Here is a 57,671-nt window from a genome sequence, read left to right as displayed (position 1 = left end):
ATCACTGTCTAAAATATTAGTTACTACTAAAATAAATAAGTCATACCCCTCTGTCTTGCAGGCTATCTCCATAGCCGTTTCAAGCTCCGTTTGACGACTCATTACTTCATCTAAGTCAACAGTGTTGATTTGTGCAATCCGTACATTCTTATCATTCATAGGGAAGCTTTTTGCATCTAAATCCAACAAGACTTCTGCAGATTTATCACTCAGCTTTGTTCCAGCTTTTAACATATCTAATCCATAACTATCTAAATCAATTTCAGAAAGCTCCGCTAGCTCTTTTGCTGCCTGAATATCTTCTGGCGTACAAGTTGGTGATTTAAATAATAATGTATCTGAAATAATAGCTGAAACCATCATTCCTGCAACTTCTTTAGGAATTGAAACTCCTGCTTCTTTGTACATTTTTAAAACAATCGTACTCGTACACCCAACAGGCTCCGCACGGTAGTAAAGAGGATTAGCCGTTTCAAAGTTTGCGATACGGTGATGATCGACAACGGATAAGATGTTGGTATCGGCAATATCGGAAATACTTTGTTGGAACTCATTATGATCAACAAGCATCACATCTGCTCCAGCTCCTGCAGCTTCAACGACACGTGGTGCAACAACGTTAAAGTAATCAAGTGCGTACTGTGTTTCTTCACTAGGTGTCCCTAATGCAACTGCTTCAGTATCTTTTCCTAATTCGTTTTGTAAATGAGCAAATGCAATCGCAGCTCCAATCGCATCTGTATCAGGATTTTGGTGACCGAAAACTAAAATTTTTGACATATTCTTTTGCTCCTTTTAATGGATTCATCTTTAATAATAAGCAAAAAACAGGAAAAGAGCAACTATCTTTCTACTCTTTCCTGTCTTTTTTATCGTGTTAAATGTTTTGTATACTCACTCGTATGAAGTAATTCCTTTGCATTTTGTACGCGATCTTCTGTTGGAGGATTAATTCCTTCTAAAGGATATTTCAAGCCCATTTCATCCCACTTGTACTTACCCATTGTATGGTAAGGCAATACTTCTACTTTATCAACGTTGTTCAACGTCTTAATAAATGCATCTAAGCGAATGAGATACTCATCATAGTCGCTTCGTTGAGGAACTAATACGTGGCGAATCCACACCGGCTTATCGATTTCAGACAGATATTTAGCCATCTCAAGAATATTTTCATTTCCTAATGAAGTTAACTCTTTATGTTTTTCATCGTCAATATGTTTGATGTCAAACAATAAAAGATCGGTATAGTTCATCAATTCGTTAAATTCACTAAAAAATGGTTCTTCTCTTGTAAAAGGTTTTCCACATGTATCGATCGTTGTATGGATTCCTAACGCTTTTGCTTTTTTAAACAAATCCGTCAAAAAGTCCAACTGAAGTAGAGGTTCACCACCACTTACAGTGATTCCGCCTTTTTCGCCCCAATAAGAACGGTATTTCAAGGCTTCTTCCAGTACTTCATCCGTCGTTACTTCACGACCTCCAGAGCCAATCTTCCAAGTGTCTGGATTATGACAAAACTGGCATCGCATACGACAGCCTTGAGCAAAGACAATAAAACGCACGCCTGGTCCATCTACGGTACCGAAATTTTCTGTAGAATGAATTCTACCTTTTATAGGAGTTGACATAGTATATCCCTCTTCTTTCGAATAAAAAGGGTGACACAAGTGCCACCCTTTTATAATTAATTACATTCTGTCGTGTGACGTTCTAGAAATAACATCTGCTTGTTGTTCAGGAGTTAAATCACGGAATTTCACTGCGTATCCAGATACACGAATGGTTAAGTTCGGATATTTTTCTGGATGAGCTTGCGCATCTAATAGTAATTCATTTGTAAATACGTTGACATTCAAGTGGTAGCCACCTTTATCAAAGTATCCATCCATTACATTACGTAAGTTGTTGATTCTTGTTTCATCATCTTTACCCAAGCCATTTGGATTAATTGTTTGAGTGTTAGAGATTCCATCTAATGCATGAGTGTAATCTAAACGTGCAGTTGAATTCAATGAAGCCAACAGACCATTTTTCTCACCTAAGAATTTACCATCTTGGTAACTTGGGTTAGCCCCTGGAGCTAATGGTTTACCTGCACGACGTCCGTCAGGAGTATTTCCTGTTGCTTTACCATAAACTACATTTGATGTAATTGTCAATAATGAAGTTGTAGGACGAGCATTACGGTAAGTGTGTTGACGTTTAATTTGTGTCATGAAGTAATCAAGAATCCAGTTTGCCATAGCATCTGCTTCTTCATTATCATTTCCGTAAGTTGGGAATTCATTTGCAGGAACATAATCCACTGCTAATCCATCTTCATCACGGATTACTTTCACGTTACCATGTTTGATAGCCATTACACTGTCAGTTGCATGAGAGATACCTGCAATACCAGTTGCAAATGTACGTTTTAAGTCGCTATCCATAAATGCTAATTGTGGTGCTTCATAAGCGTATTTATCATGCATGAAGTGAATAACATTCAATGTATTTACATACAATTCAGCTAACCAATCCATGATATCTTTAAATCTGTCAATGAATTCATCAAATTCTAACGTTTCGCCAGTCATTGGACGGAATTTAGGTCCAACTTGCATTTTAGATTTTTCATCTACGCCACCATTAATTGCATAAAGAACTGCTTTTGCTAAGTTTGCACGAGCACCAAAGAATTGCATATCTTTACCCATTACTGTTGCAGACACACAACATGCGATTGCACAGTCATCTGATCCCCAGTTAGCGCGTAATAAGTCATCGTTTTCAAATTGAATAGATGAGCTTTGTTTTGCAATTTTAGAAGCAAATGTTCTAAATCCTTCTGGTAAATGAGAAGAATATAAAACAGTTAAGTTTGGTTCTGGTGAAGGTCCCATGTTTGTTAATGTGTGTAGGATACGGAAATCATTTTTCGTTACTAATGAACGTCCGTCTAAGCCCATACCAGCGATTGATAAAGTTGCCCAAATTGGATAACCAGAGAATAGTTGGTTATATTCTGGTGTACGAGCAAATTTAACCATACGAAGTTTCATAATTAAGTGGTCAATCATTTCTTGTGCTTCAAATTCAGTAATTGCACCCGCTTCTAAATCACGTTGGATATAGATATCTAGGAATGCAGAGATACGTCCGATAGACATTGCTGCACCGTTTTGAGATTTGATTGCACCAAGGTAACCAAAGTATAACCATTGAATTGCTTCTTGTGCATTTGCAGCAGGTTTAGAAATATCACAGCCATATGTTGCAGCCATTTCTTTTAAGTCAACCATTGCACGAATTTGTTCTGAAATTTCTTCACGTAGACGAATAACATCGTCAGTCATTACTTTATTTCCTGTGTTGCTTAGATCTTTTTTCTTTTCAGCAATCAGACGATCAATTCCGTATAATGCAATACGACGGTAATCACCGATGATACGTCCACGTCCATAAGCATCTGGCAAACCAGTGATGATTTTATTTTTACGTGCAGCTCTCATTTCAGGAGTGTAAGCATCAAAAACACCTTGGTTATGTGTTTTTCTCCACTCAGTGAAAATTTTTGTCATTTCATTGTTTACTTCGTAGCCATTTGATGACAACGCATTGTTTGCCATGTTGATTCCGCCAAAAGGCATGAATGCTTGTTTCAATGGTACATCTGTTTGTAAACCAACAATTGTTTCTTCTTCTTTAATTAAGTATCCAGGTTCATGTGAAGTGATCGTTGCAGGAATATCGTTATCCATGTCATACACACCATTTTGTTGGTGTTGCACTTCAAATAATTCTTGTAGTTTTGTCCATAATTTGTCTGTACTTGGTGCGATTGGTTCTAAAAAGCTATCGTCACCTTTGTACTCTGTGTAGTTTCTTTGAATGAAATCTCTAGTGTCTACTGATGTTTTCCATTTGTCGCCTTTAAAGCCTTTCCATTGTTCCATTTCATGGGCCTCCTTAAAAATTCTGTTAATTATAACAGCTTTACGTGATTAGTATAACACATTCTACATCAATTGCAACGATTTCATTGATGTTTTTTTAACATAATACAATAAAAAAACAAAAAAGTTGTAAAATACGCTGATATAAAAGCATTCTATCTTTGTGAAAATTTTATTCAATTATTTGTGAAGTAATTATTTATTCTTTTTTTAAGACAAATAAAACGGCTTCTGTATTAGTACAGAAGCCGTTTTTATCAAAAACTATATAACAGTTGGACTATCAGTATCGATAGATGCCTCTTTTAATTCATGAACTTCCATGATTTCCCCACCTTGCTTTTCATCTAATGCAAATGAACCATTAGACATACGATCGCTTATCGGGGACTGACTAGGAATTATTTCTATTTGCTGCCCTTTCTGATTTACAAGCAGCAATGGATGATTATTCCCATCTCCCATATACGATACCCGGTGCGGATTTTTTTTCAACTCTCTTAATACCATCAATCCACGTTTGGCTCTGCCAAGCTGTGGTAATTCTTGTGCTAGCATTCGTTTCACTGCACCACGTTGGGTCACAATGACAATTGGTGTATCCCCTTCTGGATAAACTAACAGACCATTTACAACAAAGTCGCCTTCTTTTAGATTCATTGACTTCACTCCTGCAGCTTTTGCACCAACTACAGGGACTTCTGTAAGTGGATAACGTAACCCAAATCCTCTATGACTAACTAAAAATACATCAAAATCTTCCTGTTGGTCAGTTAAAAATACAGTGGTTAACTCGTCGGCAGCATCTTTGAACTTCATACAAGATGCTGGGCGACTCTTATAGGTACGCCATGGTTCGAAATCACTCATTCTCGTTTGCTTAATGAGTCCTTGCTTACTGATACATACAAAGGTTTTTAACGGATTAATTTCTTTGTAAGGGAATACCGCAATAATCGACTCATCAATTGAAAGATTTAAGATAGTTTGCGAAATATGCTCACCAATTTCCTTCCATTTTAAATCTGGCAGCTCATGAATCGGACGGTAGATAACATTCGCTTTATTAGTCACCAGTAACAAATGATCTAATGTATTCGCCTGTCCTGTATAAAGAACGAAATCTCCATCCTTCATTCCAAGCTCTTCTGGTTTTGAAGCCGCATAGGAACGTAAGCTACTGCGCTTGATGTAGCCTTCATGTGTCACTGTAACAACCACGTCTTCTTGAGTAACCAACACTTCTGTTTCGATTTTAATTTCTTGAATCTCATCTTCAATTTTGGTCATTCGATCGTTTCCGTATTGTTTTTTCACTTCACGCAGTTCTTTTTTCATGACCATAAACAGTTCCTTGTCATCGCCAAGAATCTTTTGAAGCTCAAATATTTCTGCTGCTAACTCCTCTGATTCTTTTTGCAATTGCGTAATATCTGTATTCGTCAATCGGTAGAGCTGCAGGTTCACGATTGCTTCTGCCTGCTCTTCTGTAAATTTAAATTCAGCAACCAAATTCATTTTGGCATCTTTTTTATCTTTACTTCCCCGAATCGTTGCAATAACCTCATCTAATATAGACAAAGCCTTCATCAAACCGTCGACAATGTGCTGACGTTTCTGCGCTTTTTCTAATTCAAACAAGCTTCGTTTTGTAATAACAGATTTCCGATGATTCACATAGCTTTGCAGGATATGTTTCAAGCCTACTTGTTGAGGCGTCATATTATCGATAGCAACCATATTAAAGTTATAGTTTATTTGAAGCTCTGTATTCTTAAAGAGATAGTTCAAAATTCCTTCTGCATTTGCATCCTTTTTGAGCTCTACAACAATCTGTAATCCTGTTCTATCGCTCTCATCACGAACTTCTGCAATTCCATCAATCTTTTTGTTCAAACGAATTTCATCCATTTTCTTCACTAAGTTCGCTTTGTTTACTTCATAAGGAATTTCTGAGATGACAATTTGTTGTTTATTCCCTTTTAGTGCTTCAATTCGAGTTTGTGAGCGAAGAATAACTTTTCCTCTACCTGTTTCATAGGCTTTTCGTATTTCCTCTTTTCCTTGCAGAATTCCTCCTGTTGGAAAATCAGGACCAGGAATAAACTCCATCAATTTTTCTAATTTCGCAGTTGGATGATCAATTAGGTAGATTGTTCCATCAATAATTTCCGTTAGATTATGCGTCGGAATTTCAGTAGCATATCCCGCAGAAATCCCTGTAGAACCATTCACCAGTAAGTTAGGATATTTTGCTGGCAAAACAGTCGGCTCTTTTTCTGTATCATCAAAGTTCCAAACTAAGTCAACAGTATCCTTTTCAATATCTTTTAAAAGCTCTCCGCTAAGCTCTGATAGTCGAGCTTCCGTGTAACGCATTGCAGCTGGTGGATCACCATCCATACTTCCGTTATTTCCATGCATTTCAATCAGAACTTCACGCAATTTCCAATCTTGACTCATACGTACCATAGCTTCATAGATACTGCTATCTCCGTGCGGGTGATAGTTCCCCATAATATTCCCAACAGACTTTGCTGATTTACGGAATCCTTTATCATAGGTATTTCCATCTTTATTCATTGCATATAAAATACGTCGTTGAACAGGTTTCAACCCATCTCTAATATCTGGTAATGCACGTTCTTGAATAATATATTTTGAATACCGACCAAAACGGTCACCCATGACTTCTTCTAATGTTAATTCTTGTACATCTTGTCTTTTTTCCATTTGGGCAACCTCCTATTCTTCACCAAATAACGATATTTCTTCTATATCTTGCGTTTCATCAGCCGTTTCTTTTGCAACTGTCTCATTCACTGAATGGCTGGTGTCCTCTTTTTTATCCAGGATACTGCCGTCTTCTTCTAATGTAAACTGAACATGTTTTTCAATCCATTTACGACGAGGTTCTACTTTATCGCCCATTAATGTTGTTACTCTACGCTCTGCTTGTGCTGCATCATCAATTCTTACTCGAATTAACGTACGGGTTTCAGGATCCATCGTCGTTTCCCACAGCTGATCGGCGTTCATTTCGCCAAGTCCTTTATATCGTTGAAGCATATAGCCTTTTCCGATTTTTTTAGTGATTTCATCTAGCTCTTCGTCTGTCCACGCATACTCAATTACTTGTTTTTTTCCTACGCCTTTTGAAACCTTATATAATGGAGGTAAGGCAATATAAACCTTCCCAGCTTCAATTAAAGGCTTCATATAACGATAAAAGAATGTTAACAGCAATACCTGAATATGAGCACCATCTGTATCCGCATCGGTCATGATAATCACTTTGTCATAGTTGCAGTCTTCAATAGAAAACTCGGGTCCAACACCCGCACCGATGGTATAAATCATAGTATTAATTTCTTCATTCTTTAAAATATCCTGCATCTTTGCTTTTTCTGTATTAATTACTTTTCCACGTAAAGGCAAGATAGCTTGGAACTTACGATCTCTTCCTTGTTTTGCGGAGCCGCCAGCGGAATCCCCTTCCACTAAATAGATTTCATTTCGCTTAGGATTTCTAGATTGTGCTGGAGTGAGCTTCCCTGAAAGAAGGGATTCTCCTTTTTTGCGTTTTTTACCAGAACGGCTTTCTTCCCGGGCTTTTCGAGCCGCTTCACGAGCTTCACGTGCCTTAATCGCTTTACGGATAAGCATTTGGCTCATTTCACTATTTTCAAGCAGATAAAAACCCATTTGCTCTCCAAGGACATTATCTACCACAGAACGAGCAATCGGTGTACCTAATTTTTCTTTTGTTTGCCCTTCAAATTGTAAAAGATGTTCTGGTACACGAATAGAAAGTACGCCTGCTAGACCTTCTCTAAAATCGCTTCCTTCAAGGTTCTTGTCTTTTTCCTTTAACAAGCCGACTTTTCTAGCATATTCATTATAGGATTTTGTCATAGATGTTTTCATTCCCACTTCATGGGTTCCACCATCTTTTGTCCGAACATTATTAACAAAGGATAAAACATTTTCTGAATAGCCATCGTTGTATTGAAAAGCAACCTCTACTTCAATTCCTTCTTTTTCTCCTGAAAAATAAATGACCGGTGTCAACGTATCTTTTTCTTCATTCAGATAGTCAACAAACTCTTTAATTCCCTCTTCAAAGTGGAAGGTCTCCGTAATGGTTTCTTCTCCTCGTTCATCCGTTAAATTAATTTTAACCCCTTTTAATAAGAAAGCAGATTCTCTTAAACGCTCTGCTAGGGTTTCATAGGAGAACTTGATGGTTGAAAAAATCGTATCATCGGGTAAAAATTGAACAGTTGTCCCTGTTGGTTTACGTGTTTTACCAATTTTTTTCAAAGTACCATCTGGTTTTCCACCATTTTTAAATTTTTGTTGGTACTCAACTCCGTCACGGACTATCGTCACAGTTAACCATTTTGAGAGTGCATTTACAACACTTGCCCCCACACCATGCAGCCCGCCTGATGTTTTATATCCGCCTTGACCAAATTTTCCACCAGCATGCAAGACAGTAAAAATTACCTCTACTGTTGGAATTCCTGAAGCATGCATCCCAACAGGCATCCCCCGGCCAGTATCTTTAATGCTGATGCTATTATCTTTATGGATAGCTACGCTAATCTCATTTCCATAACCGGATAAGGCTTCATCTACTGCGTTATCGACAATTTCATAAACAAGGTGGTGTAGCCCGCGACTATCAGTTGAACCAATATACATTCCTGGTCGTTTTCTTACTGCTTCTAATCCTTCAAGTACTTGGATTGAGGCATCATTATATTCATTGTTGATTTTTTTTGCCAAAGCAAACTCTCCTTCTAAACAGCATACACGGTCTTCACCGTATCGTTAATATAATACTCTAAATAGTTCTCAAAAAAAAGAGGGCTCTTGAAAAACCCTCTGGAACCTTACAAATTTCTTAACTCAATTTTTACACACCGGTCCATAACAACCTCGTTTTTGCCAGCAGATTTGAGAATGTCTGCGGCTTCCTGACTAAATAATCCTAGCTGTGCCCAAAAGACCTTCGCATCTGTTTTTATGAATTCTTCTGCCACTTCCGGCAAAAATTCACTTCGTCTGAAAATATCAACAATATCTATCGTCTCTTTAATATCTGTCAGTTTTTCAACAACTGGCTCTCCAAGAATTTCCTGACCCGCCAATACAGGATTTACAGGAAAAATTTTATATCCTTTATTTTGTAATAGCTGAGCAATCTCATAACTCACACGATCAGGTTTATTACTCAAGCCGACAACTGCAATCGTTTTTGCTTCTTTTAAATAACCATTAATAACTTCTTGTGCTGGATTTTGAAATACCATTTTTCATGCGCTCCTTTGGTCACTAAATTTAAAATACATATAAATATCCTTACGAATCCCTTTCATGTTACACTAAATTTGTGGTTTTGCCTATTTTTTCGGCATATTCATTAAAAATAAGCTCTTCATTCCCTTTGAATTTGTGATTGTTCCACGAAACCATTCATGATAAAATTAGCCATACGTTAAACGAGAAAGAGGTCTTACAATGAAAACCGTTATCTTACTCCTTCTTGCCTACTTATTAGGTTCCATTCCCTCTGGGGTCTGGATTGGGAAGTTATTCTTTAAAAAGGATATCCGCCTATTTGGTAGTGGAAACAGCGGAACAACAAATACCTTCCGTGTGCTTGGAAAACAAGCTGGAATTGTTGTTTTAGCTATGGACATCTTAAAAGGAACCTTAGCAACTAGTCTGCCTACTTTGTTTCACGATACGACCATTAATCCTCTCTGGTTTGGTGTATGTGCTATTTTAGGCCATACTTTTCCGATCTTTGCGGGATTTAAAGGAGGAAAAGCAGTTGCCACGAGTGCAGGAATGTTGCTTGGCTATAGTCCGCTGTTTTTTATCTACTCCTCAGCAATTTTTGTACTCTTTTTATTTTTAACGAGCATGGTTAGTCTTACAAGCATGATTAGTGCAGTATTGATTACTCTTTCGACAATGATTGTTCCTCTGGTTTTTCCTGCAATTTTGCCAGAACAAAATTGGCTGCTTACAATCATCGCAGTATGCGTGTCAGCTTTTATTTTTTATCGACATAGAGAAAATATCCAGCGCATTGCAAAAGGAACCGAAAGTCGAGTCCCCTTTGGACTAAATAGTAGTAAAAAAGAAAAAAGAGGCTAAATAGATAGAATCTCTTCTATTTCGACCTTTATTAAGAGTTTAAGAGCGCAGGATATAACTGTTTTTAGTTATGTCCTGCGCTCGCTCTATGAATGACTATCTCCCTACACTCTTTTTCAGCTGCTCACCCAATTTATAAAAATCACTGCCTGTTACTGAGCCTTTTAGCAAAATAAGGCTATCCTCATTCATCTTATCTGTAATTGCTTTTTGCAGCTCCTCCAACGTTTCAAACCATTGAATAGAGGACTTTGCTTCATGTGTCTGAAAGATTGGTTGGAACAATTTCCCATAGCCAAAAATAAAATCCGCTGTACTTTCTTCTATTATAATACGAAACTTTTCATGTTGACTGGGACCAGTATCGCCCAAGTCTGCAATTTGCCCTAAAACTAAAATCGCATTTCCTTTATAAAAAGGCTGAAGCTGATGAAAATAGTCAATTGCATTCTTCATCGCTGGAACCGAAGCGTTGTGGCTGTCATCAATCAAAGTAATAGTTTTTCCATCCATCAAATTTAATTCTTTTTTTTCAAGTATTTTAGGCAAAGAATGAAAGTCTTCAAATTTTTCTAAAACTGATTTTATTTCCCCTTTAATCACCCAGACGGTTAACAAGGCAGCTAAGCTGTTCGCAATCATTCCTTCAGAGGCTGTTTGCATTTTATAGCTGACACGTTGATTGAAAAATTGAACGTCAATTTCCGTATATTCTCGATGACTCTCCATCCTTCTCACATAAACATCACATTGCTGGTTCGTTAACGAATACGTATAAATTATTTCCGTGTGCTTTTTCGCAGCTTCAAGTAAAATGGAAAATTCTTTTTCACCCATGTCTCGGTTGATTAATGCAACACCTGTTTGATCCAGTCCTTCAAAAATTTTTGACTTGTACAAAGCAACAGTTTCCGTATTTTTCAGTGAACTCAAATGTGCTTCACCAATAGATGTAACAATTGCAATGGTTGGCTTGACCAAATTTGACATGGAACCTGTATCATAGCTGTTTAATGCATTTAAAGAAATTTCTAAATTAACAAGGTCTGGCGCACTTAATAGCTTACTTCCGTATAATGGAATAGCAAAACGGACATTATGATTCCCTCGATTTTCAAGCACTTTTTTTTCACGAAATAAATGAGAAATTAACAACCTTGTTGAGGTTTTCCCCGCTGAACCCGTAATAGCAACAACTGGTCCTGTGAATTGATTGCGTAGATAAGCAGTTAGTTGTAATAAAAATACCCAGCTATCCTTTACAATGAATTGAGGTGTTGTTATCTTTTCATCCTCTATAGGATGTTCGGTGACAATTAATCCCAGTCTGTTTTCTATTCCTTTTATTTGCTTATTTCCGTCTATCCATGATACTGGCCTGCGATTAACATATGCACGTTTTTCTGGCGTGATACAGACAAAAATGGTTTCTGAATAGTCTGATAGACTGCGTAAATGCTGGGAAAAATATTCAACATTTGTTAAACGAGTCTGATCTGTTGGTTTCTCACGAAAATAATAGCCATCAAATAACTCTTCAAAAGAACTGGCAATTGCTGCATGGTGTACTTCATTCATTTTACCAGCGCCCCCTCTTTGGCCGATGATTATTTACAAATCGAACCGCATCTGTGGGGATTTTTTCTGGGGAGTCATCCGTATCTACTTCCCAAGGATACAACCCCTCTTCATTTTTTGAATAATTGGATAAGTTCTCATCTTCCTGTTTTTCGTATTTCTTTCTGTGCGTTTTTCGTAACACGATATAGGAAATTCCTATACAAATGAAAAAGAAAAAACGTATCCAGCTTCCCGTACTTCTAAGAAACATCTCTCATCATCTCCTTAGATTGGTTAACTAATTGATAATGAATGAGCCCTGATAAAAAATGCTCTGCATCATCAATACGCATCCTGAAACGATCATGTCGCGTGTAAAATCCATTTAGAATCGTTTGGGGTTCTTTAAAAAAGGCTGCAAACTCAGGAAACATTACACCTGTCTGAACCTCATGTCGCGCTCGTTTGGTCATAACAGATTCAATTCTTTCTTTTGTTTCTTGAAAACTCTGTAGAGAATCAAACAGCTCCATTTGTTTCCCTAATTTCTCAATACTTTGCATCATTTCAACTGCAGCATCTAGTAGTTCTAACATCGTGGGATAAGCAGTATCTCTTTGCTCTATAAAGGATAAATTATTTAATACATTAGCTAAACCAAATGTAAAATAGCGTGCATCCTGATCGTATTTTACCATCTCATTTGTCGCGTAACTGAGCCAATGGTCATGATACTTTTCATAGCGGTTCAAAACAAAATAATCCATCAAACGCTTGGCTAGCTGCAGATAGTCATCAATCTTTGTTACCTGATACGCACGCAGTAAACTGAAGACCAGCTCTCCATCATAATAAATAATCCGGAATTTTTCTTTCCTATCCAGCTGTTTATCTAATACATGAATAGGTGAACCATCTTCTGAAAAAAACTTATTCTGGACGGTTCTCACTAGCTGATTCATAAGAGGTAAAAACGCTCTATCCTTAGTGATTTCAGTATATTTTGAAAGAGCCAGAATAGCAGTTGCTTGTGCCCCTAGCTTACACTCTATTGAATCACCAGCGCCATCCTGGATAACGAAGAAATCTCCAATCCATTTTCCCAGATTATTCAATCCCCATCTTAAGCCAAGTTTCACTTTTTCCTGCCCTTTTTTGTCCCCAATATAATCCATTGATTCGCTTAGAGCATACAGACTAGAAAAATGTCTGACAGAATTATAACCTGTAATCAATTGTTGATAACAAGGAAAATAACCATAGTAAAACTTTCCGGTTTCCTTCAGTTGATTTTCCAAATAACTTTTCCCTTGAACAATCACTTCATCAATCGTTTTTCCCCACTGGTCTTCATCGATTTTACGTAGTTCATTGCCATTTCCCAATTCATTTAAATCCATTAAAGAATTCTCATAGAAAAAAAATCCAACCGTCTTAAATTGATAAAAATCTGCTTGTTCAAAGTAACGAATAGACGGCTCGATGACTTTGTATTTCCTATTCACATATCCACGGACATTTTGATCATTCCAAGAAAGATTTGGAAGATTGTATCCTACTCTATGTTTGTTATCAGGCTTTAATAGTGCGTTTCCCATCAGCTCTTCTTTTAAAAATAGTCGTCTCTTTCTTCCCTCTACTCGTATGCCAAACTCGTAATAATTATTTCTTTTTATCGCTTGTAGTCGTTCATTCATTTCGATGTACGAGAATTTTTCTTCATCAGTAAGAATATCTATTCGAAAAAAAAGAGGAAACGTCTTCAATTTATCTAAAAATCTAGTTAATTTTTTAACTGCTTCTGCTTGATTTTTACAATAATATTCTGTTACAGATACTCGTTGTTGAAGATTCCCAACGCTAATAACAAAAATGATTTGCGTATGTTCAATGGTTAAGTCAATGAATTTCTCTTTTAATTGTGAGATGAGCTCATGCGCTGTTCGTTCCATTCTTAGTCCCTCATTTCAATAAAAGGAGAGGGAATCCCCTCCCCTTTTATAATATTAGTCGCGTTTAAATTTTCGACGAATCCACAATCCTAAGCTAGACAGACCCACTAACAAGGCACCAGCTACTGGCAATTCACTTGAAACGGTGTCATTCGTTTTTGGTAGAGGTTTTCCCCCTAACATAAGAGATGATCCGCCTCCAGAACCTTTGTGTCCACCATTTGGTAAAGTAATTGGGTGTTTGCCGTCAGAATCAGCATCGGCATCCGCATCAGCATCCGCATCCGCGTCAGCGTCGGCATCCGCATCAGCATCCGCATCAGTGTCAGCATCCGCATCGGCATCTGCGTCAGCATCAGCATCAGCATCAGCGTCGGCATCGGCATCTGCGTCAGCATCAGCATCAGCATCAGCGTCGGCATCGGCATCAGCATCCGCATCGGCGTCTGCGTCGGCGTCGGCATCAGCATCCGCGTCAGCGTCGGCATCCGCGTCAGCATCCGCATCAGCATCCGCATCGGCGTCTGCGTCAGCGTCAGCATCCGCATCCGCGTCGGCGTCGGCATCGGCGTCAGCGTCAGCATCCGCATCGGCGTCAGCATCAGCGTCGGCATCAGCATCAGCATCGGCGTCAGCATCGGCGTCGGCATCGGCATCAGCATCCGCGTCGGCATCAGCATCAGCGTCGGCATCCGCGTCGGCATCCGCGTCAGCATCGGCGTCGGCATCAGCATCAGCGTCGGCGTCGGCATCGGCGTCGGCATCGGCGTCAGCGTCAGCATCAGCATCGGCATCGGCATCGGCATCCGCGTCAGCATCGGCGTCAGCATCGGCATCGGCATCCGCATCGGCATCGGCGTCGGCATCCGCATCGGCGTCGGCATCGGCGTCAGCGTCAGCATCCGCGTCGGCATCGGCATCGGCATCCGCGTCGGCATCAGCATCGGCATCGGCATCCGCATCGGCGTCAGCATCGGCATCGGCGTCGGCATCTGCGTCGGCATCTGCGTCGGCATCTGCGTCGGCATCAGCATCGGCATCTGCGTCAGCATCCGCGTCGGCATCGGCGTCAGCATCGGCATCGGCGTCGGCATCGGCGTCGGCATCGGCATCGGCGTCGGCATCGGCGTCAGCATCCGCGTCGGCATCAGCATCAGCGTCGGCATCGGCGTCGGCATCCGCGTCAGCATCCGCGTCAGCATCAGCATCCGCGTCGGCATCGGCGTCGGCATCGGCGTCAGCATCGGCATCGGCGTCGGCATCAGCATCGGCATCGGCATCCGCGTCAGCATCCGCGTCGGCGTCGGCATCAGCGTCGGCATCAGCATCCGCGTCAGCATCAGCATCAGCGTCAGCATCGGCATCCGCGTCAGCATCGGCATCCGCGTCAGCATCGGCATCCGCGTCAGCATCGGCATCGGCATCCGCGTCCGCGTCAGCATCAGCGTCGGCATCGGCGTCAGCATCGGCATCCGCATCAGCATCAGCATCTGCGTCAGCATCGGCATCTGCGTCAGCATCGGCATCTGCGTCAGCGTCAGCATCGGCGTCAGCATCGGCATCCGCGTCGGCATCCGCATCAGCATCGGCTTCTGGATCATCCGGTATGATTGCCGTTGTATCTGGACTGACATTGCCTTGTGTATCTTTCGTATTCGCTTTAATTTCTTCTTGAGGAGAAACAACTCCTGGCGCTAACACAATCGTATAATTCCCTAACTCATCCGTTGTGCCTGTACCAACAAGTACATTATCACTATCATATATATCCACCGTTACATTTGGATCAGCAACACCAGTTACTGTATAGCCTTCAACAGAATCGCCTTCAACATTAACAGTAGGGGCAACCAAAGTTACTTGTGCGGCATACCAAATGGATGTCCGACCATCTGCTTCTGAAAAAATAGAAAGATTGATCAGACTGTCTTTTACAACGGTTCCCGAAAATTGCTCTTCAACCGCTGAAAGAGCACGGGTATTGTTCTTGTTCGACGGAGAAAGATCTGGGTCTTTGATCGTTGTAGGTAGAGTAACTTGAGTATCTCCTAGTACTGCCGCATCAGCAATTTGAGTAATCAGCAAGCCGCCTACCCCTGTGGCTGCCTTCGCAGCTTCAATTGCTGTATTCACGGTTAACTTAACTGGTGCAAGTGCTAAGTTTACTGTGTTCGCCAATCCATTAGTGATGATATTACTACCTGTAGCTTTTAGCTCTGTAACTGCTTTTTGTAAATCTGTTAGAATTGTCGTCACATCTTGAGCAACTACTTGGCCTAATCCATCATCCATTACCGCGTAAATATGTTTTCCATCTGTCGTTAATACTTGAGGTGCAGAAAATTGAGCTTGACCAAAATTCGATAGATTTTTTAAGAGTGCAAGTTGCTCATTTACAGCTGCAACATTAACCGTTACTCCAGTAACATTTCCCACAACATCTTCCAAAGTTGTTGCTAAAAAATCCACCAAATTATCTGTAGTTGTTATAACTTCCTGGAGTAGTCCAATTTCATTCAATCGCAAAGTGATACTTGTATCAATTGATGCATTCCCAGCTGGATTCACTAACCCAACTAAATCACTAGGAATAGTTAAAACAGCTGCTTGACGACCATTCAGCACTGCTGAGGCACCTACAAGCTCATTACCGGAAATAGTAAAATCTACATTTCTTGTACTACCATCAGTTATAAACGGACTGGTAGTTGATGTTCCACTACTGTTACTAAGAGAAAGATTCGTCAATACTTCTCCTGAGATAACAGCTGCATGTGCGACGACCCCAAATGACTGATTAGAAACATAAGAAATAACAGGTTCAGCCAACAACATCCCTGAAGACAATGCAACGGTCACCAGTAACGCTCGATGCGTTTTTTTGTGAGAGCGCTTAACATTCATAAGCCTCCTATAGTCTTGCTTTCTCATTATTCTCCTCCTCAAAAAGAAATTAATATTTATTCTTCAAACGAGCAGTGTAGCTACACAATAAAAATAAGAAAACGCGCTTTCTACTATGAGTATAGGATACTCTCTATCATAAATAAAATGATATGAACTTAAAAATAATCAAATAAAAAAACCACTGTTTTTATAATATGATAAATATGAAAATACAAAGAGGAATCTACCGCGAAATAGCGGTAGATTCCTCTTTATTTTCTTTTATTTCACCGTGATTGAATACTTAGTTTTGAACAATTCATTTGCAGCTAACTGATTAATTCCGTATTTTTCAATTAAGTTCCCAGAAGCATTCAACGTGTCAGCTATCCCACACCACGGTTCGATACAAACAAATGGTGCTTCTTTTGGATAAGGGGACCATATACCAACATATGGCATATCATTATAACTCAGAGTCACACTATGGCATGATTTTTCACTACGAATAGAAAATGCATTCAATCCTTTGGTCTCAAAAATCAGTGCATCTGTTTCAAACATTTCACGATTCAAAGCTAAATTTGTATTCGTTTGTCCTAATGTTCGCTGATCCAAATCAATATAAGGACCGTTTAGCGGTAGTCTCAGCCGAGATTTTTTCGGTGAAAAAGCCATATAATAATCCTCAAAAGTTAAACCTTCTTCTAGAGGAACATTAAATGCAGGATGACCACCTACTGCAAAAAACATTTCCTCTTTCCCAGTATTTTCTACTTGATATAAAGTGGTTATTCCTTCTCCACCTAATTCGTAAGTAATGATTAATTCAAAATCAAATGGATAATTTTTCTTTGTTTCTTCTGTGCTTTTTAGTGATAAGCTAACAGATTCTTCACCCTTTTTAATAACAGTGAAATCCATATCTCTTGCAAATCCATGCTGTGCCATAGAATAGGTTTCTCCTTGGTATTGATATTGATTCTCTTTTAATTTGCCCACAAATGGAAATAAAACAGGCGCATGTCTTCCCCAGAACTCGGGATTGCCTTGCCATATATATTCGATATTTGTATCTTTAGACTTAAGGCTGATTAACTCAGCACCTGTTTCAGCAATCGTTGCGACTAATTGATCATTTTGAATAATAACTGTCATTGTTTGCCCCTCCTAGTAATTGTGCTTTGCAAGCTCTTCTTTAAATCGTTTATTTAAAACCTTCAGATAGGTTCCCTTCATTCCAAGAGAACGTGACTCAATAATCCCTGCCGATTCTAATTTTCTAAGAGCATTTACAATGACTGAGCGCGTAATTCCAATCTCGTCAGCAATATTTGAAGCAGTCAACCGCCCTTCGTCTCCATTCAACGCTTGAAATATGGCTTGAACTGCTTTTAACTCACTATAAGATAGTGTATTTATTGCCATTTGAACAGCTGTCGTGCTTCTTACATCTGCTTCAATATTTCGAGATTGCTGATATAAAATTTGCATTCCAACTACTGTAGCACCGTATTCGGCTAAAACAAGATCATCTTCACTAAATGACTGCTCTATTCTCGCTAAAATGATCGTTCCTAAACGTTCACCAGCACCAAAAATTGGAACAACTGTCGTTAACCCAAATGGAAATTTTTCTCTCGATTCTATTGGAAAGGCAGTCAAGTCACTGGCGATTGGAATATTAGACTCCGTGCGTATCAGTTGATCCACTGCATCTGTGTAAGATTCAGGAAACTGTTTTTCTATAAACATACTTTTTACACGTTCATTATTCACATCATGTTTTTCATTATACCCTAACAAAACACCCTCACCGCTAATGATATATGCATTACTATCTAGAATATCTCCTAAAATCATGGCCATCTTATCATAAGGAAGATCTGCTTGCATATCAAACGTATTTTTTTGCTGCAATAATTTATTTATTTTACGCGTTTTTTCCAGTAAGGTACTCATTTTTACTCCTCCATTATCTTATAAAATGTAACGACTTAGATCCTCATTTTGAGCAATAGATGCGAGTTTATCATTCACATAGCTTTCTGTAATTGTAATATCCCCCATTTGCATTTCTGGTGCTTCAAACAACAAATCTTCTAATAGCTTTTCAAGAATTGTGTGTAAACGTCTTGCACCAATATTATCGGTATCTCTATTCACATCAAACGCAATATTTGCAATCCGTTCAATCGCTTCTATCGTGAAGGTTACAGAAACATTTTCTGTACCAATCAAAGCAATATACTGTTTAACCAACGCATTATTAGGTTCAGTCAAAATCTTTACAAAATCTTCTGCTGTCAAGTCATCTAATTCCACTCGAATCGGGAATCGTCCCTGAAGTTCTGGAATTAAATCGCTTGGTTTTGACAAATGGAATGCGCCAGATGCAATAAACAAAATGTGATCGGTTTGAATTGCTCCATATTTCGTATTTACTTGCGAGCCTTCTACTATCGGTAAGATATCTCTTTGAACACCTTCTCGGGAAACTTCTCCTGACTGTTGAGATTTTGAGGTAATTTTATCAATTTCATCAATAAAAATAATCCCGCTAGATTCTGCTAAGCGAATCGCTTCACTATGAATATCTGCATCATTTACTAATTTAGATGACTCTTCTTGGATTAACAGCTCTCTTGCTTCTTTCACTGTTACAGTTCGTTCCACTTTCTTTTTAGGGGATAAAGCACCTAATGTTTCATTTAAATCAATTCCCATCTGCTCCAAACCGTTGTTCATCGAAGGTGCAGCCTTCTTTGGTTCTTCAATTTCGATAGTCACTTCACGGCTATCTAAAATACCTTTTTCCAACTGTTCTAAAATAGTTTTTCTATTTACTCTGATTTCTTCTGTTACCTCTTCTTGAGGTTCCTGTGGTTGCTGTGCAGCATTAAACATGTTCATCATTTGCTCAAACTGATTTCCACTTTGTTTTTGCTCTTTTTTAATTCCTGGCACCAATACTTTTACTAGTCGCTGATTCGCTTTTTTTACGGCTTGGCTATACACTTTGCTGTACTGCTGTTTTTCTACAATTTGAATTGCATTTTCTACTAAGTCTCGAACCATCGACTCAACATCGCGACCTACATAACCAACTTCAGTAAACTTTGTTGCTTCAACTTTCACAAAAGGAGCATTGACAATTTTTGCTAATCGACGAGCGATTTCTGTCTTTCCAACTCCAGTTGGTCCAATCATCAACATGTTCTTTGGTGTAATATCTTGCTGCATTTTTTCATCAAGCTGTAAACGTCGATAACGATTACGAAGAGCAACCGCAACAGATTTTTTTGCTGCCTGTTGTCCAATAATATATGCATCCAGCTCAGAAACAATTTCTTTTGGTGTTTTATTTAATTCATTCATCTAAAATCCCTCTTTTACAATTCTTCTACAATAATATTGTGATTGGTAAATATACAAATATCAGCGGCAATATTTAGCGCATTTTCCGCTATTTCCTTAGCTGAGAGGTCGCCGCCATATTGTTTCATTGCTCGAGCAGCAGATAACGCAAAATTTCCGCCAGAGCCAATGGCCAATATCCCATCATCAGGCGTGATAACTTCGCCTGTTCCTGAAACAAGCAACATCTCTGATTCATTCATTACAATCAGCATTGCTTCAAGCTTTTGCATAGATTGCTGTGTTCGCCATTCTTGCGCAAGCTCTACTGCTGCACGTTGAAGATTTCCATTATATTCATTTAGTTTGCCTTCAAATTTTTCTTCTAGCGTAAATGCATCTGCTACGCTTCCAGCAAAACCAACAACTACTTCATCATTATAAATACGGCGTACTTTACGTGCCGTCCCCTTCATAACAACTGATTCGCCCATCGTCACTTGACCGTCCCCAGCCATAGCAAATTTCCCATTTTTTTCTACTGCACAAATCGTCGTTGAATGAAACTGTGATTCTACCATCTATTTTTCCTCCCAGAATTTATCTGCACTTTCTCTTCATGCATTTATGCACGCGGATGGAAGCTTCGATAATTTTTTTGTAAACTTTCTTTTGTTACATGTGCATAAATTTGTGTTGTCGACAGATTCGCATGTCCCAACAATTCTTGAACCGTTCGCATGTCCGCTCCATTATTTAACAAATGAGTAGCAAATGTATGGCGAAGCATATGCGGATGAATATCACTATCCAGACTACTTTTTTTAATTACTTGGTTTAAGACATATTCAATTCCCGTAGCTGTAATTGGTTCCCCGTGGTGATTAATAAAAACAAAAGGATGCTCTTTTTGATACTTTCTCATCAAAAAATTGCGCCCTTTTTCAAAATACTCCTGTAAAGCATCTGCAGCAAAAGAACCTAAAGGAACATATCGTTCCTTATTCCCTTTTCCGTGAACCAGCAATACGCCAGAACTAAAATCTATGTCTTGAATGTGCATTGTCACGGCTTCACTCACACGCAGCCCCGAACCATACAACACTTCCAATAATGCTTGATTTCGAAAATCCAAAGGTTTGTCTCCTTTGACACTTTCAAATAACGCATCCATTTCTTTCTCGTAAAAAAAACGAGGTAACCGAAGATTGCTCTTTTTCAAATGGACATAGGAAAAAGGATTCTCCTCAATTAACTCCTGTTTCAATAAGTATTGATAGAATGAACGAAGACTGGCAATTTTTCGGCTGATAGAATTTCGACTATACCCTTTATCCGTCAGGAAACTTAAATACACACGAACATCTAGATGCTGAACTTTCAACAGCTCATCATTCCCTGATTCTTCTAAAAAAAGCTTGAAATTTTCAAGGTCTTCTTTGTATGCTTCTTGTGTCTTCTCTGAGTATCCTCTTTCAACTAAAAGGTATCGATAAAACTCCTCTGGCCACTCTTTTTCAGCCATGTTTTCCCCTCCTAAATAATACATGTACAATGTAGCACAATGATTTTGAAAAAACAAACAAATTGTCAGAATTTAATCAATATTTCAAAGTTTGTTCACAATTGGCACAATTCATTCATAAGAATCAGCCAATTGATTCTCTAAAAAATCATACTACTGTACGTATACCATAAGCTAACCAGTGCATTCTCTGCTCAAACTGAGCAGTTGTTTTTGCAATCGGCTGTTGTTCCATCAAATGATCTTTAATTAAATCATGCATAATCGTGGTAAGAAACACGATAAATTCTTGATACTCACGTCCATTTTCCAGTTTCAGCTGTTTTGTATCGATTAGTTGGAAGAATCTCTTTTGAATTTCCAAAGAAGAATTCGCTTCGATTTCTTCTACTTTCGGAGTCTTTTGAAAGTCACTCTCATGCAAGAGCATCATTCGATAATAGTCTGCATAAATTTCTCGACTGTAGCAAGTAAGAATCTGACGGAAATAATCCTTCAAAGCTAAAAATAAATCGCCATTATTTTCTTGTAATACATCAAAGATTAATTGATGCGCATCCACCTTGGCATAATCATAAAAGTAAATATATAGATCCTCTAAATTTTCAAAATATTTGTAAAATGCTCCTCTTGAAATCTCTGCTTCTGCAATAATTGCTGAAACACGTGCTTCTTTCAAAGGATGCACCGAAAACTCATTCAATGCGGCTGTTAGTATTCGCTCTTTTTTTGCTTCCGGCAAGTTATGAAATGTTTGACTTGGCATAATTCAAGCTCCTCCATTACTTAAGTTTCAACTTCAAAATGACACACTTAGTAAAAAAATAGTGGGCCAGAAGGTAATTTCCCTCCTGCCCCATTTTACGATTCTAATTTCGAAATTACAATGTCGACTTTACTTCTTCATTTGCTTCTAGTGCGCGTGCTGCAATTGCTTCATAACGCGATTTTTTATCCCGGATTCTTTCGGGTAATTCAGGAAATAAACCATAGTTTGCGTTCATCGGTTGGAAATGTTTTCCTTCCGCGTGCGTAATATAATACGCCATACTTCCCATAGCTGTCTCTCTAGGGAAAATCACTGGTGCTTCTTCTTTTGCTAAACGTGCCGCATTAATTCCTGCAAGAAGTCCGCTAGCTGCGCTTTCAACATATCCTTCAACACCTGTCATTTGACCTGCGAAAAATAAGTTATCACGTTTTTTGGATTGGTAGGTTGGTTCCAATAGTTCAGGTGAATTCATAAAACTATTACGGTGCATAACACCATAACGTACAAATTCAGCATTCTCTAATCCAGGAATCATTTGGAATACACGTTTTTGCTCTCCCCATTTTAAATGCGTCTGAAATCCAACAATGTTATAAAGAGAGGCCGCAGCGTTATCTTGTCTCAACTGAATAACAGCATAAGGGCGTTTCCCAGTTTTAGGGTCTTCCAGACCAACTGGCTTCATTGGTCCAAAAAGCATTGTTTTAAGTCCGCGTTGTGCCATCACTTCGATTGGCATACATCCCTCAAAATATTTTTCTTTTTCAAAGGTCTTTAATGGAACTACCTCTGCATTAACTAGCGCATCATGAAACGCATGAAATTCTTCTTCGGTCATTGGACAATTTAGATACGCCGCCTCCCCTTTATCATAACGTGATTTCAGGTAGACCTTATCCATATTAATTGTTGATTTATCTAAAATTGGCGCTGCCGCATCGTAAAAATAAAATCCATCAGAACCATTGAATTCTTTGATTGCTTCGGCTAAAGGCTCAGAGGTCAACGGCCCTGTCGCAATAATTGTTATTCCCTCTGGAATGTCTGTTACTTCTTCATTTACCACTGTTACCATTGGATGTTCTTTTACGCGCTGCGTAATAGTCTGGGAAAAGCTATCTCTATCTACCGCCAATGCCCCACCTGCAGGAACTGCCGTTTGATCAGCAGAAGTGATGACAACTGAATTTAATCGTCTCATTTCTTCTTTTAATAAGCCAACTGCATTAGCTAAACTATTTCCTCTCAACGAGTTTGAACAAACCAACTCTGCAAAATTATCTGTTTGATGTGCTTCTGTAGACTTCACTGGACGCATTTCATAAAGTCGAACTGGAACACCCGATTGAGCAATTTGCCAAGCAGCCTCACTTCCTGCTAAGCCAGCGCCAATAACATTTACTGTCTGAACCATCGAATCCCTCTTTTCTAAAAATATATTCACACTCATAATAATTATTTTTGTACGTTTTCTTCATAGTCACCATTTACGCAGACGACTTGCTTTCCACCTTTAACTTTCTTTTCAACCAGATACTTCCCGCATTTTGGACAATCTCTCCCAACTGGTTTGTCCCAAGAAGTAAATTCACATTCAGGGTATCGACTACAGCCAAAGAAAATACGGTTTTTCTTCGATTTTCTTTCAACGACTTGTCCTTCATGACACACAGGACAAATGACACCAATTTCTTTAATAATTGGCTTTGTATTTCGACAATCAGGGAAATTGCTACATGCGTAAAACTTCCCGTATTTTCCTAACTTGATTACCATAGGATGACCACATAAATCACAATCAAATCCAGCGGGTTCATCTTTAATTTGAATCTTCTCAATCTTTTCTTCTGCATTTGTTAATTCAACTTCAAATGGTTTGTAGAAGCGGTCAACAACTTTAATCCAGTCCTCTTTTCCTTCTTCCACTTTATCTAAATCGCCTTCCATACCTGCAGTAAAATGAATATCGACAATTTGAGGGAAGAAATCAACAATTAGAGAATTGACAATTTCGCCTAGTTCAGTTGGCTCAAATCGCTTTTGAGCAAGCTTCACGTAATATCTTCGTTGGATCGTATCTAACGTGGGTGCATAAGTAGATGGACGACCCACGCCATTTTCTTCCAATGCTTTGATTAGTGTAGCCTCACTGAATCGAGCAGGTGGTTGAGTAAAGTGCTGTTTTGGTTCAATATCAACTGAATTTACCACATCGCCTACTTGTAAGTCAGGTAAAATATTTTCTTTATCTTCTTTGCCGTCATCTCTACCTTCTACATAGACTTGCATAAACCCTTTGAATTTTACTTTTGATCCATTGGCAATAAAAATAACGCCATTATGTGCCAATGTGACTTTCATTGTATCTAAAACAGCAGGGGTCATTTGGCTTGCCACAAATCGAGACCAAATAAGTGTATAGAGCTTCAATTGATCTTTGTCTAAGTATTTTTTCATTTCATCAGGTGTTCGTAATACGCTCGATGGACGAACTGCCTCATGGGCATCTTGTGCGCCCTGTGCATTCTTCGCTTTTCTCCCACCATGAACTGAAAATTCTTTTCCATAAGTGGTTTCAATAAATTCAGCTGCTTCATTTTTAGCACTATCCGCTATACGTGTTGAATCTGTACGCATGTAAGTGATTAAACCAACTGTTCCCTGTTTTCCTAAAGCAATTCCTTCATACAGTTGTTGCGCAACCATCATTGTTTTTCTTGTACGAAAATTCAACTTACGAGCGGCTTCTTGTTGCAGGCTACTTGTTGTAAATGGAAGTGCAGGATTTCGTTTGCGTTCTTTTTTCTCAACTTTTGTAACATCAAAATCTTTTCCTGTAATTTTCTGTGTTACTTCTTTAACTGCTTCTGCGTTTGGTAATTTTTTCTTTTTACCATCCACACCCCAGAAATTCGCTTTGAATTTTTTCTTTTCTTTTTTAAAGTTTCCGTCAATACTCCAGTATTCTTCTGGAACAAACGCACGAATTTCTTTTTCACGATCAATAATAATCTTCAACGCAACAGATTGTACACGACCCGCACTCAATCCTTTTTTCACTTTTCGCCAAAGGATTGGACTGATGGAATAGCCAACTAATCGATCAAGGACACGCCTAGCTTGCTGTGCATCAACTAAATCAACATCAATTGTTTTTGGTTCTTTAAATGCGGCCTTCACCGCTTCTTTTGTAATCTCATTAAACACAACACGATTTTTTTCAGATAAATCTAATCCTAATAAATAAGCTAAATGCCAGGCAATTGCTTCTCCTTCTCTATCCGGGTCACTTGCGAGAAAGACTTTTTCTGCTTTTTTTGCTGCAGCTTTTAAACTTTTTATTACATCGCCTTTTCCGCGAATTGAAATATAGTGGGGTTCATAGTTGTTTTCAACATCAATCCCCATTTTACTTTTTGGCAAATCTCGGATATGACCAACACTAGCCATTACCTTATAGTTTCTTCCTAAATACTTTTCAATTGTTTTTGCTTTTGCTGGTGATTCTACGATTACTAAATATTTATAGGCCATTACACGGATGGACTCCTTTCGCGTTTCGAGTTCCTACTATATATATGTGTAAAAAAACTCACAAATCGTAGCCTATCATATCTATTCAAAAAAGGTTTGTCAAGGAAGTAATTTCTCTAGTTACGAAAAATTAGTTAATTCTTCTAAAATATCTTTTGCTGAACACACACATTTTGCGCCATCTTGAATCAGATTATGGCAGCCATCTGAATAGCCTGATAAAATCTCTCCAGGAACAGCAAAAACCTCCCTGCCATATTCCAAAGCCATCTGAGCTGTAATTAAAGAACCGCTTCTTTGTTTCGCTTCAATTATGCAAGCGCCTAAAGAAAGTCCTGCAATGATTCGATTTCTCATGGGAAAATGATGTCGTCTTGGTCCAGTTCCATCTGGATACTCAGAGAGTAATAAATGGTTTGTTGCAATCTCTTCTTGAAGTTCTCTAGATGATTCTGGATAACAATTGTCAAGCCCTGTACCAATCACACCGATTGTCTTTCCTCCTAACGAAAGAACTTTTCTGTGGCTCTCTGTATCAATGCCCTTTGCTAAACCGCTAATAATCACGAATTGTTCTTTTACTAGTTCAGGAAGAAGTCTATGAACCACACGTCTCCCATACCCCGTCGCTTCTCGTGCGCCAACAAAAGCAATCTTCTTTTCCATTAAGAATCTTAAGTCCCCTTTATAAAACAAAAAAATAGGCGGATAGGGAATCTCTAATAACATTTCAGGATACTCTTCATTCAAACAAAATAAATAACAATGTTCCTGTTTCTTTTGCTGAATAAACTCATCAGAGAGATCCGACCATGAATCTCGAAAAGCTTTTTGATGTTGTCTATCTACCACAAAATATAAAATTTCTTCCATTGTGAAATGAGTGTATTGCTTTTCCAGCGCATATTTAATTAACTGCCAGCAGCCATTTAATCGAATTCCCCGACAAAATATCAATTTAAACAGCAAATTTTCTAATTCATACATAAAAAATACCCTTCTTTCTCTATACTCATCAAAATAAGTATTCGCAAAAAAAGAGCATTTCTTTTATTTTATATAATTTTTTACAGGTGCAAAGGTTAAACGATGAATAGGTGTGATTCCATGCGTTTCTAGCGCAAGTAAGTGTTCTTTAGTTCCATAACCCGCATTTCGTTCAAAACCGTAATAAGGATAAACCACACTGTATTCCTTCATTAAACGATCTCGTGTTACTTTTGCAATGATACTTGCAGCAGCTATAGAGATGGAACGAGCATCTCCTTTTATCAAGCTTTGTTGGCTGGTTTGTGTTGGGAGGGTCATAGCGTCTACTAAAAGAAAATCTGGCTGAACAGCCAATTTCTCTACAGCCAACATCATTGCTTTTTTACTTGCTTGATAAATATTTATCCTATCTATTTCTGATTGATCAACTAAGCCAACACCAATTGCTACCGCTTTTTCATTAATTTCATCAAACAACTGATCGCGCTTAGCCTCCGAGAGCTGCTTTGAGTCGTTTAACCCCAATATATCACAATTTTTTGGTAGAACAACTGCCGCTGCAATAACAGGACCAGCTAACGGTCCTCTTCCAACCTCATCGATTCCTGCAATAGACTGATAACCTTCTTGATAGGCTTGTTCTTCAAATTCACTCATTTCTTGTAATTTTTTGAGTAACTGAGCCTGCTTTTCTATTTTCCTATCAAACTGTTTCAACGCAGTTTGAACACCTGCTCTAGTATCCTTACGTAAGCTTTCAACGTATTCATGCTCACTTGTTGTAATGGCGGACAAGTTTTTCTTAATTTCTGCAATAGACTCTGCTTTCATCTACTTATCATACTCCTCATAGCGATCTAACGTATAACTCCCTAACTTTCCACTACGAATTTCAAAAACAATCATTTCACTGGCACGATCATAGTCTTCACGAAATCCACGTTTTTGACTAATCGTCATCAATAACTCTGGAGCCAGTTCTTTTTCTTGTTCTTGCGTAAGCTGATACCTCTCAGAAAGACGTCCAGGATAGTAGCGGGCAAAAAAATCTAGACCATACAATGCCATATCATCTAAATGAATTAATTGGTCTTTAATCGCTCCTGTCAAGGCAAGTCGTTTACCAATTTCCGGATCTTCAAACTTGGGCCATAAAATCCCTGGAGTATCTAATAATTCAAGTTCTGTTCCAGAACGTAGCCACTGTTGCCCTTTTGTTACACCAGGTTTGTTTCCAGTTTGAGCAATCTTTTTTCCAACCAAACGATTCATCAACGTCGACTTTCCGACGTTAGGAATGCCGATAACCATTGCGCGAATCGCTCTAGGTTTAAGTCCTCTTGCCCGGTCACGCTCAATTTTTTCTTTTAAAGCAATCTTTGCTGAAGGAACAATATTTTTAACCCCTTTGTTATCTTGTGCATTAATCGCTAATGTAACAAAACCCTTTTCTTGAAAATACCCTTGCCATAGCTTTGTTTGATGCGGATCTGCTAAGTCTGCTTTATTTAATAACACCAGACGAGGCTTTTGCTGAATAATTTGATCCATCATAGGATTTCTTGAAGATAGAGGTAATCTCGCATCAACAAGTTCAAAAACAATATCAACAAACTTTAATTTTTCAGAAACCTCACGGCGAGCCTTCGCCATGTGGCCTGGGAACCATTGAATAGTCATATTGACTAGTCACCTCCTTATTGTATCAACCTTTTTCCCTACTCTGTTTCCGCAGTTACGAGAAAAAGGGCCTTCATGGGACAGACATGGGACAATTTAGTTTTTTATTTTTCCCATGAAATGGTGTAGCCCAAAACTCTGTTTCTGTCCCCGTAGACTGGTCGAATGTCAAACAGCCTGTAGTGTTCAAGTAAATCTTTTTTCAATCGAGGTAAGATATTTCCGCTTATATGTCTGGGTGAATACATTTCACTTAAGCCTAAAACTTCTTTGAAACTTTTTAGTGAAAAAAAGAGTTCTGTCTCGTTTGAACAATTTAATAGTTCTGTTTCTAATTTCGTAGAATACTCATTATAGTGGACGGGTGGCGAGATACTTAGCCAATTTTCTCCCTCATCCCATTTCTCCATAGCTGCTACTAATTTCTTTTCCCCTACTAACGAAGATTGCGCATAAATGCCTAATGTCGTTTGAATATCTACATGTCCTACATGTGATTGTACCGCTTTTATATCTACTCCCTCGCTATCTTTTAAATACGTTATGTTGATGTACCTAAAAGAGTGGGGCGTCACATGTTTGACCCACTTGAATCCGTACAAGGTTTCACAGTTTGACAAAAGACTTCTTTCTACTCGTGCAATGACCCCTCTGAAACTCTGAGAAGTGATTGGGGCTCCAGATAGTGTTCTAAAAATTGATTCTGTAGCAACATACGTTTTCCATGGTCGCTTCGTATAACGAGTGGTTAGTTCTTCACTACTACGAATAGCTTGCTTAACAATCTTCATTGCATTGTTTGGCAAAAGAATGGTGCGTTCTGATTCCTCTGTTTTCGGCGGTCCATATACATACCCACATTCATGCAGAAGATTTTTAGTAATGGATACCGTATTTTTAGTGAAATCAAAATCGTCTTTTGTTAAGGCGCCAGCTTCCCCAATTCTCACACCTGAGTAAACTAAAAAAACAGTTAAATAAAAATAATTCTGATTCAATCTCTTTTTGATTTCTGAAAAAAAAGCGTTCAATTCATACGGCTCTAAATACTTCTTTTTCCTTTTTTTTCTGACTTCTTGTCTTTTTTCTCGAGTCATGTTTAGCTCTACTGCCGACATAGGAGTATAATTAAGTAGGCCATGTTTCACACTAAATCTAAAAATTTTGTTTAATGTACTTTTAATGTGAATCATTGTAGAGTATGAAGAATCATAGGTTTGTTGATAATCATTAAGTAAGTGCTCTAATAGTAACGGAGTCATACGATTCACCAAAATATCCGGTTCTATGATTTCGTTTACTCTTCGCAAAACCAGTTCTTCTCTTTTTTTGGTCTGTGGACTCACCCCTACTTGCCAGAATTCAAACCAATGATCAGCTAATTCCTTAAACGTCGTAATTCGCTCTTTAACATCATATTGACGTTCAGAGATAAGTTCATCCACCTTCTCATCAAGAAGTCTTTCAGCGTTCCTCTTGGCCTTTCTTGTAGTACCTACATAAGTGACAGTCGCTTTTTTTCTTTGACCCGTTAAAGGATCTGTATATCTAGTTAACACTTGATAATTTCCGCTAGGTAATTTTGTATGTGATACCATGTTGTAATCACTCCCACATGATTGTTTGAGTTAATACAGCACACAAAAAAAGTATCGATAAGCATTAATTTCCTTTCAACATTGTACCACAATTTACTTGTCGTTACTTATAATTTTTGTGTTGTTTGTATAACAAAAATTGATGGAACCCTTCTAAATTTATCCACACAAGTTTTGGTGTTGGATTAACAACGTACTTCCGAAACTCCCTATTTCCACGCATCTCCATTAACCAATGATTTAGTGTATTGATATTCAAAAATTCGTATTTAACCATCAATCCCTTCTTAGTAGTCCATTCTTTATTTAATTCTTCCAACTTTATCCCTTCCCATCTTTTTTAATCAATTAAACTAATTATTTCATTTTCTTCTGATCAGCATCTTGAGGGGCATATTCATTTTTCAAAGAACTATTTTATGACTTATTAATACCAGTTCCCCACATAGTCAAAAGCTACAAAAATAGACGTAATTTGATTATTTCTCAAATCACGTCTATTTTTAGTTTATTCTTTTCCCACAACAAACTTGTCTATAGAAATTAACATGGCTAATACACATTCCTGATAACAATCTTCATCATATCGTCCACGATTTGATGCGTATTTCCACAAGAGTGGATTAAATCTTTCAATTAGTTTCATCTTTGATTCGTTGTTTCCATTTTTAGCTTGAATGAATAAATTTTCAATACTATCCATCTCTTTTCCTCCTAACTAATTCTTCTCAATAACTTCAGTATTGGAGTAGGAGGACCACGAATAAAACTGTTTTGTTTCTGGAGGATTTTAGAGTGTTCTACGAAATTTTCGATAAAGTCGTAATTTTAAATTTGTAACACCTTGCCGCGTAATGCCAAGTTCTTTCCCGATTTCTTTATCAGTTTTTCCGAAGATAAATTTTTCAATTAGAAAAATCTGTTCTTTTTCCTTAATCTTTTTTAATTTCTCTATTAATTTCTCATTATCTATCTCTAAAGGAATCCCCAAAACAACAATGCTAGCAATAGCAACCCCTTCTTTACCTTCAAGAATTTCACCTAGACTATCTTCAACTAACAGTTCATTTTCGATAATTCTTGCTCTTCTTTTGTAGTAATTAATAGCTGTATGCATGACCACTTTTTGGAAGTATTTTATCAACTGTGCTTCTACCTTACTGTCTTTTTCTTCCATAAGATTCACTTCTTCTCTTTAATTTGAAATCAAAAAAGAGAAAGAATAGATAACTTTGACTATTTTCTGTAATATTGCCAGAATCCTCTGTATGCGCGATTCACATTAACATTGTCATCTTTTGCAATCCTAGGTAAAATATTATGAGTTAAATTCTTGTAACTGATATTCATTTCCAACAGATCAAATATATGTTTATTTGATAATGGAGTACCAGCTTCTTTAAGCAATGAAGCGATTTTTAAACTTAAATGGTCATAGGAAGCGACTGCACTATTCGTTGTATTTTTTTCAATCATATATTGTTGATATTCACTTTCTTTAGCTAAGCGGTTCCTAGTTGTTTTTTCAGCCGGCTCTGTTCGCTTCTCTTGCTGTTCCTTTATCCCATTTAATTGTTGCTTCAACTCAAAATACATCTTACTGATTTCTCTCCTTTCCTCGATTAATAATCGCATTTGTTCATAAATCGCAGCTCTTTCATCAAATTTATCCATAGATTTCTCCCCTCAACGGGTACAGCAAATTTCTGAACTAAAAGGACACATAAAAAAGCAAAGTAAGTCACTCAAAGAATGACTTACTTTGCTTTTCAATATATAATTGCTATCTGCTTTGCCTTTTTGTAAGGGAAAGTGTTTATTGAGGTGATTTACGTGAAAGAAACACTAAAAATTCAATAGTAAGGCCTCTTTTCATTTATTATAACAACGAATTTATTGGTTTGATAGGCTCTGTGTTATAAATTAATCTTCTAAAAGAATTCATTTTTTTATAAAATCTAGCGTTCTTTCTACTAATTTACTATTTATTAGTGAAAAGACAAAAACTAAGTGCTTTATTGCTTAAAAAGCCGTATTCTAAATAATTTAACGTCCTGATATAACATAAAAATAGATAATGTGAAAAGTAACTAAAAAAGTGATTTCCAAAAATCAAACAGATTTAAGGTCTGATGTTTGATTTTTGGGAACCACATGTATTTTTTTCTTAAAAACTCTATCAGCGGTCTAAATTACCCACATTATCTAACATTTCACCCTCTATGGTAGTTTTTATGTTATCTCTGCTTTACCTTTATTGAAACATTTCTATTAGTTGATTTCCATCAAATACCCATAATCAATGAATAGTCCTGTTTAGGTTTCTAACATCCCCATTATTCCTGCTAATTCGCCAGTGCCCTTTATTCATTGATTCCCATATATTGCCCGCCCGCCGAAATGTTTTAAATCAGAGAGTTTCTTTGCGATGCTCTGATAAATATTTAAGGAAACAGTGACCTGAATCTTCACCATAAACACGGTCAATATAATCCGTCCCCAATGACCAGAATAAATTTGTATTAAAGAGTTCAGATAGTTTACTCTATTTCGTTAATTATTTTGATACATTTAGTAGTCGAGAAGTGCCCTTCCAGCTTCTATCTTATCTTTATGAGTAATTGCTTGAAGAAATTTATCATAGTTTTATTCACTCCTTATACAAACCCTTTTTTAAATTTTTATTTGAAAAACGATTAATAATAAGGACCGTATAAAAGTAACTAATCAATACAACAAAACACAACACTAAAGGGATAGCAAATAGTAAATTTGAATGAACTAATTCTGCCAACCTACTATTATATAAGGGAAATCCCTCAAATAGATAAAGCCCTAATGTAAATGATGAAAGTGTCTTCACAATACCTATAAAATGTTTTTTTAAAATTAACCTTTGTCCCCACTCGATAAAATACAAGGAAAAAATAGGTAAATAGCTCACTTGCAGCAATAGAAGTAAGTTCGTATGGGTGATAGGTAATATGAAAAAAGACTGATAGGCTAAAATAAGTCCTAAAAACAGAGTGGATAAGACAATTAAGTAAAAGAATCTTGATTTATTTTTAAACAGAAAGGCTAAGTATCCTAATGGAAAAGCGAATGGAATGACAATATAACTGGATAACACTGCAAATACACTACATGAAATAAAAATAAGTCCAACTCTACATAGTTCTGACTGAATCAACAGATGACTTATCCAAAAAACAATATAAACCATGATGATGTAAAACATATACCACATTGTTGGATCTAAGTTACTTTTAAAGCCCAATCCTACGAGCGCTTTTACTGACACTGCTACACTTTCTTTAAAAAAAACAATAGAAATAATAGCTTTTAATAATGTCGCAAATTCATAAACAATGACTAGGTTCAATATCCTTACCCAAAAGGTTTGCAATTGTTCGTCACCTTGTTCCATTGAAGCACTGAGTCCGTATGCTGAGACAAATAGAAATATCCCCACGCCAACTGCACCACTGTTTGCAACATAGAGGTTGTCTATTCCTAAAAATCCACTATAATGACCTGTGATTACTAATATAATGGCAAGAATTTTAGCTAGATTTGATGTATTATGGGTAAATTTCATGCAATATAACTCCTTTATATAACCTCTCTTGATTTAGAAAGGAATTAATCTGATTGTTTTGTGGAAAGAAAAAAATTTTTTTCTCCCTCATCTGATATTTTGCTGTTGAGAAAATGAATAATTGCGTTCGTTAAATGCGACCAATCGTGAATCGTTGCAGGATACGTCCAATTGATAACTTGATTAGATTTCTTATGTTTATGATAACGGTCGGTTATAATTAAGTCTGCTTCCGATTGTTTAAAAGTGATAGAAATAGGTAAATCAATCATGTGTTTAATCAGGTTTTCGATTTCATCTTGATATAATTTTCCAGAGATAAAATCCAACTTTACTTTTATACGGTATCTTAGGTGACTAACTTCAAAAAGATTGGTGATAGACGTTAAAAAATTGAGCAACAAAAATTTATAATTGACTGAATGAAGGCTGCTTCTACTCTCCTTAAAATAATGTTTTTCTAAAAAATTTTTACATAAATAGTAATGTGTAGGATAAAAAAAGTACACATCGGCTTGTCTTAAGTAAAATAAGTGGTCAACTCGTTTAGACGAACAAAGTATAAGATATCTAAATATTTCTTGAACGCGACTACTTAACATGGTTTCCATAGGATGGTCATTTTCGGTTTCAATATCTTGGTTAGTCAAATTTTTTATAAATAAGTTTGCTAATTCTACAGTTTCTTTTTCCGTTTCATAGCAGAATAATGTTGAACAAAAAGGCAATAATTTTTCCGCTTCTAAAAACCATTGAATATTTTGCAATTCAATATTGCTGGTTTCATCATTTAACTTAAATCTTTTCTGCAAATAATTGGCTGTTGCTGATTGTTTACTTGACGGGTAGAAATAAGCTTCTTCCGTTTGCATAATGTTTTTTGATTGCAAACGAATGAATAATACACTTAAATAGAGTAACAATTTGCTCCGATCGCCAGAGGTTAACTCGATATTAAAATCATTAATAACTGTTTCTAAAAATATGGTAGATTCCACTTCTACTTGCTTTTTGAAAGGATATTCAAATTCTTTATAAATACCGAAGTATATTGAGAAAAGTAATTGCCTAATCGAAAATTCATCGCCAACAAGACGATATGCGTTACTTAATTGAATGTTATAGTCTAAAAGAAAATCTCGTAGCTCATTTTTAGCGATGTAAACACTTGCTGAACTAAGAAAATTATCTTGACTGTGTTTTGATGGAGTAAACTTTTGAGAGGTAAAAATATTATTTAGTAAAATGAACAATTTTGAACGTGCACCATAAAACCAAAATAAACGAGATACTACTGTTTCAACAATACCTGTAATTTGATAGTATCTATTCCCAACTTTTTGAAGTTGGCAGAGCTCTCCTCCCGTTTCTTTATAGATGTCAATTAAATCCTGATTGAGTTCTTTAAACGAATAATCAACCATGTAATACGTAAGCCCCAAATCATTTTCTACCTGGTCTACAGCTCTCATTCGCTCATTCCCACTCAAAATAAAATAGAACATTTTCATTTTTATTGCATCATTTTTTCTAAATAGTCGATTCATGATAGTTTCCCCATCCTCTCATGAACATTATAATGCTAAAACGTTTTCAATAAAAGCATTATAGTGTTACCTTCGCTTAAAAAAGTATTTTTTTTGTTTGTTTAATGTTAAAATATCTACTGACTATACGTTATAAGAGGTGATTTCATGGGTCTTGAGTTTAATAGGCATGTTGGTCAAAAGATTAAACAAAGACGAAAATTTCTAAAGGTTACACAGAAAGAATTAGCTGAGAAAGTTGACTCTATCGCACAGACCGTTTCAAAAATAGAACGTGGCGTATTTTCGCCATCTTTTAATAGTTTGATAAAAATCTGTGTTGCTCTTGAAATGTCGCCTAATGATTTAATACCTGAAGGTCATTTTCACTCAATCGATGATTCTTTTGATATTCCACAGCAATTAAGTACAATTGATGTTCTATGGCAAAATGCTAATCTTTGTAAAAATACAAGTGATTTAGATGGAGAACTCTATTACTTAAAACAAATAATTAATAGTCTGGTAAAAGAAGAACAAGACTATTATCGAGAATTTGCTATTTTTCTCTATCACAAACAACTACTTGCTCATGTTGATGAAAATTTGGGGCTTTAATTCTAACTGTTAACAATTGTAAAAGATTGTGGGCAGTTTATTTTTTTGATTGAATAAAATTTTTACTTTTAATTAATGGTTTTAATAAACCCAGTGCATTCATTGTAGAATATGAGTTTCTGAATTTTTTTTGTCTAAATTCCTCTGCTGAGATTCTATTCACTTGATGATTTACAGTTTCATTTATAATTTTTTGCATTTCTAAAGCTACCTCATAGTAGATTTTTTTCGTAAAGTGGTCTTGCGTTTCTAAAAAATCTGATTCACTGTGCGTAAAAGTACTAAAATTGATATATCTCACATTTTTATAGCCTTTTAGAGCCTGCCAAATTGCTTGATTATATAGCCCTCTTTCTTCCCCTTGTCGTCTTCTATTTTCTCCGTAACTCGTTACTTGAAAGTCGCTGGGCAACATAATGACGACTAGGGTTTCTTTGGGAACTTTCTTTACAATTTTTTTAAAGTTATCTGCTGCCTCTACTGCGGACACTTTACCTACATAGACATATTTATTTGTAAACCCATCTATTTTTTTTCGCTGTTGTTGAATGTATTTCTGGTTATCCTCTTTTTGGGTTTTCCTGATTTGTTCTTCTAACATTTTTCTACTCGTGTAATCAATCTTCTCAATTCCAAGTGCGATTTTTTCGCCTGTCCCTTTTCTTTGATAAACACCTTCCCATTGATCCAAAAAACCACTTAAAAAAACGATGTCATAGTTATTCTTATTCATGTCTGTCGAAACGAGCTCGTCATCCCATAGAGGCACCTCTTTGCCTAAGCACTCTTTTTGTGCAGATGTTAGATAAAAAGAATTATAAACATTCGTTGAATGATTAAAGCTAGTAATATCTGCTCCTGTTTTTGTATTAAGATGACCTATCTCTTTTGAAAAGGGAGCGTCTGTTGAGAGCAGATCAATCACCCACTCAATCTCACAGCTCCCCTTGATTAGTATAGTTTTTTCTGTTGCTGCATGTTGAATATCCTGTCGTTCGTTTCTTATTTTATTTGTAGATTGATTAATCCAAGGACTTTTTTTATTCTTATCAACATGATAAGCGACTGGTTCAATTGTTATTAACTTAGGTTCATTTAACTGTTGATAGACATAGTTTTCAATTCCCATGCCCATAGAACGACAAGAAAAGAGGAAATGTACTAGTTCATTTATCTTCGTATCCAATGCATACAGGCCAACAATTCCATAATCGCCAAAATTATCTTGAGCAGTTACATAACCCATCTCTATGTTTTCTTCTTTCAATTGGCCCTGCAATGCTTCAAATGTACTTCTTTTTTTTGTGAAATTTAGTTGGTTAGTACGACCTATCAATTCATATACCCGCCTTATGTGTGTTTCTATATCTTTGCGTTCACTATGAATTTGTATTTGTATATTGCAATCAAAGAGAAAATCAGTATTTGAAACTGCCAGTTTCTCTGCTACAGTCTTTTCCTCTAACACTTTATAATTTTGTAAACGCGTTAACTGCCCATCGTCCTTACCTAACGTATTTGCTAATCTATAAAGATTTTCTAATTCCTTTTTTATTGGTAGTAATATGTGAATGTTTGGACAAAAATATTTTGCTTCATTTAAATTCAGTTCATTATCATCAATAAACAGAACATTCTCTTCTCTTAGATTCATATCCTGTACTATATTCTTTATTCTAGGTCCCTTGCTACTCCAATCAATTGATTCAAATACAAAATAGTTATCTATCTTCAACGCATTCAGTTGATTCATCGCTTCTTCAAAATCATTTTTTGAACAAATACTTGAAACAATCCCCCGTTTACTTAGTTTTATTACTAATTGAACATTTTCTTCTATAGGGATAATTTCTTCTTCACTTAATGTTCCTTGCCAGAATGTATCATCCAAATCCCAGATAATTAACTTAATTTTTTTCATTTCTTCAATTCTCATATACTCAGTCCTTTCTCTATTGTTTAGCGATTCTCTAGCTCACGATGAATCTTGTCGCGGACTCTTTTCAGTTCAGCGTCACTTACTTTTTGATAAGATATATCGTTCAACATAAATCCAGTACCCATTAATTGTTCACTATTTTGTGTATTTATTGAACCTAGATACTTAGTATATAATTTGAAAATATCATCCATCGCTATGTTGGTTTTCATATTCTCTCCTAAAATTTCTAATATTTTTTGATAGAGAGTAAAATTATTAATTGACTTAAGTGAGTTTGCGATTCCTTGAACAACCTGTCGTTCTCTTTTTTGTCTACCATAATCGCCTTCAGGGTCATCGTAGCGCATCCGAATGTACTTCAACCCTTTCGTACCGTCCAAATACGTGTCCCCTATTTTAAAAGTTTCTCCCTCATACTCAAATTTCAATGGATTGTTTATTGTAATTCCTCCCACTGCATCAATTAATTCCTCTACACCTTTCATGTTCAAACTGACATAATAGTCAACTGGTGTATCTAAAAGGTTTGATACCGTATTTACGGACATAGAGGTTCCACCAAAGGCATACGCATGATTAATTTTATCAGTAGACCCGTATCCAACAATTTCCGTGTATGTATCTCGAGCGATACTTGTAAATAGCACAGTCTTATTTTTAGGATTAATTGTAGCCAAAATCAGTGCGTCTGAACGACCTTGATCTATACGACCTAAATCTCCTGTATCAATCCCTAACAACAATATATTTAAAGGGCTAAGCTTTTCCTCATCTGGTTGTTGACTTAAATGAATGGCCTTATATTTATATTTACCCTTACGTTCAACTTTTTCATAGCTTTGATTCAACGTCTTCTTTACATCGAAATATATTTTTCCAAAGCTTACTGCAATCACAATAAATAACAGAAAAACGATTAAGAGAACAATCTTTACAAACCGATACTTTTTCATTAGAATCTCCAATCTCTTTTATCTATAACGAATAATTTTTGCAGGATTTCCACCTAAAATTGCATAGTCAGGATATGCTTTACCCACTACAACTGACCCAGCAGCCACTACACTACCTTTTCCTATATAAGTTCCTGGCAAAAGAGTTACTCTAGCTCCTATCCATACGTCGTCAGCAATAGAAACCTCTTTCTTTTTTATTTTTCCGTCGATTAACTTTTTTTTTCGTCCTACAATTTGATGGTTTTGAGTTAACACCAAAACTTCTGGTCCCATCATGACATTTTCCCCAATGGAAACTTTAGCAGCTGCAACAATCATACTTCGGTCACCAATACTCGAGTTTTCGCCTAAAGAAATATTTTTTAAATAAGATAATCGTACATTGGGACGAATAGCTGCATTTTTTCCAACAAATGCAAATAATTTTTTTCCTATAAAATTTTTGACTTGGCGATAAAAGTGTTCCGTTTTTATTAAGCGATAGGGAACGACTACCTTATTTATGAGTATAAATAGAATGAACCAGAAATTATTCATCGCTTCTCCTTTCATTTATTTGATGTAAGAACTAATTTTTTGAATCAGTTCTCTATTTACCTTCTTACTGTCATAATTGTGAGCCGTTTCTTGTGCGTACTTTGACATACTTCGCTTTTGCTTTTGTGTTAGTGAATAAAAAGTGATAATTTTTTCTATCAGTTCTTCTTGATTTTTAGGCGTGAATAAGTAGCCATTTTTTCCTGATTCAACATACGTTTTAATTCCTCCAAAATCGCTGCCAATCACCGGCACACCGCAAGCCATTGCTTCTAATCCAACTAGACCAAGACTCTCTCCAGCACGTGTACTAGGGAAAACAAATACATCAAATGAACGATAGATATCCACTAAATCGTTTTGCGGTAAAATACTTTGCTTATTTACATATTCTTCTAAATGCAATTCATGAATTAATTGATTAGCTTCTTCATCTTGTGCTCCACTTCCTACAATAGTCAGTTTTGCTTCTGGGATATAAGATAGAATCCTTTTAAAACCTAAAATTAGTAAGTCCCAGCCTTTTTCTTCATCTATTCGACTGACATAGCCTAGCATAAAAGATTGCTGATTTTTTCCTTTACTACTTGGAGAAAATACATCTAAATTTATACCAGCAGAAGCAGAAATAAATATTTGCACTTTTCCATATTTTTTCTCTACGACTTCTTTAAAATAACTTGACGGCACGATAGTTAAATCTGCTCGTTTAACTAACCATTTTGTTAAGAAGTTCGTTCGCTCCTCTAATTTTTTCTCGGGAGTTACATCACTGCCATGAACGTTAACAATCAACGTCATTTTTCTATTAAATAGGCGTCTAACCAGGCGACCAGCTAATATTGGAGGGCTATTGTACCCTGCGTAGTGAACGTAGGTTAATTCATAGTTTTTTGAACAATATGCTCTAAAAACCGAAAAGTAAAAGCGTAGATAAGCTATGAGTTTAGCTCGTTTTCCAATCTTCTTTGTTAAGAAAATAAGTTGTACTTCGTGTGTTTCTGAAAGTTCAGAAACAAAATTTTTTACAAAAACTCCATAATTTGGAAATTCTTTTGATGGGTACATATTCGATACAACCAAAATCATATTTTCACCTCCAAATTATTTTTTTTCTAGTCTAATTCCTTTTACTGTATAAAATTTACTCATCCATTCATTTAACCAAGCATGCGAATCCGACGATAAATATTGCATTTTGTAATATGGGTTATAGAGTCCTACCAGTTGATTATCCGGCCAAGTAATTCCTTGAACAACTGCTAATTTTTTGTGTTCTCTTTTCGTCTGTTCGATTACTGCTATCTCCTGTTCGTATTCAAGATAGTTTTCCGCTAATTGGCTCGTAACAGGAATATAAATGACTAGTGACACCAAGGTTAGCACAGTATTTATCATAAACGGTCTCTTCTTTTCAAAATAATCTTTCATTAAGTACAATAAGTAGACCAGCATTAAATTCAAATAAATAGCAACGCTAAAAAGGTTTCTTGGCGTACTGTGTTCAGCAAATACTAAGCTGAAAAAACTAGCTAAAGCACCTGTAACAAATATAAAAAGAAAGACACGATGACAGCTTTCAAATACATTAGCTTTTGATAATTTATAAAGGAAATAAATGCTCAATAAAATAGGAACAATTAGTAAAAGTGAAAACTTTATCAGTGTAAAGAAATTACTTGTTAGAATCGATAAATTTGATTCAATTTTTAAAGCACCTGGCGATTTTATGAGAATAATTGAACTAATCGCACTACTCATTACACTAATCAGCTTCCAATACATAAGTTTTTTTGGTTGATGTTCGGTGAATAACCATAATAGAAAGACCACAATCACGGTTGCTGCTCCACTATTTTCACCCGTTGCACCCGATAAAATCCCTAATCCAATTAATAAAAATACGTTGTACCAACGATATTTATTAATCTTCTTAAAGACGAGAAGATAAGATAGATAGACTAATGACATCCATAAATAGTTGCATGCACCAGAGAGCCACAAGACACTTTTTCCAAATTCTGGAAGTGAAAGCCATAATAATGGATAAATAAATGATAAATTTGAAAGGTCGTTTTCTGTCTCAAGCAACAAACTAGCTAAATAATTTAGTAACCAACCTAGTAACAGGAAAAAAATTGAATTAAAAAAATCGAATAGTAATTTATTTTGGCTCATAAAGAATTGTACAAACGAGTGTGCTAGCCATCGACCATTCATTGCAAAATAATGGCGCCACATCGACCGTACAATCGAAAAAAATCCTGTGATTTTTTCTGGATTGTCTGTAGGTAAGCCGTAATGGTCAAAAACAAAACGATAAGAAAAGTCATCTGTTGCATAAGTTGTTAAGTAATTCAATACAAAGATAAAAAGGAAACATATTCCTACCGTAAATAAAAAATTTTTTTTCTTCATAAACAAAAAGTATTCCTTTCTGCATTCCTTTTTTATATTTTGGGAATTTGATGTAGTCTATATAAAATCACTGTGTAACTAATGAATGAAAAACCAACAGATAATAACATTGTTTGAATTTGTTCCAAGTATAAAGTTTGGAACAAAGTACAAATCAGACAAACAGTACAGCCACCAATCAAAATAGACAAAAATGTTTTCAAACGAAACTCAATCTTAAATAGGTGTCTTGAATAATAAAAAGCTATACAAGCAATAAAAAATTCTGAAATAACCGTAGCGATTGCTGATCCATCTGTTTTTCTTAAGGGAACAATGATAAAGTTTCCTAAAATGTTTAGTATGGCTGTATAGAGTGTTGCCCGTAAAATTGTTTTTTCTTTTTTATTTACAAGCAAAACTGTAAATAAAAGGAAACTAAAAAAAATACTCGGAATCATACCTACTGTTAAAAAAATCAACGAAGACACACTGTTAATAAATTGATTTCCAGCAATCAAATAGATAATTGTCTTACTAAAAAATAAAATACCTATTTCTATTGGAACTAAAAATGTCAACAATAACCAAAATAGGTCATTCAACGTTTTTTCATATTCTTTAGTTTTGTTATTGCTTTTATAAAATGTGAGTCTTGGACTGACTGCATAGATGACTCCATCCGCTAAAGATTTCACAATGCTGTAAATTTTAACAGAAATGCTGTAAATTCCTACATAATGGTCGCCTGCAAGAAATCCTAAGAGAATAATATCGGCAGATAAGTAAATCGTTGAAGCAATTGAGTTTGCTGATAAATACAGAATTGGATTCCAATGCTTTCTAAAATTCATTTTTTTTGTGTAGTGTAAAGTAATATATTTTTTGGCGTACTGAAAATTAAAAAGAACAGCTAAGCTAAATGATAATGTCGTAATCCATGCATAGACTGTGTAATCTTTTGTCGTTTTTACTAGCAAAAACATTAAGATAATTGCACAAATTTGAACAGCGATTGCTTTTAGCGTTAAAAAGGTAAAATCTTCGTAAATAGAAAAGACCCATTCAACAGCAAATGTTGTTGCAACAATTTGTATACTAAAGATTAAGATTAACTTTTCATAGCCTTGAAATGCAGGGATAAAAATTAATAACGAAAACAAGACAAAATACGAAATTAGTGTGAACCACAGATATATCGAAAACATTTCATTAGAGAACTTTTGCATTTTCAGATGATCCTTTCTTAAAATGGACCCCTCTCGAATCGCATATTGCCCTAAACCAATGTTGATAACTAGAATGAAATAATTAATTATCGTTCTTGAAAATTCAAATTTACCGAGCCCTTCTGTTGAAAGAATGCGGGTTATATAGGGATAGGTAATGATGGGAAATAGAATACTCATTAACGACCTGATTACATTTACAACTGCATTTTTTCTTAGTGATTGTTGTTTATTCATACATCACCGAATCAATAAATCCTTGTATCTGCTTTTCAGCACTAAATTCTTTTGAAAATTGAAAAGCCGCTAGCCCCATTTTGTCTCGAACATTTTTATGACTTAAAAAATGTTCTGCCCTCGCAATCTCTTGAGCTAAGTTACCAGAATTTATATCTAACATAATAGATGTTTTATCGTTTCTGACTTCAGGTAATCCTCCGACATTTGTACAAATTAATGGTATACCGGCCATTTGTATTTCTAGTGCACTCATTGCAAATGCTTCGTCTGATAAAGTAGGCACTATTCCTACGTCGCTGATAGATAAAAACGAAGGAATAAGTGACGCTTCTTGATATCCTGTGAAGATAACCCTGTTTCCAAACTGTTTAGCTACTTTTTTTAAATTTCTTACATAGTGATTTTCTTTGTTTAATTCGTAGAATGTTCCACCAACAATTAATACTTTGAAATATTCAGGTAAAAATTCGAGTGCTTCAATAATAAACATCACTCCCTTTTGTTCTATAAGACGCCCTATATACACAGCTATAAAATCATCTTTACCGAAATTAAACTGTTCTCGTAAACTATTTTTTTTGTTCTTATTTTTTATTTCAACACCATCTTTTCCATTGTATACAATAAATTTTTTCAGTTTGTCATTGCTCACGTTAACGGTTGAAACACGTTGGTTGATAAACCTAGAAACACTTATACATTTGTCAAAACTCTCATAGATTTTTTTTGCTCTTACTGTTAATTCATTTAGATTATCATTATGAAGATAGAGAATTTTTTCTCCATCAATTAAATTGTTTAGGGGTAAAACTAGTTCTGGATAATTAATAATGACTACTTTTTCATATTGATTCTGTCTCAACATTTTTTTACTCTTTTCGATTATTTCAGGATACTCAATAAAAATACTTCTTTTAGATAATAATTTTCTTGTAGCAACCTTTAAGCATTTTTTCCAGAATAAGCTTATTTCTTTGAATGGTGACGAATTTTCAACAAAAAAAACATGGGTATTTTTGTATTTTTGCGATAATTCCAAACTTTTCTGATCAAAAGTTGAAACTAAATGAATGTTGAACTGCGTATCTATTTCATTTTTATCAAGTATATTTTCAATCAAATGTTCAACTGCCCCACCTTTTGATACAGGTATTGGTAGTAGACCCGCTGTAATCACTAATATTTTTTTCATTCACTTGACTCCTGTCTAGCTGTAAAATAGGCAAATATAATGGCTAACAATGTCGCAGCCATCGCATTAACAAATACATGGCCTGCAAAAATACTATAGATAAACAACGTAAGAAACATCCAACTCACGCTATCCTTTTCTGCTTTATAAAAATGAATAAGACTAGTCTTAAAATATGAAATATACAGCAAGTAACCCACCAGCCCATAACTGAAATAAAAATCAAATAAATCCATCTCGGCGAGGATTCGTCGAGCTAAAGGAAAATCTACATTGATATAATAGCCGGCTCCAAAAAAATGAATAAACAGAAAGTGTTTTGAACTTAGTAACTGCTGCCAATTCAAAACTAGCCACACAGAACGATTACTTGTTAAAAACTGAATCCAATTGCCATCCATCAAATCAAAAAAATAGAATCCTCTTGCAAGCACACCGTTTACTGACTCGACAAATTTAGGCAAGAACAAGCTCTTCAATAAAAGAAATATCAGATTTATACTAAAAATTCCGTATAACTTAAAAATCATGCGTAATTTTTTACTCAATAGCATACGGCCAACGAATAAAATGAAATAAAAGATTCCGTAAACCAAAGAAGTTTTTGTACTAGTCAATAATAACGACAACCATATACCTAAAAACAAAATACCTACCAAAATTGTATATCTGTAGGAATTTTGTTTTATGCTTGCTAAACACTCCTCTCCGCAAAGAGTAACCAAACCAATTAATATAGCAGAGAGTGAATTAACCTCAAGAAAATACGCCTTAAACCCGACGCCTTGATCTGCTGACAAAGTACCACTGCCAAAAATATCATAGGTTGCTAATCCCTTGCCAAAGAGAAAAGGTAAAATAATACATGCAGAATAGCCTAATGCTATTAGAAGTAGCATGTCTTTTAGCTGCTCTTTAGTTATCAACTTCAGCTGAATAAGTTTATAGAAGTAAGCATAAAATATAATTGTTAGAAGGATACGCATTAATGACTTTAAATCTTTTACCAGCGGAACGTGATAGCCATATAAGAAAAAGTATTGCAACATTATCAAAGTGCCAAAAAAAAACACGACTAGTAACATTTGAAGTGATTGCTCAAAAATAATTTTTTTTCCAAAAAATAAGAAAAAAAAGACGTAAATGGTGAGAAATAGTCGGTAAATATCTGCAATATGGGATTGTTGAAAGGCACCATTAAAAGAATCTACAATTGGCATGATCCCAAATGAGCATATTGCTATGATAGTTAGTAAGCTTTCTTTTGGTCTTGTCTCCATCTGTGAATGATGCTCTCTTTCACTCATCTGTAAGTTTATTCCCTTTTTCCATTTTTCTTTTCTTGGTTTCCCTTTTTTTCCTTGTATCTATTGTGTATACATGTATTACATCAACAAATTCCGGAATTTGTTCTTTAAAAAAGACTCGTTTACTAAATAAACTTTTGTAAATTAAACATAAGGTAATGATTACAACAGATATAGTTAAACTAAAGATCAAAAACTGAGTATTCGATATCTTATTAATTTTTGCTGCTTGGTTCGTTTGGTTAATGAGCATGATACTATTGCTATCCAGCATTTTAGGAATTTCTTTTTCTGCTACACGACCAATTGTATTTGCTATATCAATACTTTCTGCTTTATCACCCGAAATGACCTGAACAGAAATAAGTTGAGAATCATTACTTAGATTGATAGCTACTAATTTTTGTATCTCACTAACAGATAGATAGATATCTTTTGCTTTCAATTCTCGTACTACTTTAGTTAAAATGACATCACCTGATAATAGTTCTTTATAAGTATTGATGTATTTTAAGTCAAACTGTTCATTTTCTTTTGGCGTAACAAGCAATTGATTTATAGCAAAATAATTTTGCGTAATAAAGTGTTTGTAGATTTGCGTAGCTCCAAAACTGCTAATAATCGTTAAGAGTAAAATAAGACTCCAAAATTTTTTTAGAGACAATAGAATTAGTTTTCCGTTTGTTTTTCTCATTTTTTTAGCCATCCAAACCGATCTTGAATGATAAAGAAAGCTAACCATTCAAGTTTGTATTCTTTATTTTTTTCTTCAATCATCAATAGCTGTTCTTTATAAATTCTTTTTGATCCGACAAAGATGAATATATCTTTCATCACTTCAAGCAAATCTGGATTTGTCAGAACGATGTTTTCTCTGAATTGATAAACAATTGTTGAATATTTTTTATAAAAAATACTTGCCCTAACATCATCCATAAACTTTCTATACACTGAGATATGATGAATAAAGTGACTTCCATCTAGAATATCTATTTGCTCATTTCCTGATGAATAAATGGATTCTTCATAGTCAGACTCCTCAAAGTTTTCAAACAAGTTTCCTTTCTTTACACAAATATTTATTACTAAAATTTTCTCGGAAGCTTTTGAAAGTCCCAAAACAAATTCATTCATTAGTTGTTTGTAATTCAGATTTTTTGAAGGGATTGGAATCAATCCTACAATTTTTTGAGGACTCATTACTTTTTTTACTAGGAAATTGTTGACCGCAACAGTTATTTCATTTTTTTCTTTAGGCATTGACACGCTCACTTTCATTAGTTTTTTAACGGAACAGTTCTTGTAAAACATGTACAATAAATTTACTATTCCCAAATAAATACCGACGAAACAGTCGCTTAGGCTCTTGATAAACACGATATAGCCATTCTAATTGGTACTTTTGCATCCATATAGGGGCACGCTTTATTGCACCTGAAAGTACATCAAAACTACCTCCAACCCCCATATAGACAGAATTAATGTTTTGTTCTAAAAAGTAATCAATTAGTTGTTCTTTCAATGGCGAGGTTATCCCAATAAACACTATGTCTGGCTCACAAAGCTTCAATTCATTTGCTACCTCATCCCAATTTTCTTTCTTAAAATATCCATTGCGATATCCTGCAACGTTGAGAACAGGATATTTTGCTTTTAAACATGTATTCATGGTTGTTACAATTGTTTGTTTAGCACCTAAGAAATAAACACGATAGTTCTTTTTTTCTGCCAAAAGCAACAATTCTTGCATTAAATCAATTCCAGCAATCCTCTCAGGTAATGGTTTTCTAAGAATTTTCGAGGCAAGTATAATTGAAGCACCGTCGGCATTAATTATATTTGCCCTTCTTATAATCTGATTGAATTGTCCCTTATGACTTAATTCGTTCACTTTATCAGCATTTATGCCTAGTACGTGGGTAGGTTCTTTATTTTTTAGTTTTTCATTTACTAATGCAACTGTCTCTTTCATTGTTAATGCATCAAAAGAAATGCCAAACAATTCAATTTTTTTCTCTTGCTTTCCTACGTTCATCAATATGCACCTTCCATCAAGAAAAGAACTTTGATTGTTTTAAATAGAATGATTGTATCGTTTTTAATACTTTGTGTTGCAATGTAACGTAAGTCGAGCTCTACCATTTCATAAAAATCCAGTTTGTTTCTTCCACTCACCTGCCACAATCCTGTACAACCAGGCGTGACGGACAATCGTTGGCGATCATAGAGTGTATACTTTTGAACTTCTTGTGTTAAAGGTGGCCTTGGCCCCACTAAACTCATATTCCCTTTAAGAACGTTAAAAAGTTGAGGTAGTTCATCCAAACTGGTCTTACGAATAAACTTACCAATATTTGTGATGCGGGGGTCATTTTTTATTTTAAACATCGCCCCTAAAATTTCATTCTCTCCATTTAAAGCCTCAAGCATTGTTTCAGCTTGCGGAACCATTGAGCGGAATTTATAAAGATAAAATACTTCACCATTTTTTCCGACTCGTTCTTGAATAAAGTAAAAGTTTTCTTCTGGGTACTCCAGCTTTACTAAGAATGCAATGAGTAATAAAAGCGGCATTAATAATAAAATACCCAAGCATGCACCAATAATATCAATCCCTCGTTTAGTAATATGAAAGCTTATTTTTGTGTTGTTTTTCACTTGTTTCCCTCTCATCTATACTATACATATCGGACAAATTCGTAACTGCCTTTGTAGCCATAAAAATCACCTGTTCGAAACTGAAGATAAGATTTTCTAACTAAAGCAAAATAGACTTTGTCATTTACATTTGCTAACCCCATTTCAATCAAAGGAAGTCCATCGCCGAGACGAAATGTCTCGTGTTCCAGTAATTCTGCAATCAAGTAATCTGATTGTTTTGTGTGCCTCAAAATTACCCTATCAGCTAATCCATACTTTTTATAGTCACCACTCACATAAGCTTCCTTGCCGATTTCCTTAAACCCATCGAATATGGAATTAGGAATTTTTATACTATCGTAATATTCAGAATTAGTTTGCAAGCCTGAATAAGAAAATAAGTAGCCATCTTCTTTAAATTGAGTTTCTACATTAACTGAAATTTTTGATTGACATATTTTGTAGCTAACTTTCTCCTCTAGAATTGCTCGAGGTTTATATAGATGCGTATTGGAAGCTTCAATCATGTTCGTTGTAATTAACCGAATTTCTTTATCTGAGTCAAAATTATTTAAATTATTGTAGACAGGATTTCCATCTACAAATACTTCGAGGTTCGTAAATTCTGCTGTAGGCTCTCCTCCACCATTGGTCGTTCCATGATTGCCGCCAGTCAATTGATTACCGTTACTTGGAACGTCAATATCCTTATTTGCGACAACGTAATACGGAGATATCCAATCAGTAATCGGGTGAATAATTGGTTCTTGTTGATTTAAGATATCTAAATCAATGAACGACGTTCTAGTAACAATCCACACTTTCGACAGAGAAAATATTTTATTAATTCCGAAACGTTCAAATAAAAATACAATCGTTTCATTTTTTCCGTAGTCGCTGGAGCAGTATGTCTTATTTTCATTTATCAAATACGTTATTTGATTCACCTTAAATTCCTCCATTTAAATTCTTGAATTGATACGAGTAAATCATACAATGAATTAGACATAAAATTTTCTAAATATTCCAAACCCAAATTAGGAATATTTAGAAACGGCTTCAATGGAATTGTTTTATACTGTTTTGATGTAGTTATTTATTTCAATTTTTTTGAAAGAAGGATATTTTTATGAACAAAATTAAGGTATTATCTGTATTTGGCACAAGACCCGAAGCTATCAAAATGGCACCACTAGTAAAAGCTTTAGCAAAAGACCCTCGATTCGATGCAAAGATTGCTGTGACGGCCCAGCACAGAGAAATGCTCGATCAAGTCATGAATGTGTTTGACCTTACCGCAGACTATGACTTAAATATTATGAAAAGTGGGCAAACATTAACAGATATTACCACCCGTATTCTAACGAATCTAAAACCTGTATTAGAAGCAGAAAAACCTGATGTTGTTCTTGTTCATGGAGATACAACTACAGCGTATGCAACAGCTACAGCAGCCTTTTATCAGCAAATTTCTGTAGGGCATGTGGAAGCAGGTTTGAGAACATGGAATAAATGGTCCCCGTTTCCAGAAGAAATGAACCGACAATTGATTGATGTGTTAAGTGACTTGTATTTTGCACCGACAAAAACCAGTGCGGAAAATCTATTAAAAGAAAATCACCCAAAAGAAGCGATTTTCGTTACAGGAAATACAGCCATTGATGCTATGAAATATACCGTTTCAAAAACCTACAGTCATCCTGACCTACCTACTAATTTGAAAGAAAAAAAGCTAATCCTAGTCACGATGCATCGTAGAGAAAATCTAGGAGAATCAATGCACCGTGTGTTTCGTAGCATTCGAAAAATTGCAGAAGAGCATGCAGATATAGTGGTGGTGTTTCCTATGCACAAGAACCCTCAAGTAAGAAAAGAAGCACGAGAAATTCTGGGTACATTGGATAACGTTCACTTAATCGAACCGTTAGACGTTGTCGATTTCCATAATTTTGCCGCCAGAAGTTATTTAATTTTGACTGATTCAGGTGGGGTTCAAGAAGAGGCACCCTCTTTAGGCGTACCTGTTCTTGTGTTGCGAGATACAACAGAACGACCAGAAGGCGTTTCAGCAGGAACACTAAAGCTAGTTGGGACAGATCAAGTCAGTGTTTATCAAGAGATTATAAAATTACTTGACCCTGAAACACATAAAAAAATGTGCAGTATAGTTAATCCTTATGGGGACGGAAATGCTAGCCAAAAGATTATAGATGGACTGGTTCACACTTTTTCTTCAAAATAGAACGCAAAAAAAGGACTAACTTTAAGAGTCAGTCCTTTTTCGTTTTTTAGCATGAAATATATAAGCTTTTTTATGGCAACAATGTCACTTGTTTACTATCAATTGTATTCCCAAATCCGTCAAGTAAATGAACAATGACCGTTTGATTTGGCGAAGTTATCAAGTTTTGAATATAATATACAAATGCTCCCCCTCCAGGCGACACATTAATTTTAGCACTATCAACACCGTCAACACTCACGACTACAAATGCAGTGGAATTACCCGAGTATGTCCCATGAATGAAACCGTCATTAGTTGTAATTGAATACGGGTCTAATGAAGTAATTCCTTCGGTTGGTGCAGTATTGGTATGCACTGTAATTTCTGTTGAAGGACTTGTAACTGTTCCATTTGTTTCCGTAACATGTAGAATTGTATAAGCTGGTTGCGGTGGAATAGTCACTGAGTAACTTAAATCAGCTTGAACAGTACCTTTACCAATCTCGTTCCCATTTTTATCTGTAATTATAATCGTGTCTCCTGCAAAAGAGCCTGTACCAGTAACACTTGTATCATTCTCAGTGACTGGTTCATTTACTTGTGGTGCTGGAATGTTAATTTCATTTTTATGTTGCACAACTACGTCAGTTGATGGACTCGTTTCTTGCCCATTTGTCTCTGTTACGTGTAGGAGTGTATACGCATTTTGTTTAGGGATTGTTACTGAATAACTTAGATCCGCTTGAACTAACCCTCGCCCTATTTCATTCCCGTTTTTATCTTTTACTATAATAGTGTTACCAACGACTGAACCAGTGCCTGATAAAACAGTATCCGTATCATAAATTGGTTCGTCGACAATTGGTGCTACCAGGTCGGCTTCTTTATGTTGGACAATTGTTGTTGCTGATGAACTCCAACCAACGCCACCATTTTGTGAAACACTAATTGTAGTCCCTGAATTTTGTTTTGAAATCGTTATATGGTAGATACCTGTATTATCGACTTTACCAGTACCGATGATTTGGTTCCCAACTTTAACCTGAACATCTGCTCCTGGAATACCAACTCCTGAAACTGTCGTATCTGTATCATAGACCGTTTCTATTGTTGGCGTTTCTTGAACTATTTCCCAGCCAGGGTCGAGCGTAGACGTTGGCAATGTATAAGAGTCATTCTTACTTCCAATTAAATCCCAATCTAAGATAGCTCCACTTTCGACAACACCACCTACAAATTCATAATTAGTATTATTTTCTGCATTAGGGATTCTAACTCCACTTTCTGTTATCGCTTTGCCTAAATCCATTTGGACTTCGACTTGGATTCTCTCACCTATCAACCAAAAATATGCAGGAGCATGTGAAATTCGTAGAACAGTTCCATCTGATTCTACCTGAAAGTCTGAACGATTGTAGTTGTGTACTGTACCGCTGTTGACTTGTATAGAAGCACTTAAGGCATTTAAAAAGCTATCGGTTTTAGCGAGTTCTCGAAATTCTTTTGGTAATTGCAGAACATAATCTACTGATGTTGTAATACCACCAATTCCAATCGACCATCCATCATAGTGCAAGTCAATTTCTCCAGTTGTTACTAGTCCACCTGCTAGCAACTGTAACCCGTTGACTCCAGTGCCCGAACCACTTAACGCACCGCCTGAAATAATTTTTGGGTCTTTTACGTTCTCTGTTGAATTTGCTTCTGATAAACTAGTTTCTTCGGCGAATACCGAACCACTAAAAGCAGTTAATATTCCTATACCGATTAAACTAACTGCAATCATACCTATAATTACATTTTTTTTCATCATTCCATTCACTTCCTTATATTTTAAATTTTTTAGGATTAGTTTCTTTCATTTTTTACTCCTTTCTTTTTTCTATAGCAAAAACTTCCCTCTACAAAATGATAGCCTTTTCAACTTGAAAAATATATAAATCGTATTTTCTTTTATCAAGCTGCTTTGAATCAATATTGTATAATCTAACTAGTATCTATAGAGTTAATTCATTTACTTCGAATTGTTTTTTTTAGATGTAGGTACTTTATGACTAAACCAGTAAAAGTTACCCGCTATATTAACCTCTTTTGAACAAATATAGCTCGTTCTTGTATAAACAACAACGTTTATTTAAGTTTTGATTAATGATATATTTTTTTTATTTGAGTTGAATTCATCATGATAATTGAAAGAAGGATTTTTATTTTATGCTACTGACAAAAAGAGAAATAGGTGAATTATCTATTCTAAAAATTTTAATTGAAGAAAAGAATTATAGCAGAAAAAAGGACTTATTGAAGCAACTAAATATGTCTATCTCAACAATTAAGCGACATATTCAATCACTTAATGAAACATTGAGTAAAATTAATGGTTTTCAAAATATAAAAGTAGTTACTCTTAAAGATGGTTATTTGTTAAACAATCCTACCCCGCTAAACAACATCTACGTCTTAAAAAAAATCAATCTTTTTTATCATGAGAACTCTATTCAGTTTAAATTAATAAGCAATTTATTCTCTACTATACCTCACCCACTATCTATTGATAAAATTACAAAAGAATTGGCGATAAGTAGCCCTTACGTCTACAAATTGTTACAATCAACAAATAAAAATTTAGAAATGTTTGATTTACATACCGAGTTTGTTGCAGTAGAAAATCAAACAAATACCAAAATCTCTATAATTGGAAATACTATGTCTGTGTTTCTATTTGAACTACATTTTTATTTTAGTATTTATCAAGGATTAGAATGGATATTTCCAAATGTAACAATGGAAGAGCTTTATTTATATTGCAGCCCTAAAGAGTTAGAAGAACTATTAAATCTTTCCTTGGCTAAGCAAACCAAATTTTTCTATTCTCTTGCAATTTTTAATCAAAAAAGTATTAGTTTAAAGGAAATCCTAATAGAAAAAGACTTTGCTGATGTATTGTCAGTGTTTATGGCGGAAAAAGATTTATCTCATCCTTTAAGAAAATCATTTGAATTTACAGAGAGCAGCTTAGTAACAAAAGACACCTATTTGTTTTTCAACTATGTACAACGAATATTTAATGCAATGTCGGACACTAAACAAGCTCAAATACGAATAGGGAAAAAAATTAATGAACAGGAAAACAATGTTTTAGTTGATTACTGTAAAATAATTATTTTGTCATTTTATAAACAATTTCCCGAAACGAAAAGAAATGACCTTTCAGAAGAAATCCATTTTCGCCTGCTCTATTTTTTAACTCTTTTTTTTGCAAATATATTTTACGTCGGTTTTGACTCCTCAAGATTACAACAATTACTTTATATCAATCCTGACGTTAGTATTCAACAAACTAAATTACAAAAAAAGATAAAAAATTTTTTAGAAAAATTTCTTTCTGAAAATCCATCTACTTCTAAATCATCTATATCTAGCTACCATTTAAATTTGTTGTGTACCATATTTGATTATTTCATCTATGACAGTATCAAAGATAAATTAAATATTTATATTCAGTTTTCTAAAAATTTATATGGTCAAATAAATATCGAATCTTGGCTCACAAGAGTTTTTGGCGAAGAAAAGATTCGGTTTTCAACTGAGATAAGCTCTGCTGACATTATAATTTCAGATTTCTACGAAGAAACATATCAAAGTACAAAGTATTTTTATTTTGACAATCTAACAAATAAAAATCGCTGGGAACAGCTCTATGCATTTGTGCATGAACATCAACTAAAGCTACTCGATTAATTTTAATAATTCCTAGAAAAAATAGATGGGAATTTTGCTTATAAAAATCCCATCTATTCTATATAGATTATACTTGACTCCACTTTTCAAGATGAATAATTTCTACATTACGAATTTCATCGTAATCAATTTTAGTCAAGCTAATATAAATACCTAAAGAATCATATCCATCAATTTTTCCAACAATATCCGCAGGATAGTTCCCTTCACCATCTAATTCTTCTCTTTGAATTGCAATAGTCTTATTATGAACTTGCGCATGATGTAATAGTTCACTAATTTCTTGAGAAGATAATTTGCTTTTTTTTCTTGATTTGTTTAACTTAGCCATTCTATCTTCAGCAAGAGCAGCAGTGTGTTCAGAAAGGTAGAACCCGGCCCATTTAACCATGCCTCTATCCTCGTAGTTATCCATAAGACTCAACTTTCTTCATCCTCCATATTTTTTATGTCCATACCAGTTAATCCACCTGCATGTCCACCAACTAATGAAGCTCGTTTAACAGCTCTTCCACCATCTGTTAGGCTGGACGCATGTATTAATTTCGTATAACCATACTGTTCCCTAATCCTGTCAACAATTTTGTCTAACTTTTCTTGTGACACTGATTCTTCATTTGAACTAAATAAATCCAATTGAACGGCTTCTGTGTAGACTAATTTTTTATAGGTAACCCCTAAATATCGAACATTTTTCCCTGTATAGTATTTTCTAAATAACTGTAAACAATATTCCGTTAATTTATGTGTATTATCAGTTATAGGTATTTTCATTTGGCGTGAAAAACCTTTCTCAGTTTCAGCAAGCGAATAACCAATATATAATTGAATACAGCCGGTCTGACAATGATGCTTTCTAATTCTTGTTGCTACTTGATCGGCCATTTCTTTAATAACAGTTTCTATTTCTTCTTGCCTAACATAATCTCTATCCAATACTTGACTATTTCCAAATGATTTTTCTAAAGGTTTATAAGGTTCTGATAATCTAGAGCGATCAATACCATTGGCATGTGCATAAAGCTGTAATCCAATAACTCCAAATCTCATCTTCAGGCGCCAAGGATTCTCATTAGCCAGTTCCTTTACATTTCTAATTCCCATCATTTTTAATTTTTTTTCCGTCTGATTACCAATCCCCCAAAATTCTGAGAGTTCCTTAATTTCCCAAACCGTAGTGGCAATATCTGCATAAGTCCATTCTGCAATAAAAGTTGGGTTATGTTTTGCTGCATTATCCAATGCAAGTTTTGCTAGTAGTGGATTATCTCCAATTCCAACAGTTACTATCAATCCCATTTCTTGCTTTACATGGCTTTGAATCTTTTCAGCTAAAATTTTTCTTTTCTCACTTCGACTTATTTTTGCAGGTACAAATAAATTTAATGAAGCTGTAACATCAAGTATTGACTCATCAATTGAATAATTGTATAAATCATTATCTGCTACATAACGATTAAAGATAGCATTAATTTTTAAATTTTCTTTTATATATAAATTCATCCTTGGTGGAACAATAATAAGATCTGGATGATTTGGTATTTCAAATCCTCTTGAAACATTTGATATCTTTAAAACTGTTTTAGCTCTAGGAGAAGCCGCTAGTACCAGACCACTTCCAGTGTTGTCCGCATGGCTCATTACTACGAGCATTGTGTTTAAAGGATTTAGTCCTCTGGACACACATTCTACTGAGGATAGCGATAGGTAATCTTTTGATGTAATCTCCAGATTTTCCCCCGCTCCACACCGTACGTGCGACTTTCACCGCATACGGCGTTCCATCAATGTCTACTAACAGTTATCATACAGTTATAGATTCAGCGACAACTCACAATTTTTTGCTTTTTTTCGGAACTGATTGATTATTTCAAGTTGAGTGTTAGTAATCCCTAATTTTGTTATAAGGACTGAAGCTCTCTGATTATCTTCTTCATGAATAAGTGTGTGAATGTCCTGGTGAACAATAACTAGATTTTGAAAGTTATCTTTTCCACCGAGATTTTTTGGGATGATTCGATGACAATATATATCTGCCAGCTCTAAGAACTCTTTCGTTATGCGACATCTTCCGCGTTGTGTAGAATACTTAGAAACACGATTGTCCCTGAACTCGATGCTTTCATCAGTCTTTTCCATATTCATGAGTTGGTTGATAATATCAATTGGAAAGGTAAGATATTTATGAATTAGTATTCGCCCTTCGGGCGTATACTTGCAGATTCCCATTTTAGGTAATGATGTATGACTATGTTTGATGAATCCTAGAGGAATCATTGGGTAGCCATTAATCCATCTTAACTGCTTTGAACGAGCGTAGTTTTTCTTAACGAAATCACTAGGCGGTTGTCCAGTTTTCTTAACATCCAGTCGATTCTTGATAATAATCATTATGCGCTGATTAATTTTCGGACAATCCACGCTTATGTGGGTAGCCTTTTTGTAATATTGATGGATACCAATCACCATAGAGTTGTATTTCGTTAGTTGCTTTTGTAGCTCCTCATTGGTAGGGGAGTGCTGAATTACCTTTACCTGTCTCGCTAAGTTATCAGAAACTTTTTTCATGGCTTTGGCACACATATGGGTTTCGATGACGAAGCTCTTTCTTTTTCGCATCAATTTCATAGTGAAGCCGAGAAATTCGGATTTCTGTTTTTTCAGATTTACCACTTTTGACTTTTCTAGGCTGATATCAAGTTTTAGACGTTCTTTTAACCATGATTTGGTGGCTAAGAAGATTTTATCTGCGTCACTTCGTTTTCTGCAAAAGATTTTAAAATCGTCGGCATATCTCACGATGAAAATTTCTTTTAATTTTGAGCCACGCAGAGCTCGATATTTGTTGCCTTTACTCCAATAATTTTTCTCGGCATGATACCAATCGTAATTATGCCTTGTTGGGTGTGTTTCCCATTGTGATGATATCCACCAGTCCAATTCATTCAACACAACATTGGCTAGAAGTGGGGAGAGGATTCCGCCTTGTGGCGTACCTTTCTTAGGATGTTCAATGCGACCGTCCTTATGAATAATCGGTGCCTTAAGCATGGCTCTGATAACGCCTAGTAACCACCTATCTTTAACGCCTAACGTCCAAAGTTGTTTGATAAGTTTTGAGTGATTTACGTTATCAAAGAATCCCTTGATGTCTATATCTACTACAAAAGTAAGTTTACACACTTGTGCTAGCCGTACTGCTTGAGAGAAAGCATGATGTGCCGACCGATTAGGTCGGAAACCATAATTTTTATCATGAAATTTTGCTTCCATGACAGGCTCTAAGACTTGCAGTAAACATTGTTGGATGATTCTGTCCCAGATAGTTGGAATGCCTAGTGGGCGAGTTTTCCCATTTGGCTTAGGAATTTCCACTCTTTTAACTGGTTGTGGTTTGTATTCTGAAAATTTTGCTTGCACGATTTTGATAAAATCAGTATTAGGTATGTCTTTCAAGTCATCAATATTTTTGTTGTCAACGCCTGGGGATACACTCCCAGAGTTTCCCTTCACATTTCTATACGCTAATAGGATGTTATTAGGTGAAGTGACGATTTCCAT

General features: G+C 35.8%; 49 protein-coding genes and 1 pseudogene (2 of these 50 running past the window's edge). 5 read left to right on the top strand and 45 right to left on the bottom strand.

Going from position 1 to position 57,671, the window contains the following annotated elements:
* The 6 genes from I589_RS08145 to I589_RS08120 form a co-directional block, all read right to left on the bottom strand.
* Positions 1 to 780 carry the 5' portion of a manganese-dependent inorganic pyrophosphatase gene (locus I589_RS08145; RefSeq protein ID WP_010768583.1) on the bottom strand. It extends 144 nt beyond the left edge of the window, so the window shows 780 of its 924 coding nt (coding positions 1-780); the start codon lies at positions 778 to 780; the stop codon falls past the left edge of the window.
* A gap of 89 nt (positions 781 to 869) precedes the next feature.
* Entirely contained in the window at positions 870 to 1,634 is a 765-nt protein-coding gene (pflA, locus tag I589_RS08140) for a pyruvate formate-lyase-activating protein (protein ID WP_010768584.1), read from the bottom strand.
* Between the two features lie 60 nt (positions 1,635 to 1,694).
* Complete coding sequence (gene pflB, locus I589_RS08135) at positions 1,695 to 3,941, bottom strand: formate C-acetyltransferase (RefSeq protein ID WP_010768585.1); 2,247 nt, start codon at positions 3,939 to 3,941, stop codon at positions 1,695 to 1,697.
* 264 nt (positions 3,942 to 4,205) lie between these two features.
* On the bottom strand, positions 4,206 to 6,674 hold the full coding sequence (gene parC / locus I589_RS08130) for a DNA topoisomerase IV subunit A (RefSeq protein WP_010768586.1): 2,469 nt from the start codon (positions 6,672 to 6,674) through the stop codon (positions 4,206 to 4,208).
* A gap of 12 nt (positions 6,675 to 6,686) precedes the next feature.
* Entirely contained in the window at positions 6,687 to 8,732 is a 2,046-nt protein-coding gene (gene parE, locus I589_RS08125) for a DNA topoisomerase IV subunit B (RefSeq protein WP_010768587.1), read from the bottom strand.
* A gap of 107 nt (positions 8,733 to 8,839) precedes the next feature.
* Positions 8,840 to 9,259 (bottom strand): CoA-binding protein, encoded by a 420-nt coding sequence (locus I589_RS08120; protein ID WP_010768588.1) that lies wholly within the window; start codon positions 9,257 to 9,259, stop codon positions 8,840 to 8,842.
* Between the two features lie 208 nt (positions 9,260 to 9,467).
* Here I589_RS08120 and plsY point away from each other — a divergent pair, with 208 nt between their 5' ends.
* The gene (gene plsY / locus I589_RS08115; protein WP_010768589.1) at positions 9,468 to 10,112 is read left to right on the top strand and encodes a glycerol-3-phosphate 1-O-acyltransferase PlsY; all 645 of its coding nucleotides are present in this window, start codon (positions 9,468 to 9,470) and stop codon (positions 10,110 to 10,112) included.
* 96 nt (positions 10,113 to 10,208) lie between these two features.
* Here plsY and I589_RS08110 read toward each other — a convergent pair whose 3' ends face one another.
* Genes I589_RS08110 through I589_RS18780 form a run of 4 tightly spaced genes read right to left on the bottom strand, consistent with a single transcriptional unit; the run spans position 10,209 to position 13,807 of the window.
* Positions 10,209 to 11,690 carry a Mur ligase family protein gene (locus tag I589_RS08110; protein ID WP_010768590.1) on the bottom strand — a complete coding sequence of 494 codons (1,482 nt, stop codon included), beginning with the start codon at positions 11,688 to 11,690 and terminating at the stop codon, positions 10,209 to 10,211.
* A 1-nt stretch (position 11,691) separates the two neighbouring features.
* Positions 11,692 to 11,943: a hypothetical protein gene (locus tag I589_RS08105; protein WP_010768591.1), complete on the bottom strand. Its 252-nt coding sequence runs from the start codon at positions 11,941 to 11,943 to the stop codon at positions 11,692 to 11,694.
* On the bottom strand, positions 11,933 to 13,624 hold the full coding sequence (locus I589_RS08100; RefSeq protein WP_010768592.1) for a glycoside hydrolase family protein: 1,692 nt from the start codon (positions 13,622 to 13,624) through the stop codon (positions 11,933 to 11,935). The genes I589_RS08105 and I589_RS08100 overlap by 11 nt, the downstream gene beginning before the upstream one ends.
* Positions 13,625 to 13,678: 54 nt before the next feature.
* Positions 13,679 to 13,807: an LPXTG cell wall anchor domain-containing protein gene (locus tag I589_RS18780; protein WP_425387000.1), complete on the bottom strand. Its 129-nt coding sequence runs from the start codon at positions 13,805 to 13,807 to the stop codon at positions 13,679 to 13,681.
* A 54-nt stretch (positions 13,808 to 13,861) separates the two neighbouring features.
* Between I589_RS18780 and I589_RS18775 the strand changes: the two genes are divergently transcribed.
* Entirely contained in the window at positions 13,862 to 15,322 is a 1,461-nt protein-coding gene (locus tag I589_RS18775) for a hypothetical protein (protein WP_428829663.1), read from the top strand.
* A 183-nt stretch (positions 15,323 to 15,505) separates the two neighbouring features.
* On the opposite strand, the pseudogene I589_RS18770 reads toward I589_RS18775, so the two are convergent.
* From I589_RS18770 to I589_RS08005, 18 genes and pseudogenes are all read right to left on the bottom strand, one after another.
* A pseudogene (locus I589_RS18770) lies at positions 15,506 to 16,459 on the bottom strand (adhesive domain-containing protein); the annotation flags it as partial.
* A gap of 333 nt (positions 16,460 to 16,792) precedes the next feature.
* Positions 16,793 to 17,668 (bottom strand): aldose 1-epimerase family protein, encoded by an 876-nt coding sequence (locus I589_RS08090; RefSeq protein WP_010768595.1) that lies wholly within the window; start codon positions 17,666 to 17,668, stop codon positions 16,793 to 16,795.
* Positions 17,669 to 17,680: 12 nt separating this feature from the next.
* On the bottom strand, positions 17,681 to 18,472 hold the full coding sequence (gene codY / locus I589_RS08085; protein WP_010768596.1) for a GTP-sensing pleiotropic transcriptional regulator CodY: 792 nt from the start codon (positions 18,470 to 18,472) through the stop codon (positions 17,681 to 17,683).
* A gap of 18 nt (positions 18,473 to 18,490) precedes the next feature.
* Positions 18,491 to 19,888 carry an ATP-dependent protease ATPase subunit HslU gene (hslU, locus tag I589_RS08080; protein ID WP_010768597.1) on the bottom strand — a complete coding sequence of 466 codons (1,398 nt, stop codon included), beginning with the start codon at positions 19,886 to 19,888 and terminating at the stop codon, positions 18,491 to 18,493.
* A gap of 14 nt (positions 19,889 to 19,902) precedes the next feature.
* Positions 19,903 to 20,448: an ATP-dependent protease subunit HslV gene (hslV, locus tag I589_RS08075; RefSeq protein ID WP_010768598.1), complete on the bottom strand. Its 546-nt coding sequence runs from the start codon at positions 20,446 to 20,448 to the stop codon at positions 19,903 to 19,905.
* 44 nt (positions 20,449 to 20,492) lie between these two features.
* The gene (xerC, locus tag I589_RS08070; RefSeq protein ID WP_010768599.1) at positions 20,493 to 21,392 is read right to left on the bottom strand and encodes a tyrosine recombinase XerC; all 900 of its coding nucleotides are present in this window, start codon (positions 21,390 to 21,392) and stop codon (positions 20,493 to 20,495) included.
* A 148-nt stretch (positions 21,393 to 21,540) separates the two neighbouring features.
* On the bottom strand, positions 21,541 to 22,158 hold the full coding sequence (locus I589_RS17820; protein ID WP_010768600.1) for a TetR/AcrR family transcriptional regulator: 618 nt from the start codon (positions 22,156 to 22,158) through the stop codon (positions 21,541 to 21,543).
* Positions 22,159 to 22,273: 115 nt separating this feature from the next.
* Positions 22,274 to 23,578 carry an FADH(2)-oxidizing methylenetetrahydrofolate--tRNA-(uracil(54)-C(5))-methyltransferase TrmFO gene (gene trmFO / locus I589_RS08060; RefSeq protein WP_010768601.1) on the bottom strand — a complete coding sequence of 435 codons (1,305 nt, stop codon included), beginning with the start codon at positions 23,576 to 23,578 and terminating at the stop codon, positions 22,274 to 22,276.
* Positions 23,579 to 23,619: 41 nt separating this feature from the next.
* Complete coding sequence (gene topA / locus I589_RS08055) at positions 23,620 to 25,698, bottom strand: type I DNA topoisomerase (RefSeq protein ID WP_010768602.1); 2,079 nt, start codon at positions 25,696 to 25,698, stop codon at positions 23,620 to 23,622.
* A 120-nt stretch (positions 25,699 to 25,818) separates the two neighbouring features.
* The gene (gene dprA / locus I589_RS08050; RefSeq protein WP_010768603.1) at positions 25,819 to 26,685 is read right to left on the bottom strand and encodes a DNA-processing protein DprA; all 867 of its coding nucleotides are present in this window, start codon (positions 26,683 to 26,685) and stop codon (positions 25,819 to 25,821) included.
* A gap of 63 nt (positions 26,686 to 26,748) precedes the next feature.
* Positions 26,749 to 27,519 carry a ribonuclease HII gene (locus I589_RS08045; protein ID WP_010768604.1) on the bottom strand — a complete coding sequence of 257 codons (771 nt, stop codon included), beginning with the start codon at positions 27,517 to 27,519 and terminating at the stop codon, positions 26,749 to 26,751.
* The gene (ylqF, locus tag I589_RS08040; protein ID WP_010768605.1) at positions 27,520 to 28,368 is read right to left on the bottom strand and encodes a ribosome biogenesis GTPase YlqF; all 849 of its coding nucleotides are present in this window, start codon (positions 28,366 to 28,368) and stop codon (positions 27,520 to 27,522) included. It abuts the gene before it with no gap.
* Between the two features lie 104 nt (positions 28,369 to 28,472).
* Positions 28,473 to 29,966: a tyrosine-type recombinase/integrase gene (locus tag I589_RS08035; RefSeq protein ID WP_010768606.1), complete on the bottom strand. Its 1,494-nt coding sequence runs from the start codon at positions 29,964 to 29,966 to the stop codon at positions 28,473 to 28,475.
* Between the two features lie 508 nt (positions 29,967 to 30,474).
* Positions 30,475 to 30,669 (bottom strand): helix-turn-helix domain-containing protein, encoded by a 195-nt coding sequence (locus I589_RS08025; RefSeq protein ID WP_010768608.1) that lies wholly within the window; start codon positions 30,667 to 30,669, stop codon positions 30,475 to 30,477.
* Positions 30,670 to 30,756: 87 nt separating this feature from the next.
* Positions 30,757 to 31,143, bottom strand: coding sequence for a hypothetical protein (locus I589_RS08020; RefSeq protein WP_010768609.1), 387 nt, complete (start codon positions 31,141 to 31,143; stop codon positions 30,757 to 30,759).
* Between the two features lie 59 nt (positions 31,144 to 31,202).
* Positions 31,203 to 31,640 (bottom strand): hypothetical protein, encoded by a 438-nt coding sequence (locus tag I589_RS08015; RefSeq protein WP_010768610.1) that lies wholly within the window; start codon positions 31,638 to 31,640, stop codon positions 31,203 to 31,205.
* Between the two features lie 976 nt (positions 31,641 to 32,616).
* On the bottom strand, positions 32,617 to 33,564 hold the full coding sequence (locus tag I589_RS08010; protein ID WP_010768611.1) for an acyltransferase family protein: 948 nt from the start codon (positions 33,562 to 33,564) through the stop codon (positions 32,617 to 32,619).
* 44 nt (positions 33,565 to 33,608) lie between these two features.
* Positions 33,609 to 35,111, bottom strand: a complete 1,503-nt coding sequence (locus I589_RS08005; protein ID WP_010768612.1) for a helix-turn-helix domain-containing protein — start codon at positions 35,109 to 35,111, stop codon at positions 33,609 to 33,611.
* Between the two features lie 147 nt (positions 35,112 to 35,258).
* Between I589_RS08005 and I589_RS17815 the strand changes: the two genes are divergently transcribed.
* Positions 35,259 to 35,708: a helix-turn-helix domain-containing protein gene (locus tag I589_RS17815; RefSeq protein WP_010768613.1), complete on the top strand. Its 450-nt coding sequence runs from the start codon at positions 35,259 to 35,261 to the stop codon at positions 35,706 to 35,708.
* 37 nt (positions 35,709 to 35,745) lie between these two features.
* Here the strand turns inward: I589_RS17815 and I589_RS07995 are convergent, their stop codons facing one another.
* From I589_RS07995 to I589_RS07935, 13 genes are read right to left on the bottom strand one after another with little or no spacing between them, the layout of a single operon-like run.
* Positions 35,746 to 37,629: an HAD-IIIC family phosphatase gene (locus tag I589_RS07995; protein WP_245561654.1), complete on the bottom strand. Its 1,884-nt coding sequence runs from the start codon at positions 37,627 to 37,629 to the stop codon at positions 35,746 to 35,748.
* Positions 37,630 to 37,667: 38 nt separating this feature from the next.
* Positions 37,668 to 38,603, bottom strand: a complete 936-nt coding sequence (locus tag I589_RS07990) for an LCP family glycopolymer transferase (RefSeq protein WP_010768615.1) — start codon at positions 38,601 to 38,603, stop codon at positions 37,668 to 37,670.
* Positions 38,604 to 38,621: 18 nt separating this feature from the next.
* Positions 38,622 to 39,143 (bottom strand): acyltransferase, encoded by a 522-nt coding sequence (locus I589_RS07985; protein ID WP_010768616.1) that lies wholly within the window; start codon positions 39,141 to 39,143, stop codon positions 38,622 to 38,624.
* 15 nt (positions 39,144 to 39,158) lie between these two features.
* Positions 39,159 to 40,232 carry a glycosyltransferase family 4 protein gene (locus I589_RS07980; protein ID WP_010768617.1) on the bottom strand — a complete coding sequence of 358 codons (1,074 nt, stop codon included), beginning with the start codon at positions 40,230 to 40,232 and terminating at the stop codon, positions 39,159 to 39,161.
* A 15-nt stretch (positions 40,233 to 40,247) separates the two neighbouring features.
* The gene (locus tag I589_RS07975) at positions 40,248 to 41,561 is read right to left on the bottom strand and encodes a DUF3329 domain-containing protein (RefSeq protein WP_034684902.1); all 1,314 of its coding nucleotides are present in this window, start codon (positions 41,559 to 41,561) and stop codon (positions 40,248 to 40,250) included.
* Positions 41,562 to 41,593: 32 nt separating this feature from the next.
* Positions 41,594 to 43,006 carry a flippase gene (locus I589_RS07970; protein WP_034684899.1) on the bottom strand — a complete coding sequence of 471 codons (1,413 nt, stop codon included), beginning with the start codon at positions 43,004 to 43,006 and terminating at the stop codon, positions 41,594 to 41,596.
* Positions 42,999 to 44,201, bottom strand: a complete 1,203-nt coding sequence (locus I589_RS07965; RefSeq protein WP_010768620.1) for a glycosyltransferase family 4 protein — start codon at positions 44,199 to 44,201, stop codon at positions 42,999 to 43,001. The genes I589_RS07970 and I589_RS07965 overlap by 8 nt, the downstream gene beginning before the upstream one ends.
* Entirely contained in the window at positions 44,198 to 45,508 is a 1,311-nt protein-coding gene (locus I589_RS07960) for an O-antigen ligase family protein (RefSeq protein ID WP_010768621.1), read from the bottom strand. Before I589_RS07960 ends, I589_RS07965 begins: the two co-directional genes overlap by 4 nt.
* Positions 45,501 to 46,202: a YveK family protein gene (locus I589_RS07955; protein WP_010768622.1), complete on the bottom strand. Its 702-nt coding sequence runs from the start codon at positions 46,200 to 46,202 to the stop codon at positions 45,501 to 45,503. The genes I589_RS07960 and I589_RS07955 overlap by 8 nt, the downstream gene beginning before the upstream one ends.
* Positions 46,199 to 46,768, bottom strand: a complete 570-nt coding sequence (locus I589_RS07950; protein ID WP_010768623.1) for a hypothetical protein — start codon at positions 46,766 to 46,768, stop codon at positions 46,199 to 46,201. Before I589_RS07950 ends, I589_RS07955 begins: the two co-directional genes overlap by 4 nt.
* A 25-nt stretch (positions 46,769 to 46,793) precedes the next feature.
* Positions 46,794 to 47,543, bottom strand: a complete 750-nt coding sequence (locus I589_RS07945) for a WecB/TagA/CpsF family glycosyltransferase (protein WP_010768624.1) — start codon at positions 47,541 to 47,543, stop codon at positions 46,794 to 46,796.
* Positions 47,543 to 48,166 carry a sugar transferase gene (locus I589_RS07940; RefSeq protein WP_010768625.1) on the bottom strand — a complete coding sequence of 208 codons (624 nt, stop codon included), beginning with the start codon at positions 48,164 to 48,166 and terminating at the stop codon, positions 47,543 to 47,545. The genes I589_RS07945 and I589_RS07940 overlap by 1 nt, the downstream gene beginning before the upstream one ends.
* 20 nt (positions 48,167 to 48,186) lie before the next feature.
* Positions 48,187 to 49,095 carry a hypothetical protein gene (locus I589_RS07935; protein ID WP_010768626.1) on the bottom strand — a complete coding sequence of 303 codons (909 nt, stop codon included), beginning with the start codon at positions 49,093 to 49,095 and terminating at the stop codon, positions 48,187 to 48,189.
* A 182-nt stretch (positions 49,096 to 49,277) separates the two neighbouring features.
* On the opposite strand from I589_RS07935, the gene wecB reads away from it, so the two are divergent.
* Positions 49,278 to 50,390, top strand: coding sequence for a non-hydrolyzing UDP-N-acetylglucosamine 2-epimerase (gene wecB / locus I589_RS07930; RefSeq protein ID WP_010768627.1), 1,113 nt, complete (start codon positions 49,278 to 49,280; stop codon positions 50,388 to 50,390).
* A 70-nt stretch (positions 50,391 to 50,460) separates the two neighbouring features.
* Here wecB and I589_RS07925 read toward each other — a convergent pair whose 3' ends face one another.
* A complete protein-coding gene (locus I589_RS07925) occupies positions 50,461 to 52,185 on the bottom strand; it encodes an Ig-like domain-containing protein (RefSeq protein ID WP_010768628.1) in 1,725 nt (574 codons plus the stop codon).
* A gap of 398 nt (positions 52,186 to 52,583) precedes the next feature.
* Here I589_RS07925 and I589_RS07920 point away from each other — a divergent pair, with 398 nt between their 5' ends.
* Complete coding sequence (locus I589_RS07920; protein WP_010768629.1) at positions 52,584 to 54,110, top strand: BglG family transcription antiterminator; 1,527 nt, start codon at positions 52,584 to 52,586, stop codon at positions 54,108 to 54,110.
* Between the two features lie 67 nt (positions 54,111 to 54,177).
* On the opposite strand, the gene I589_RS07915 is transcribed toward I589_RS07920, so the two are convergent.
* From I589_RS07915 to ltrA, 3 genes are all read right to left on the bottom strand, one after another.
* Positions 54,178 to 54,501 (bottom strand): hypothetical protein, encoded by a 324-nt coding sequence (locus I589_RS07915; RefSeq protein WP_245561655.1) that lies wholly within the window; start codon positions 54,499 to 54,501, stop codon positions 54,178 to 54,180.
* 29 nt (positions 54,502 to 54,530) lie between these two features.
* Positions 54,531 to 55,841 carry a Y-family DNA polymerase gene (locus tag I589_RS07910; RefSeq protein WP_245561658.1) on the bottom strand — a complete coding sequence of 437 codons (1,311 nt, stop codon included), beginning with the start codon at positions 55,839 to 55,841 and terminating at the stop codon, positions 54,531 to 54,533.
* An 81-nt stretch (positions 55,842 to 55,922) separates the two neighbouring features.
* A protein-coding gene (gene ltrA / locus I589_RS07905; protein WP_010768632.1) for a group II intron reverse transcriptase/maturase crosses the window boundary here: on the bottom strand, positions 55,923 to 57,671 show its 3' portion. Its footprint extends 114 nt past the window's final position; only the last 1,749 of its 1,863 coding nucleotides appear in the window; its start codon lies beyond the right edge, outside the window — the gene reads right to left on this strand; it ends in the stop codon at positions 55,923 to 55,925.

The sequence above is a fragment of the Enterococcus phoeniculicola ATCC BAA-412 genome, from assembly GCF_000407505.1.
In the GTDB taxonomy this organism is placed as follows: domain Bacteria; phylum Bacillota; class Bacilli; order Lactobacillales; family Enterococcaceae; genus Enterococcus_K; species Enterococcus_K phoeniculicola.
The sequence above is the reverse complement of the archived record's forward strand: the minus strand, read 5'-3'. Positions and strand labels throughout refer to the sequence as shown.

Bases quoted from the DNA above. Each gene is read 5' to 3' on its own strand.
- pflA (WP_010768584.1), bottom strand. From the start codon at position 1,634: ATGTCAACTCCTATAAAAGGTAGAATTCATTCTACAGAAAATTTCGGT.
- pflB (WP_010768585.1), bottom strand. From the start codon at position 3,941: ATGGAACAATGGAAAGGCTTTAAAGGCGACAAATGGAAAACATCAGTA.
- parC (WP_010768586.1), bottom strand. From the start codon at position 6,674: ATGGAAAAAAGACAAGATGTACAAGAATTAACATTAGAAGAAGTCATG.
- I589_RS08120 (WP_010768588.1), bottom strand. From the start codon at position 9,259: ATGGTATTTCAAAATCCAGCACAAGAAGTTATTAATGGTTATTTAAAA.
- plsY (WP_010768589.1), top strand. From the start codon at position 9,468: ATGAAAACCGTTATCTTACTCCTTCTTGCCTACTTATTAGGTTCCATT.
- I589_RS08110 (WP_010768590.1), bottom strand. From the start codon at position 11,690: ATGAATGAAGTACACCATGCAGCAATTGCCAGTTCTTTTGAAGAGTTA.
- I589_RS08105 (WP_010768591.1), bottom strand. From the start codon at position 11,943: ATGTTTCTTAGAAGTACGGGAAGCTGGATACGTTTTTTCTTTTTCATT.
- I589_RS08100 (WP_010768592.1), bottom strand. From the start codon at position 13,624: ATGGAACGAACAGCGCATGAGCTCATCTCACAATTAAAAGAGAAATTC.
- I589_RS18780 (WP_425387000.1), bottom strand. From the start codon at position 13,807: ATGTTAGGGGGAAAACCTCTACCAAAAACGAATGACACCGTTTCAAGT.
- I589_RS08090 (WP_010768595.1), bottom strand. From the start codon at position 17,668: ATGACAGTTATTATTCAAAATGATCAATTAGTCGCAACGATTGCTGAA.
- codY (WP_010768596.1), bottom strand. From the start codon at position 18,472: ATGAGTACCTTACTGGAAAAAACGCGTAAAATAAATAAATTATTGCAG.
- hslU (WP_010768597.1), bottom strand. From the start codon at position 19,888: ATGAATGAATTAAATAAAACACCAAAAGAAATTGTTTCTGAGCTGGAT.
- hslV (WP_010768598.1), bottom strand. From the start codon at position 20,448: ATGGTAGAATCACAGTTTCATTCAACGACGATTTGTGCAGTAGAAAAA.
- xerC (WP_010768599.1), bottom strand. From the start codon at position 21,392: ATGGCTGAAAAAGAGTGGCCAGAGGAGTTTTATCGATACCTTTTAGTT.
- I589_RS17820 (WP_010768600.1), bottom strand. From the start codon at position 22,158: ATGCCAAGTCAAACATTTCATAACTTGCCGGAAGCAAAAAAAGAGCGA.
- trmFO (WP_010768601.1), bottom strand. From the start codon at position 23,578: ATGGTTCAGACAGTAAATGTTATTGGCGCTGGCTTAGCAGGAAGTGAG.
- topA (WP_010768602.1), bottom strand. From the start codon at position 25,698: ATGGCCTATAAATATTTAGTAATCGTAGAATCACCAGCAAAAGCAAAA.
- dprA (WP_010768603.1), bottom strand. From the start codon at position 26,685: ATGTATGAATTAGAAAATTTGCTGTTTAAATTGATATTTTGTCGGGGA.
- I589_RS08045 (WP_010768604.1), bottom strand. From the start codon at position 27,519: ATGAAAGCAGAGTCTATTGCAGAAATTAAGAAAAACTTGTCCGCCATT.
- ylqF (WP_010768605.1), bottom strand. From the start codon at position 28,368: ATGACTATTCAATGGTTCCCAGGCCACATGGCGAAGGCTCGCCGTGAG.
- I589_RS08035 (WP_010768606.1), bottom strand. From the start codon at position 29,966: ATGGTATCACATACAAAATTACCTAGCGGAAATTATCAAGTGTTAACT.
- I589_RS08025 (WP_010768608.1), bottom strand. From the start codon at position 30,669: ATGGATAGTATTGAAAATTTATTCATTCAAGCTAAAAATGGAAACAAC.
- I589_RS08020 (WP_010768609.1), bottom strand. From the start codon at position 31,143: ATGGAAGAAAAAGACAGTAAGGTAGAAGCACAGTTGATAAAATACTTC.
- I589_RS08015 (WP_010768610.1), bottom strand. From the start codon at position 31,640: ATGGATAAATTTGATGAAAGAGCTGCGATTTATGAACAAATGCGATTA.
- I589_RS08010 (WP_010768611.1), bottom strand. From the start codon at position 33,564: ATGAAATTTACCCATAATACATCAAATCTAGCTAAAATTCTTGCCATT.
- I589_RS08005 (WP_010768612.1), bottom strand. From the start codon at position 35,111: ATGAATCGACTATTTAGAAAAAATGATGCAATAAAAATGAAAATGTTC.
- I589_RS17815 (WP_010768613.1), top strand. From the start codon at position 35,259: ATGGGTCTTGAGTTTAATAGGCATGTTGGTCAAAAGATTAAACAAAGA.
- I589_RS07995 (WP_245561654.1), bottom strand. From the start codon at position 37,629: ATGAAAAAAATTAAGTTAATTATCTGGGATTTGGATGATACATTCTGG.
- I589_RS07990 (WP_010768615.1), bottom strand. From the start codon at position 38,603: ATGAAAAAGTATCGGTTTGTAAAGATTGTTCTCTTAATCGTTTTTCTG.
- I589_RS07985 (WP_010768616.1), bottom strand. From the start codon at position 39,143: ATGAATAATTTCTGGTTCATTCTATTTATACTCATAAATAAGGTAGTC.
- I589_RS07980 (WP_010768617.1), bottom strand. From the start codon at position 40,232: ATGATTTTGGTTGTATCGAATATGTACCCATCAAAAGAATTTCCAAAT.
- I589_RS07975 (WP_034684902.1), bottom strand. From the start codon at position 41,561: ATGAAGAAAAAAAATTTTTTATTTACGGTAGGAATATGTTTCCTTTTT.
- I589_RS07970 (WP_034684899.1), bottom strand. From the start codon at position 43,006: ATGAATAAACAACAATCACTAAGAAAAAATGCAGTTGTAAATGTAATC.
- I589_RS07965 (WP_010768620.1), bottom strand. From the start codon at position 44,201: ATGAAAAAAATATTAGTGATTACAGCGGGTCTACTACCAATACCTGTA.
- I589_RS07960 (WP_010768621.1), bottom strand. From the start codon at position 45,508: ATGAGTGAAAGAGAGCATCATTCACAGATGGAGACAAGACCAAAAGAA.
- I589_RS07955 (WP_010768622.1), bottom strand. From the start codon at position 46,202: ATGAGAAAAACAAACGGAAAACTAATTCTATTGTCTCTAAAAAAATTT.
- I589_RS07950 (WP_010768623.1), bottom strand. From the start codon at position 46,768: ATGCCTAAAGAAAAAAATGAAATAACTGTTGCGGTCAACAATTTCCTA.
- I589_RS07945 (WP_010768624.1), bottom strand. From the start codon at position 47,543: ATGAACGTAGGAAAGCAAGAGAAAAAAATTGAATTGTTTGGCATTTCT.
- wecB (WP_010768627.1), top strand. From the start codon at position 49,278: ATGAACAAAATTAAGGTATTATCTGTATTTGGCACAAGACCCGAAGCT.
- I589_RS07925 (WP_010768628.1), bottom strand. From the start codon at position 52,185: ATGATGAAAAAAAATGTAATTATAGGTATGATTGCAGTTAGTTTAATC.
- I589_RS07920 (WP_010768629.1), top strand. From the start codon at position 52,584: ATGCTACTGACAAAAAGAGAAATAGGTGAATTATCTATTCTAAAAATT.
- I589_RS07915 (WP_245561655.1), bottom strand. From the start codon at position 54,501: ATGGTTAAATGGGCCGGGTTCTACCTTTCTGAACACACTGCTGCTCTT.